The sequence below is a fragment of the Lysobacter defluvii IMMIB APB-9 = DSM 18482 genome (genome assembly GCF_000423325.1).
Lineage (GTDB): Bacteria > Pseudomonadota > Gammaproteobacteria > Xanthomonadales > Xanthomonadaceae > Novilysobacter > Novilysobacter defluvii.
The window spans coordinates 54,060-108,920 of the sequence record NZ_AUHT01000011.1; the positions used below are offsets into that span (position 1 = coordinate 54,060).

Consider the following 54,861-nt stretch of genomic DNA (forward strand, 5'->3'; position numbering starts at 1 on the left):
TGTCGGTCATCCGGAAGCTCCAGGGGCGCTGCCCGTTCACGTGGCCGGCCATTGTAGGCGGCGCGTGCTCGCCACTTCCGGCCGGGCGGGCGAGAATCCGTCCCATGACGACGATCCCCAATGCCAGGATCTGGCACCCGGACGGCTGGCACCACGGCACCAAGTTCCAGCTCGACCTCCACGGCCGCATCGAGCAGGCCCGCAACGGCGGGAGCATCAACCAGCGCGTCGTGCCCGGCATCGCCAACCTGCACTCGCACGCGTTCCAGCGGGCGATGGCCGGCATGGCCGAGCGCCAGGAGCATGCACAGGACTCGTTCTGGAGCTGGCGCGAGGCGATGTACCGCTTCGCCCAGCGGCTGGACCCGGACAGCCTGCGCGCGGTCGCGGCCCAGCTCTACGTGGAGATGCTGGAGGCCGGCTACACCACGGTGTGCGAGTTCCACTACCTGCACCACGCGCCCGACGGCCGGCCGTATGACGATCCGGCGGCAATGTCGCGGGCGCTCATCGCCGCGGCCAACGACACCGGCATCCGCCTGACGCTGCTGCCGGTGCTGTACATGGCCTCCGGCTTCGACGGCGGCACCCTGGAGGCACGGCAGAAGCGCTTCGGCCACGACCTGGACGCCTACCTGCAACTGCTCGAGCGGCTGCGGGCGGAACAGGGCGACATGGTCCGGATCGGCTGCGCGCTGCACAGCCTGCGCGCGGTCCCGGCAGACGCCATGCGCGAGGTGCTGGAGGCGCTGCCGGAGGACAGCCCCGTCCACATCCACATCGCCGAACAGGTGGCCGAGGTGGAGCAGTGCCTCGAGCACCGGGGCGCCCGGCCGGTGCAATGGCTGCTGGACAACGCGCAGGTCGACGCGCGCTGGACACTGGTCCACGCCACCCACCTGGACGATGCCGAGCTCGCCGGCATCGCGCGCAGCGGCGCCACCGTGGCGATTTGCCCCAGCACCGAGGCGAACCTCGGCGACGGGTTGTTCCGCCTGGGCGACTACCTGGCGGCCGGGGGGCGCTGGGGCATCGGCTCGGACTCCAACAGCTCGGTCTCCCCGGTGGAGGAGTTGCGCTGGCTGGAGTACGGCCAGCGCCTGGCCACCCGGCGGCGCAACATCGCCGTGACGCCTGACAGCCCGAGCGTGGGGGAGACCTTGCTGCGCGCGGTGGCGACGAGCGCCGCCGATTCCAGCGGCCATGGCGTCGGCACGCTGGTGCCTGGCCACTATGCCGACGCGCTGGTGCTCGACGTGGCCGCCCCGCACTTCGCCGGCGCCAGCGACGAGGACGCGATCGACCGCTGGCTGTTCAGCGGCAACCGCAACCTGGTGCGCGAGACCTGGGTGGGCGGGCGCTGCCTCGTGGAGAAGGGCCGGCACCTGCGCGCCGATTCGATCGCCACGGCGTATGGTTCCGCCCTGGACCGCATGCTTTCGGAGGACTCCTGATGGCCCGCCTTCGCCGTTGCGTTGCCGCCCTCGCGGTATTCGCGTGCGCCATGCCGGCGGCACATGCGATGACCGACGCCGAGCTGGCCGGGATCCTCGGCAAGCGGCTGCATGGCGACCGGACCGGCGCCTGCTTCGCCGCGGCGGTGGTGGAGCCGGCCTCCGTCAGCCGGGCGTACGTCTGCGCGGATCCCGCGATGGAGGCGCGCATCGGACCCGACAGCGCATTCGAGATCGGCTCGGTCAGCAAGACCATGACGGCGGCGCTGCTGGCGGAGCTGATCCGCCGCGGCGAAGGCTCGCTGGACGATCCGCTCGCGGACTGGCTGCCGGAAGGGACGGTGGTGCCGGCCTTCGAGGGCCAGCCGATCCTGCTCCGGCACGTGGTCACGCACACCAGCGGTCTGCCGGCGCTGCCTCCCGGGGCCCCGATCGCAAGCCAGGCCGATCCCTACGCCGCCATGTCCCCGGAGGATGTGCTGCAGGCGCTGGGCCGCGTCGAACTCACGCGCGCGCCGGGCACGCGCACCGAATACTCCAACTTCGCCTCGATGCTGCTGTCGCTGGCGGTCGCGCGGCGCGCCGGTATGGACTTCGAACGCCTGGCGGACGAGTGGATCTTCACCCCCCTGGGGATGGAGGGCGCCCACGTGGCGCGCGCGCCCGCGGGAGTGCGGGTGGCAGAGGGGCACGTTCCTTCCGGGGACGCCACGCCGCCCTGGACCTTCCACGTCGACCTGGCCGGAGTAGGCGGCGTGCGCGCGACCCTGGACGACATGGTGGCCTACGTGCAGGGTCAGCTGGGCCAGCGCGACACCCCGCTGCGCAGCGCCTTCGACACCACCCAGCAGCTGCTGGACGGCGACGGCGGCAGGGGCTTCGCGATGAACTGGATGGTCGCCCCGCTGGACGGCCGCAGCGTGCATGCCCACGAAGGGGGCACCGGCGGCTTCTCCTCGCTGGTCGCCTTCGATCGCGACGGCGGGCGCGGAGTGGTGGTGCTGTCGGACACGGCGATGACCTCGCTGGGCGGCCTCGGCGGGGTCGGCATGCACCTGCTCGACGACGCCCTTCCCCTCGACGGCCCCCGCACCGTGGCCCGACCGGACGAGGCCCTGCTCGAGGGTCTGGTCGGCTCCTGGCAGGTCCAGGGGATGCCGATGGAGGTACGCCGCAAGGGCGACACGCTCGAGATCCAGGCGGCGGGGCAGCCCGCGTTCGAACTGGGCTACGACAGCGAGGGTGACTTCTACCCGCTGCAGTTCGATGCCGTCCTGCGCCCCAGCCGCAACCCCGACGGCAGTTACGGGTTCCACTGGATGCAGATGGGCGGCGTGGCGCCTGCGGTCCGCGTGCAGGCGGACGGGCGGGCCGCGCCGGTGGAGAAGCTGGCGCCGGAACTGCTGGAGCAGTACGTGGGTACCTATCCGCTGATGCCCGGCTTCAACCTGGTGGTCAGTGTCGCGGACGGGCAACTCCACGGCCAGGCGACGGGGCAGGGGCGGTTCGCCCTGGAACCCGCCGGCGAGGACGTGTTCCGCGCGCCCGCGTTCGGCATCGAGATCCGTTTCGAGCGCGACGGTGAAGGGGTGACCGCCCTGGAGCTGCACCAGGCCGGACAGGTGATGCGCGGCGAACGCCGGTAGGCTCCACCGGCTGCGGTCAGTTCCGCAGTGCCGGCAGCAGCGCCTCCGGGTTGCCGTCGTTCGGTGCCGGCTCCACGCCCAGCAAGCGGGTGAGCAGCGGATAGACATCGACGTTGTCGATCGGCGGCAGCACCGCGCCGTCCGCGAAGGAAGGCCCGTCGGCGATGAAGATCGTCCGCATCGAGGGCAGCGCCGGGTCGAAACCGTGCGAGCCGCGCGTGCGGGACGCGGCGCGCGCGGCGTACTCGCGGGGGAGCGCGTCCCAGCCTTCGTCCATCTGGCACACGATGGGCGGCACGCGCGGATGGCTCCCGTAGTCCCAGCGCGCTGGCAGTTCCCCGCGCCGCCAGCACTCGTAGCGCTCGTGCCGTCCGAGCAGCCGGGCCTCGGCGGCCGCCTCGTGCCCCGGGTGCGGAGCGAAGCCGACCGACTGCCCCGCACTGACCAGCTCCACGTGGCCGGGGTCGACCATGTCCTCCACCGCGATCACCTGCCCGGGAGGTACCTCGGCCATGCCGTGGTCGGACACCACGACCAGGTCGACCTGGTCCGCCATTCCCCGGTCGGCGAGGCCGTCGACCAGGCGCCCGATGGCGCGGTCCATGCGCTGCAGGGTTTCGCGGGTCTCGGGCGCATGGGGGCCATGCCGGTGCCCGGCGCTGTCGAGGTGCTCGAAGTACAGCGTCATCAGTTTCGGGCGGGTGGCAGGCGGCTCGGAGAGCCAGCCCAGCACCCGGTCGACGCGCTCGTTGGCGGGGACCTCCGCGTCGAACTGCGACCAGCGGGTCGGCCGCACTCCGGCCACCGGGGCCTCGGTGCCGACCCAGAACATCGCGGCGGTCTGCAGCCCCGCCTTCTCGGCCCCCACCCAGATGGGTTCCCCGCCCCACCACCCGGCATTGCCGACCGCATCGCGGTCCCGGATGCGGAACTCGCCTAGTTCGGCGTCGCGCATGGTGTTGTGCACCACGCCGTGCCGGTCCGGGCGAAGGCCGGTGACCAGGGTGTAGTGGTTGGGGAAGGTCAGTGTGGGATATGACGGCGTCATCCACTCCGCCCGCACGCCCTGCTCGGCCAGGCGCTGCAGGTTGGGCGTGAGTCCCAGCTCCAGGTAGTCGGCGCGGAAGCCGTCGATGGAGACCAGCACGACGCTTGGGCGCGCATCGGCGACGGGCCGGGAGGAAACGGGCGGCTGCGTCGAGGCGCAGGCCGAGAGCAGGAGTGCGACGAGCGCAGCCGTGGCTGCATTCCGGAACGTAGGCATGCACGGATGGTAGAGCCCGAGTGCGACCGCTGCATTGCAGCTTGGGCCGTATGCCGCCTGAACGCCGCTGCGACGACGACGTCGTCCCCACGACGCCCGGAGTAGGTTGGCGCGCGTGGTCCCCCCCACCGGAGGTCGTGATGAAGAAGCTGTTGATCGCCCCGCTCGTGGCTGCGCTCGCGCTGGCCGGCGTGGCGTCCGCCCAGGACATCCCCCCGCCTGCCGACGACATGCCGCCGCCCGTCCCGCTCGACCGGTCCGAACCGCTCGACAACCAGGGCAACCCGGACATCCCGCCGCCGCAGCCGCCGGTCCCGCCCGTGCCGCTCGACCCGCCGGCACCGCCGGCACCGCCTGCGCCACCCCCGCCGCCGCCGGTGCCTGCCGCCGAGGACGACGCCCCGGACCTGCCGCCGCCTGATACCGAAGAAGTGCCACTCCCGCCGGACCCGACGCCGGCAGGATAAGCCTGCGTTCCCTGGCGCCCGCCCCCTGGTCGTGGACCGCGGGGCGGGCGTTCGCGTGCGCCGGGGCGGGCGGCCCGGCGGAGGGAGGCGCGATGCGATAATCGGCGGATCGTTGTCCAGGGAGCCGACATGTCCATCCGCCACGACCCGTCCCGTACCGTCCGCGCGCCCCGCGGTGCCGAGCTCAGCTGCCGATCGTGGCTGACCGAGGCGCCGTACCGGATGCTCCAGAACAACCTGGACCCCGACGTGGCCGAGCGCCCGGAGGACCTGGTGGTGTACGGCGGCATCGGCCGGGCCGCACGTGACTGGGAGAGCTTCGACGCGATCCTCGCCTCGCTGCGTACCCTCGGCGATGACGAGACCCTGCTGGTGCAGTCCGGCAAGCCGGTTGGCATCTTCCCCACGCACGCCGATGCACCGCGGGTGCTGATCGCCAATTCCAACCTGGTGCCCGCCTGGGCGAACTGGGAGCACTTCAACGAGCTCGACCGCAAGGGCCTGATGATGTACGGCCAGATGACCGCGGGCTCCTGGATCTACATCGGCAGCCAGGGCATCGTCCAGGGCACCTACGAGACCTTCGTCGAGATGGGCCGCCAGCACTACGGCGGCAGCCTGCGGGGCAAGTGGATCCTGACCGCGGGGCTGGGCGGCATGGGCGGCGCGCAGCCGCTGGCGGCTTCACTGGCGGGCGCCTGCTCGCTGACGATCGAGTGCCGCCAGGCCAGCATCGACTTCCGCCTGCGCACCCGCTACGTGGACGAGCAGGCGAGCGACCTCGACGACGCGCTTGCGCGCATCGCGAAGTACACCGCGGCCGGCGAGGCGAAATCGATCGCGCTGCTCGGGAACGCCGCCGAGGTCCTGCCGGAACTGGTGAAGCGCGGCGTCCGCCCGGACTGCGTGACCGACCAGACCAGCGCGCACGACCCGGTGCACGGCTACCTGCCGATCGGGTGGACGGTCGAGCAGTGGCTGTCCGAACAGCAGGCGAACCCCGGCCGGGTGCGCGACGAGGCCAAGAAGTCGATGCGCGTGCACGTGGAGGCGATGCTCGCCTTCCATGCGCAGGGCATCCCGACCGTCGACTACGGCAACAACATCCGCCAGATGGCCAAGGACGAGGGCTGCGCCAACGCCTTCGACTTCCCCGGCTTCGTGCCGGCCTACGTGCGGCCGCTGTTCTGCCGCGGCGTCGGCCCGTTCCGCTGGGTCGCCCTGAGCGGCGACCCGGAGGACATCTACCGCACCGACGCCAAGGTCAAGGAGCTGATCCCCGACGACCCGCACCTGCACAACTGGCTGGACATGGCCCGCGAGCGGATCAGCTTCCAGGGCCTGCCCGCGCGCATCTGCTGGGTGGGCCTGGGGCAGCGCCACCGCCTGGGGCTGGCCTTCAACGAGATGGTCCGCAACGGCGAGCTGAAGGCGCCGGTGGTGATCGGCCGTGACCACCTCGACAGCGGCTCGGTGGCCTCGCCCAACCGGGAAACCGAAGCGATGGCCGACGGCAGCGATGCCGTGTCCGACTGGCCGCTGCTCAACGCCATGCTCAACGTGGCCGGCGGCGCGACCTGGGTCAGCCTGCATCACGGCGGCGGCGTCGGCATGGGTTACAGCCAGCACAGCGGTGTGGTGATCGTGTGCGACGGCAGCGAGGAAGCCGACAGGCGCATCGCCCGCGTGCTGTGGAACGACCCCGGCACCGGCGTCATGCGCCACGCCGACGCCGGCTACGAGATCGCGAAGCAGTGCGCGAAGGAACAGGGGCTCAAGTTACCGATGGCCTGAACCTCCCTTCTCCCGCTTGCGGGGTGAGAGGTTGCGCTTGCGAGCCACTGGCTCGCGCAGCCTCGAACGCCCTCGCGTCCTCGCGAGGGCCGGGGCGCGGAGCGAGGTGCCCGAAGGGCGGATGAGGGCCCGCACCCAAGCCGCGCAGCAGGGTGCGGTTAGTCTCTACGCAGACCCGTAGAAGAGCCCCCCGCCATGGCCACCACCCCCGACACCCCCGTCCGCCTCCGCATCGACTTCGTCTCCGACGTGGTCTGCCCCTGGTGCGCAGTCGGCCTGGCCTCGCTCGAACAGGCGCTGGAGCGCACCCGCGGCGAAGTGGAGGCCGACCTCCACTTCCAGCCCTTCGAGCTCAACCCCGACATGGCGCCCGAGGGCGAGGACGCCGTCGAGCACCTGCGGCGCAAGTACGGCATGCCCGCCGCACAGCTGGAGGCCAACCAGCAGGCGATCGTCGAGCGGGGCGCCGCGCTGGGCTTCACCTTCGACATGGAACGCCGCCAGCGCATCTACAACACCTTCGACGCGCACCGCCTCTTGCACTGGGCCGAGACGGAGGGGCGGCAGCGTGAGCTCAAGCATGCGCTGCTGCGGGCGTACTTCACGGGAGGTCGGGACGTGTCGGACCACGGAACGCTGGCGGAGATCGCCGCTTCAGCCGGACTGCGCGAAGAGGGCGCGCGGGAAGTCTTGGAGTCAGGCGCCTGGGCCGACGAGGTGCGCATCGGCGAGCGCTTCTTCCAGTCGCACGGCATCCGCTCGGTGCCCGCGGTGATCCTCGAGCGCAAGCACCTGGTCTCCGGCGGCCAGCCGGTCGAAGTGTTCGAACAGGCCCTGCGGCAGGTGGCCGCGCTGGTGCGGCAGGGGGAATGACCGCGACTGCCGGGCGGCTTACCCCAGCGGGTTCACCCGGAACTTCCGCCCCTTGATCCTTCCCGCGCGCAGGCGCGCCAGCGCCTGTGCCGCACTCGCGCGGGCGATCGCGACGTAGCTGCGCGTGTCGTAGACGTCGATCTTCCCGATCGCGTCCTTGGCCAGGCCGGCCTCGCCGGTCAGTGCGCCGACGATGTCGCCGGGGCGCAGCTTGTCGCCACGACCGGCGTCGATGCGCAGGGTGGCCATCGCCGGCTGCGGAACCCGTCCGGGCTTAACGGACAAGGGCTCCACGCGCTCCCAGCGCAGTGGCCGGCCCTGCTGCTGCTCGATGGCGACCGCGCGGGGCATCTCCCGCGGCGTGCACAGGCTCAGGGCCAGTCCGGCACGGCCCGCCCGTCCGGTCCGGCCGATCCGGTGCAGGTAGGTATCCACGTCGGAAGGCAACTCATGGTTCACCACCGCGCCGATGTCCTCCACGTCCAGCCCGCGCGCCGCGACGTCGCTGGCCACCAGGACGTTGCAGCTGCGGTTGGCGAAGCGGACCAGGACCTCCTCGCGCTCGCGCTGGTCCAGGTCGCCGTGCAACGCCAGGGCGGTGAAGCCGTAATGGGTGAGCGAGTCGGCCAGTTCACTGACATCCCGGCGCGTATTGCAGAACACCACGCAGGACTCGGGGCGATGGCGCAGCAGCAACGCGGCGACCAGCGGTGCCTTGCGCGCGTGCTCGACCTCGAAGAACCGCTGCTCGATCGCCGCGGGCACCTCGCCGCCTTCGACGCTCACCTCGACCGGGTCGCGCAGCATCTCGTTGGCCAGCGTCCGGATCGGGTCGGGGAAGGTGGCGGAGAACAGCAGCGCCTGCCGGTCCTTCGGCACCCGCTTCACGATGTCGCGGAGCTGGGCCTCGAAGCCCATGTCCAGCATCCGGTCGGCCTCGTCGAGCACCAGCACGCGTACGCCATCGAGCCGCAGCGCCTTCTTGCGCGCGAGTTCCTGGATCCGCCCCGGCGTGCCGACCACCACGTGCGGGGCATGGCCGAGCGAGGCGAGCTGCGGGCCGAGCGGAATCCCGCCGCACAGCACGGAGAGCTTCAGGTTGGGGATGCCGGTGGCGAGACGGCGCAGCTGCTTGCCGACCTGGTCGGCGAGCTCGCGCGTGGGGCACAGGACCAGGGCCTGGGTACGCACGGCCTCCGGGTCGATCGCATGCAGCACGCCCAGGCCGAATGCCGCGGTCTTGCCGCTGCCCGTGGGCGCCTGCGCGACCACGTCGCGGCCCCCAAGGATCGGGGGCAGGGCCTCGGCCTGGACCGGGGTCATGGCCGAGTAGCCCAGGGCGTCGAGGCCGGGCAACAGGGCAGGCGGGAGGGCAAGCGAAGCGAAAGTAGGGGGCGTGGCCATCCGCCATGATCGCAGGGTTGGCGCAGGGTGCACCGCCGCCGGACCCGCTCCGGTTCGCCGGTGGTCAGGCGGAGGCGGGTTCCGGGCGCGCACGCGCGGCGACCGCGTCGAGCGTGTCCGGGGTGATGTCCCACTGCTCCGGCCGGTCGTATTCGAACTCGACCTTCAGCTTCCCGGTGTCGCGGCGCACGCGAAGCACGCAGGCATCCCACGGCGCCCTGTCGTGCACGCGGGTCGTGGCGCGCAGTTCGTCGAAGGCCTCGCCGATCGCGGGGTCGCGCGGGGTGGCGGCCTGGTGGCCCCCGCCGTCGGTGTAGCGGAACCCGCTCAGCCTGCGGGCGACCGGCCCGTCCGCGTAGCGCACCACGAGCGCGTAGCCGTCCCATTCCCCGTCGGAGACGGCCGGGTCGGCGACCAGCAGCCGGCCGATCCGGGCGATCAGTTCATTCCTGTCCAAGCGTGTGTCCCGTCGCGTGATGCCTGCCGCCAGTCTGGCTTCAGGCCATCGCAGTGTCGATCATGTCGTCCATGGCGGAGTCGGCGATCGCGTCGAAGGCCTGGCCGTCCGTGTTGGCGAATGCGATCAGCGCCGGGTCGTAGACGACGTTGCCGCTGTCGGGATCGACCACCCGGTAGTCGACGTGCACCTCGTCGGGACGGTGGGAGCCCGGCTCGCCGACGAGCTCCACCTCGATCTCGACCTCCATGCCCTTGCCCAGCCAGTCGCTCCACTCCTGTTCCATCCGCGCGTAGGCGCCGCGGTTGAACAGGCCGAACTGCGGGAACATGTTGACCGGGCCGTGCCCGTTGACGAACCGGTAGGCGAAGATGTGGCCGACGTCGTCGCCGGTGCCCTTCATTTCGTTGTCGACGCGGAACCTGCTCTGCGCGTTGCCCTCGATCCGATCGGAGTCGCGGCCGCGGCTGGAGGGTTCCCAGGTCAGCGTGGCCTCCGCCGAGGCCGGACGGCCGTGCTCGTCCAGGGTCCAGGTGATGTCGTTGACCTCCCCCGAGCCGGCCTCGGCGACCGTGCCGCGCACCTCGTTCGCCTCGACGTCCTCCGCCAGGATCACGGTTCCGTCCGGCGGCTGGCCGGTCAGCAGCATCCGGGAGTAGCCGGCGCGGTCGGCACCGGCGGCATCGGACAGCATGCTGGTGTGGCGGGTGAAATCCTCGCGCTCGGACGGGTAGGACGCGGGGCCGCCGTCGCGCGGTGCGTCGAACAGCTGTTCGGGGCCGCTCATCACCCGCAGGCCCTTCTTCTCCGTCATCTCCAGCGACAGCCGCAGGTCGGCCACGCTATCCAGGCCATTGGCTTCGGCCAGGGCCGCGAGGGACGGCTCCAGTGCCGTGACGGCGTAATCGGCGCCGTGGACCTCGACGCGGGTGCGCGGGGGCAGTGTCGACGGGTCGAACGGGTTCACCGCGCGCATCTGTTCGGGCGTCGCGTTCTCGTTGCGGATCGTGACCTCGTAGCGCACCGGCACTTCGGTGGTGGCCCCGCCCGGTGCCGACACCCGCATGTCCGCGGTGGCGACGTAGGTGGTGTTCCACTGGCCCTGCTTCTCGTCGTGGATGCGCACCGAGCCTTCATCGAGCTGGAACTCGACGTCGGCCGGGTCGGCCTTGAGGATCCGCGGGTCCATCCGCGTGGCACCGTCGGGCCGGAGCAGGCCGGGCAGGGCATGCAGGCTTTCCAGCCAGGATGGAGGCGGCAGCGGCAGGTCGAGCTTGGGCGCGTCGAAAGACATGGCGGGCGCATGCGGGCGGCGGGATCGCCCGGTCGCCGCCACTCTATGCGGCGTTTTCCTACCCCGCCATTGGGGGAAACCCGCGGCTCACAGGCCGAACGGCCAGGTTTCCGGCATCCCGCTGCCATGCCGCTCCGGCGTGAGCGGCGACACCGCGGTGGTCTCGTCGAACCACGTCCAGGCATCGAACTGTTCCGGCAGCACCACCTCGGCGTAGTGGCTCTGCAGCTCGGTTTCCGGGCGGTAGATCACGCCGATGAAGCGCTCCAGCCGCGGCTCCATCAGGCGCTTGCGCAACGCCTCACGGCGGCCTTCGCGCAGGTCGAGCAGGAATCGCGCCACCCCGCTGTCGTGGCACAGCCGCTCGACGCTGTCCCGGCGCGACGGCCGCACCTTCTTGATCTCCATTTCCCCATCCCAGTCGGTGGCCGCGGCGACCGTGCCGGTGTGGGTGCCGAAGCCGACCAGCACGGCCTGGCCACCGAAGCGCTCCCGGCAAAGCTGGCCGATGTTGAGCTCGCCGCGGGACCAGCCCATCTCGGTGTGGCGCGCATCGCCGATGTGCGAGTTGTGCGCCCACACCACCGCCTTCGCGTCGGGGCCGTGGGCCTCGAGCAGGTTCCCGAGGGTCTCGAACATGTGCGTGTCGCGCAGGTTCCAGCTTTGCGATCCGCCGTAGTACATGGTGCGGTAGTAGCGCTCCGCCGATGCGACCAGGCGCGCATTCTGTGCCGCGTCCAGGAATTCCGCGCCGTCGCCGGCGGCGTACTCCAGTTCGCTCGCCAGCAGGTCGTGCAGCTGCCGGACCACGTCCCGCTCGCACTTGCCGTAGCCGCGGCTGAGTACCGCGCGGCCGTAGGTAGCCGGGTCCTTCTGCCATGGCGTCAGGCAGCCATAGCGCTCGCGGGCGACGGCGGCGGCCTCGGGGTCGACCCGGTCCAGGTACTCCAGCACCGCGGCGATCGAGCTGCCCAGGCTGTACATGTCCAGGCCGTAGAAGCCCGCCTGGCGCGCGCCGCCGAGTCCCTCGTTGTGCCGGCGCAGCCACACCGCTAGCTCGGCCACCTCGACATTGCGCCACATCCAGGTGGGGAAGCGCTGGAACACCGGGCGCGCGTCCGCGCGGCGGGGCAGGTGGCGGACGTACCGGTTGATGGCGGCGGCATCGGGCCAGTCGGCTTCCACCGCGATGATCGTGAAGCCGTGGCGTTCGACCAGCCGCCGGGTGATCGCCGCGCGCGCACGGTAGAACTCCGAGGTGCCGTGGCTGGCCTCGCCGAGGAGGACCACGCGGAAGTCGCCGAAGCGGTCGAAAGCGGAGGCGAACCCGGGGTCATCGACGTCAGGCAGCGGCTCGGCGGCGTCGGCGACCAGTTCCGGCACGCTGCGGCTGCGCGCCGGCACGTGGTTGCTGGCGGACTGGCGGCCGTCCTCCAGCCATCCCTGCCGGCCGACCAGGGGAACGAAGCGGACTCCGCCCAGGTCGTCCTGCTCGTAACGGTCCTCGGCCGTGCGGGTGATGCGCCGCAGGCGCTGGCCGTGCTCGTCGTCGCCGACGGGCACCACCAGGCGGCCGCCGATGGCGAGCTGTTCACGCAGGGCCTGCGGAGCCTCCGGCGCGGCGGCGGCGACCAGGATGGCGTCGAAGGGAGCGGCGTCCGGCCACCCCAGGCTGCCGTCGCCCACCCGAAGCTCGATGTTGTCGTAGCCCAGGCGCTTGAAACGGTCGCGGGCCTGGTCGGCCAGGGCGGCATGCCGCTCGATGGTGTGGACCCGGCCCGCGATCCGGCCCATGACCGCCGCCGCGTAGCCCGAGCCGGCGCCGACCTCCAGCACCCGGTCGCCGGGCGCGATGCCGGCGGCCTCGATCATCAACGCGACGATGTAGGGCTGGGAGATGGTCTGCCCGCTGCCGATCGGCAGCGGGCTGTCCTCGTAGGCGAACTCGCGCATGCCGCCCTCGAGGAAGGCCTCGCGTGGCACGCTGCGCATCGCTTCGAGGACGTGCCGGTCGCGGATGCCGCGGCCGGCAAGCTGGACTTCGACCATGCGGTCGCGGGCGCTGGCGGGATCCTCCATGGGCCGGCTCCACAAGGGTATGCCGGCAGCCTCCCACCGCGCCCATTCCCGGCGCGTGAACCCGCCTGCCTAGCCCAGCAGCACCCGGTTCATCCGCTGCACGAAGGCGGCGGGGTCGGCCAGCTGGGCGCCGGCGGCGATCTCCGCCTGCTCCAGCAGCAGGGCGGCGATGTCGCCGGCATTGCCCTCGTCGCCCTCGGACTGCACGCGCTGGACCAGCGGGTGCGCTGGATTCACCTCCAGGGTCGGCTTGCTCTCCGGCAGCTCCTGGCCGGCCTCGCGCATCAGCCGTGCGAAGTGCGGGGCCATGTCGAACTCCGACAGCACCAGGCAGGAAGGGGAATCGGTAAGGCGGGCGGATACCCGCACGTCGCTGACCCGCTCGCCGAGCAGTTCCTTCAGCCGCGCCACCAGCGGCTCGGCCTGCTTCGCGGCCTCCTCCTGCTGCTTCTTCGCCTCTTCGTCCAGCGGCAGCTCGCCCTTCGCGACGCTCTGCAGCTTCCTGCCGTCGTACTCGCGCAGGTAGCCGAGCATCCACTCGTCGATGCGGTCCGACAGCAGCAGCACCTCGATGTCGCGCGCCTTGAACGCCTCCAGCTGCGGGCTGCCCGCGGCCGCGGCGTGGCTGTCGGCGGTGACGTACCAGATGGTGTCCTGGCCGTCGGCCATGCGCCCGATGTAGTCGTCCAGCGACACCGACTTCGCCGCGCCGTCCCCCTTGGTCGAGGCGAAGCGAAGCAGCTTCGCGATGCGCTCGCGGTTCGCCGTGTCCTCGCCGATGCCTTCCTTGAGGGTGTTGCCGAAGGCCTTGATGAAGGTGGCGAACTTCTCCGGCTCGTTCTTCGCCAGCGACTCGATCAGGTCGAGCACGCGCTTGGTGCAGCTCGCCTTGATGCGCTCGAGCTGGCGGTTCTGCTGCAGCAGTTCGCGGCTCACGTTCAACGGCAGGTCGTCGGCGTCGACAACGCCGCGCACGAAGCGCAGGTAGTGCGGCAGCAGCTCCTCGGCGGCGTCCATCACGAACACGCGCTTGATGTACAGCTTCAGGCCCTTGCGCTCGTCGCGCCCACCCATCATCACGTCGAAGGGCGGCTGCGAGGGCAGGTAGAGCAGGGTGGTGAAGCTCTGGTTGCCCTCGACCCGGTTGTGGCTCCAGGCCAGCGGGTCGGCGAAGTCGTGGCCGAGCGACTTGTAGAAGCCCTGGTACTCCTCGTCGGTGATCTCCGACTTCGACCGCGTCCACAGGGCGGAGGCGGAGTTGATGGTCTCCCACTCGCCGGTGGCCGCCTCTTCGCCTTCGCCCCCGTCCGCCTGCTTCGGCATGCGGATCGGGAAGGCCACGTGGTCGGAGTAACGGTGGATCAGTTCGCGCAGCTTCCAGGCGGAGAGGAACTCGCCCTCGTCTTCCTTGAGGTGCAGGATCACCTCGGTGCCCCGCTGCGGACGCTCGACCGCTTCCAGCGTGTACTCGCCCCGGCCGTCGCTTTCCCACTTCACGCCCGCGTCGGCGGGGTCGCCGGCACGGCGCGTCAGCACGGTCACCCGGTCGGCGACCACGAAGCCGGAATAGAAGCCCACGCCGAACTGGCCGATCAGGCGTGCGTCGGCCTTCTGTTCGCTGGCCATCGCGGCCAGGAAGCGGCGAGTGCCGGAGCTGGCGATGGTGCCGATGTTCTCGATCACCTCCTGGCGCGACATGCCGATGCCGTTGTCGGCGATGGTGATCGTGCGCGCCTTCTCGTCGAAGCTGACGTCGATGTGCAGCTCGCCGTCCCCGGACATCAGGTCCGGGTTGGCCAGGCCCTCGAAGCGCAGCTTGTCGCAGGCGTCGGAAGCGTTGGAGACCAGCTCGCGCAGGAAGATCTCCTTGTGCGAGTACAGCGAGTGGGTGACCAGGTGCAGGACCTGGGCGACCTCGGCTTCGAAGGTGCGGGTTTCGGGTGTGCTCATGGACGGGCGGTGCTCCGTGGAGTCTGGAACCTGGCCCGCAGCAGTGGGGGCGGATGCTCCCGGAATCAAGCGTGGCACCGCGCTGGCCGCGCTCCTGACCTGGATCAAGCTGCCGCACTTTGCAGCTCGCGCCTTCATTCCCGGTGGCGTATCAAGGGAGGGTCATCCTCCCGACCCGCAGGAGTTCGTCATGAGCCGGCGCTTTTCCTCCGTCTCCGAATCGATCCTCGACGCCATCGGCGACACCCCGCTGCTGGAGATCGACGGGGTGTTCGCCAAGTGCGAGTTCATGAACCCCTCCGGCTCCATCAAGGCCCGGATCGCCCTCTACATGATCGAGAAGGCCGAGGCGGAGGGGCGGCTCAGGCCCGGCGACACCATCGTCGAGGCGACCAGCGGGAACACCGGCAACGCGCTGTCGATGGTGGCCGCGGTGAAGGGCTACCGGATGCGGGTGGTGATGCCCGAGGGGCTGTCGAACGAGCGGGTGGCGATCTCCCGCGCCTACGGGGCCGAGGTCGAGTTCTGCGGCAACTTCCATGTCAATTCCGCCCTCGAGCGCGCGCACGAACTGGGCCGGCAGGACGGCTTCTTCTGCCCGAGCCAGTTCGAATCCGAATACAACGTCGAGGAAAACCGCGTGGTGCTCGGCCCGGAGATCCTCGCGCAGCTGCCGGAGGGCCGGTTGCCCGACGCCCTGGTGATGGGGGTCGGGACCGGCGGGACGCTCATCGGCGTCGGCCAGGCCTTCCGCGAGGCGAACCCGGACGTGCGGCTGTTCGCGATGGAGCCCTCCGGATCGCGGACGATCCTGTGCGGGGAGGTCGACACGCACGCCATCGAGGGGATCTCCGACGGATTCGTCCCCGGCATCTTCGCCCGCCACGCGGAGCTGGTCGGCGACAACCTGGCGGTATCCGACGACGAGGCCATCGCCGAGATGCGCCGGCTGGCGCGCGAGCACGGGCTGCTGTGCGGCCCCAGTTCCGGCGCGCACCTGGTGGCGGCGCGGCGCGTGCGCGAGCAGCATCCGGAGCTGCGCACCGTGGTGACGCTGTTCTGCGACGAGGGCGAGAAGTACCTGCAGGAGCACTTCAGCGCCCCCGCGACGGACGTGGTGGGCACCGCGTTCGGCTGATTCCCCGCGGCGCCGGTAGCATTGGCGGATGACTACCCCCACTCCCTGGCGCGGCCGGCTCCTGGTGCTGGCCGGCATCGCGCTGGCCGCGTTCAACCTGCGCACCGCCATCACCTCCCTCACGCCCCTGCTGGAACTGGTCGGGGGCGAACTGGGCTTCGGCTCCCTGGCCGCCGGCGTGCTCGGGATGCTGCCGACGGCGGCCTTCGCGGTCCTCGGGATCGCCACCCCGGCGTTGGTGCACCGGCTGGGCCTGGAGCGGACCGTGGTGCTCGCCATGGGCCTGGCGGCGGCGGGCCTGCTGGTCCGCGGCTGGATGGACGGCACGGTCGGGTTGATGGTGGCCTCGACCGTGGCCCTCGTCGGGATGGGCATCGGCAACGTGGTGCTGCCGCCGCTGGTGAAGCGCTATTTCTTCGACCGGGTGGGCACGGTCAGTTCGATGTACATCACCTCGATGCAGGTGGGCACGCTGCTGCCGGCGTTCGTGGCGGTGCCGCTGGCGCAGGCACTGGGGTGGAGGGTGTCGCTGGCAGCGTGGGTAATCCCGGCACTGCTGGCCGCGCTGCCGTGGCTGTGGCTCCTGCGCGCCGGGCGGGACGGCCTGGCGCGGGTCGCCCCCGGTGATGTCGAGGCGCTTCCCCGCGCGACGCTGCCGCCGGGTGCACGCATCCGGCGCGCGCCCCTGGCCTGGTCGATGGTGGCGCTGCTGGGAACGACCTCGCTGGTGACCTACGCGCTGTTCACCTGGATCCCGCGCTGGATGACCGATGCCGGCCTGGGGCCCGCCGCGGCGGGGGCGATGCTGGGCGTGTACTCCGCCGCGGGGCTGGCGACCTCCCTCGCGGTGCCGGTCCTGGCGGTGCGCATGCGCCAGCCGTTCCTCCTGGTGCTGCCGATGCTCGCCCTGTACGCGGGCGGCTTCGCCGGGCTGCTGTGGGCGCCGGCGGCGGCGCCGATCGCCTGGTCGGTGATGCTCGGGCTCGCAGGCGGCTCGTTCCCGCTGGCGTTGACGCTCATCAACATGCGCACGCGCACGCCGGCGGGGTCGGCGGGGCTGTCCGGCTTCATCCACGCGCTGGGGTACCTGCTGGCCTGCGCCGGGCCGCTGTTGGTGGGCTGGCTGCGCGACCTGACCGGGGGATGGGAATGGCCGGTCGCTTTCCTCGCCGGCTGCCTGGTGGTGCTCGCCTGGGCGGCGTGGAGCGCCTGCCGGCCGCGCTACCTCGAAGATGAATGGTACGGCCGCCAGGGGCCGCCGCGGGGGGCACCTGTTTAGCCGCGGGTTGCATCCGCGCCGGCGACAGCACATAGACTGGAGTCCCGTCCGCCCCGCGAACTCCATGGTCCGCCTCCCCGTCCGCGTCCTCGCCGCAACCGCCGTCCTGGTCCTCGCCGGGTGCGGCCTGGGCGAACCGGGTGGTGCTTCCGGTCCCGGAGAGGCAGCCGGCGCGGCGACCAATACCCAGGCCGACGCAACGCCGCCGTCGGAGGAGCAGCCGGGCGGCGCGGTGTCGGACGCCAACGCGCCGGACCTCGAGGAACCCCGCGGCGCGCCGCTGGAGCGCGTGGTCGACTGGAGGCCGCGCAAGCTCGAGAACGGGGAGGCGACGGTGAGTTGCGCCGCCGAGTACGACGCGGCGGGTGACGGCGTCCCGGTCGCCAACCTCGGGTACTCGGCGATGCGGCGCGCGATGGCTGCCTGCGCCGACACCGGCGTGCTGCGCCTGCGCTACGACGGAAAGGTGACCGCCGATTTCACCGCGCTGATCGAGCGCACCGTCGAACTCGCGGACACGCTCGGCATCCAGTCCCGGATCCTGGACCTGGATTCCAGCGGCGGGCAGATCGAGGAGGCGATCCGGGCCGGCGACGTCATCGGCGAGTCCGGCTGGACCCTGTGGGTGCGCGAGGGGTCGGTGTGCCACAGCTCCTGCGTCCTGCTGCTGGCCGCCGGCGACATGCGCATGATCGCCGGCGACGTCGGCATCCACCGCATGATCCGAATCGGTTCGGCGGCGACCTCGCGCGCCGAGCTCCAGCAGGAGCTGCAGGCCGTCCACGGCCAGGTCCGCGAGTACCTGCAGCGCAACGGCGTCGCGTTCGCAGTCGCCGACCTGATGATGACCGTGCCCAACCGTGACCTGCGCCTGCTCACGGACGAGGAGCTCGACCGCTATGGCCTGTCCGGGCAGAACGCGGTGGCCGACGACCTGCAGCGCATCCGCCTGGCGCAGAAGTGCGGCGAGTCCTTCGTCCGCCGCAAGGAGGCGTTCTTCCGCGCCTTCGATCGCGAGTGCCGCGTCGGCGAGGACGAGGTAGGCGCGATGGGGGAGTGCGGCGTCGAGCTGCGCGCCCGCTTCGGGTTCCCGGACCAGCAGTGCCCGGCCGAGAGTCCGCTGTCGGAGTACGACACGGCGCTGGCCGCCGATGGTGGAAGCGACGGCGGCAAGCGGTCCTGAGCGGCGCGCCCACCACGCCGGCTTAATGCCGCGCGCCGCACTGTAGTGCCCAGGAAACGGAGGGCACCCGATGAACGACAAGCACCGCCCCGAACCGGAGTCGGCCGCCGAGCGCGCGCAGGACCGCGCCAGGCGCGAGTACCCGCACGGCACCGGCGACCGCAACACCCATCCTCTCTGCGACGAGCGCGGCGAGTTCCACGGTGGCGAGCAGCGCGACGAACGGCCCGGGGATGCACCCGGGGCGGGCCGCGCCCGCTGACTTCCACCGGGCCCGTGCCCGGTGTCCTCCTCCCCCGGAACCCGGCCGCAGAGCCGGGCACGCGCGCCCCGCGACGGCGGGGCGCAACGAAGACGCTACGGAGGCATCCATGCGAAACCAGCACAACGACGTTGGAGACGAACTGAAGGCAGTCGCCCAGGACATGCTCGCGCTGGGTGCGCGTGCCATGCAGACCGGGCGCAACTGGCTGAATGACTGGAGGAACGACATGAACGAGCGGTCCCGCGGGGAACACCACCAGCACGGCGGGCAGCGCGGCCCGGACACCGGCAGGAGCCAGTGGCAGCAGTCCCGCCCCCACCAGCAGGGCCAGGCCAGCCATGGCTCCGACTACTACGCGTCCCAGGACTACGGCAGGGCCCAGGCGTACGGCCGGGAGGGCCTGCATTCCGAGTACGGCTCCTACGGCGGCTCGGCGCGCGGGCACGGCGGCGACCATCGCGACAACCGCTTCGGCGAGCGCGAAGGTGGTGGCCGCGGCAGCTACGCTTGGCAGCGCGACGACCGGCGCGGGACCGGCTATGGCAGCAGCTCCGGCTACGGCAGCCCGCAGGAGCACAGCTACGCCTCCGATTCGTGGGACCGGCCGAGCTTCGTCAACCCGGCCGACACCCAGTCCAGCGGCGGCCAGGCCGGCGCGGGCGGCTACGCCAGCGGACAGTATGGTTCGGCGGGCGGACGGTACCGGGGCTTTGGCCCGCGCAACTACACCCGCTCCGATTCCCGCATCCACGAGGACCTGTGCGAGCGCCTGACCGAGGATCCGGACGTCGACGCCAGCGACATCGAGGTCAGCGTCAGCAACGGCACGGTCACCCTGGAAGGCACGGTCGAGCAGCGCTGGATGAAGCACCGCGCCGAGGACCTGGCGGACGCGTGCGGCGGCGTGCGCCATGTCGAGAACCGCATCCGCGTGCAGTCCGGCTCGATGGGCGGCGGCGGGTCGCAGGGCTTCCGCAGCGGCGGCCAGGGGGAGCAGGAACGGCGCGCCAGCGGCGGCACCGAAACCGGTGCGCCAAGCACGCCTACCAGCCGGGCCGCCAGCTCGGGCTCGTCTTCCGGTTCGGGATCCGGTGCCGGGTCCGCGTCGGGTTCCGGCTCCGGGACCGGTGCCGGGTCCAGCATGGGGTCGGCAGGCTCCGGCTCCACCTCGGGTTCGAACACGGGCACCGGCAGCGGCAGCTCGACCGGCTCGTCGCAGCCGGGGAGTTCGGGCGCCAACCGCTGACCGCTGCATCGCAGGAGAGCACGGCCGCGTCCCTGGATGCGGCCGTGCTGTTTCAGGAGGCGGGAAGGACCTCGATCTCCAGTCCGCCCACCCGTACCTTCTGGCCCGCGCGGATCTTGCACGTGCGGCGTGACTCGACCACGCCGTCCACCCGGACGGCGCCGGCCGACACCAGCGCCTTGCCGGCGCCTCCGCTCTCGCACACGCCCACCAGCTTCAGCAGCTGGTTGAGCTCGACGAAGTCGTGGCCGGGCTCCAGCTCGAAGGGGATGGTCTCCACCGTCAGCGGCCGTTGACGCTGAAGCGCCCGGGGCCGGTGAGCGCCACCACCACGCCGGAAACGAAGAACATGGCCTGCAGTTCCAGCGCCCAGCCGCCAGTGCGGCCGAGGCTGCCCAGTTCCCCCATGTGGGCCAGGAACACGGCAACCAGCATGTTCACCGCCACCAGCAGGCCGCCGATGCGGGCGTGGAAGCCGGCGATGAGCATCAGCGGGGCCAGGATCTCGCCGATCAGCACCGCGTAGCCCAGGACACCGGGGAAGCCGGCACGCTCGACCATTCCCACGATCGGGGCGAGTCCGCCGTCGAGCTTGGCGATCCCGTGCAGGAGGATGAGGATGCCGAGCGTGACGCGCAGGAGCAGCCGCGCCAGGTCTTGCTGCAGTGCCGGGTTCATCGGAGTGTCCGTGGCTGTGTGCGGGAGCGGATTGTCGCCCGTGCGGACAGGAAAAGCAGTTCCTGTGGGGCTCCGGGGCGGCGACAATACGCACTCCTCCCCGATCGCAGGCAAGCCCGTGAGCAGCATCCCGTCGACCGTCGAGCGTCCCCTTCCGGCGGGGGACCCGGCGGCGGCCACCCCGGGCTGGGCCACCACCGCCGAGATCGTCGCCCTGGGCGCGATCTGGGGCGTGTCGTTCATGTTCCAGCGCGTGGCCGCGCCCGAGTTCGGCACCGCCGCGCTGGCCGAGCTGCGCCTGGGCCTCGGCGCGCTGGTGCTGTTGCCGTTCCTGGCGCGGCAGTGGCGTTCCTTCCCGGCGCGAATCTGGCCGCGCGTGGTGCTGGTGGGTGCGATCAACTCGGCGCTGCCCTTCGCCCTGTTCGCCTGGGCCGCGCAGAACGCCCCGGCCGGCATCAGCGCGATCACCAATGCGATGGCGGTGCTGTTCACCGCGCTGGTCGGGTTCCTGGTCTTCGGCGAGCGCATCGGCTGGCGGCGCTCGTTGGCGCTGCTGGTCGGCTTTGCCGGCGTGGTGGTGCTGGCCAGCGGCAAGACCGCCGGCGAGCGCATCGGCCTGGCCGTGCTGGCCGGCTGCAGCGCGGCGCTGATGTACGGGGTCGGCGTGCACCTGTTGCGGCGCTACCTGTCCGGGGTGCCGCAGGCGGCGCTGGCCGCCGCGACCCTGGGCACCTCGGCGCTGCTGATGCTGCCGTTCGCCATCGCCAGCTGGCCCGAGGCGCCGGTGTCGGCACCGGCCTGGGGCTCGGCGGTGGTGCTGGGCGTGGTGTGTACCGGCCTGTCCTACGCCATGTACTACCGCTTGGTGCAGCGCATCGGCCCCGCCCGCGCGGTGACCGTGACCTACCTGGTGCCCCTGTTCGCGGTGGGCTGGGCGTGGTGGCTGCTCGACGAACCCCTGACCCTGGCGATGGGGATCGCCTGTGCCCTGATCCTGGGCAGCGTGGCGATCGCGCAGCGGCGCTAGGCGGAAACGCGCGACCGCGGCGCCCGGCGCTTACTCGTATTCGCTGTTCTCGAACTCGACGATGACGTCGAGATCGCGGGCCAGCGCCTCCGCGGCGTCGCGCACCTTGGCGGCGGTGGCATCGTTCCCGGCGTCCACCTCCACCAGCGTCATGCCCGGCCCCTCGTCGTCGGGCAGCCCGGCCGAGCTGGAGTCCGGGTCATCCATGTTCGGCATCAGGCCGGAGATTTCCTCCACGTGCTCGATGCCCTCGATGCTGGTGAGCAGGTTGATGATGGCGCGGGCGTCGTCGTCGCTGCCGGTGATGCGGATGCGGAATTGCGGCATGGGTCGGCTGCCTCTGGAGCGGGGCTTCAAAAGCTAGGCAGCCGGCGGCCAAGGCGGCGTGACGGATCGCGGGTCAGTGCTCCCGGGCCGGCAACGGCACGTTGCACAGGTCGATGTGGCCCGCCGGCACGTGGTACCAGTCGTCGCTGCGGTTGCGGCGCGCCTCGGTGGCCGCGGCGAAGGTCGCGCTGTCGGTGCGCAGCAGCTCCAGCCCGGTGCGCTCGTGCGCCGGGACCTCGCTGGCCAGGCGGACCGATCGGATCGGGATGCGGCGCGACGGGTCCTCGTAGAAGCCCATCGGCTCCGGTCCCCGCGGTGTCGCCGAAAGCAGCTCGATGCCGTCGATCACCCGCCCCACCGTGGTGATGTTGCGGTCCAGCTGCCGCGGCGCCTGGCCAATCACCACGTACAGCTCGCTGCCGTTGCTGGAATCCGGCGCCATGCCGCGGCCGGCGCCGACCATGCCGTAGCAGTGGGCGAGCCAGGTGGTTCCGTCGGCCGCCCGCGCGGCCGGGAAGCCGTCGACGAAACCGGCCTGGTGTGCCCAGCCGTCCACGTCGGGGAGCGGGACGAAGTCGAGTCCGGCACCGGCACGCTCGAACTCCGCCGGGAGCGACTCGCGCGCGCTGCCCAGCGGCTTGCGGTCTTCCCCCTCGGCGGCGGGGTCGCCGAACTGGACGACGAAGTTGTCCTGCGCGCGGTAGATCGACAGGCCGTCCCAGAAGCCTTCCCGCGCCAGGGTGCGGATGTTGTCCACGTGCTCCGGCGCGAACCCCGGCGCCAGCTCGATGACCACCCGGCCGCCTTCCAGCTCCATGTAGAGCGTGTTCTCCGGATCGGGCTCCCGCCAGTCGGAATCCGGGGACGCGTCGAGGATCTCCTGTGCCGTCGGCGCCCTGGCCGGGCTCTCCTCCTCCGGCCCCTGCGCGATGGCGGGGGAGGCGGCAAGCAGGGTGGCGAGCAACACCGGCATCGGCAGGCGCGGATGGGTCATCTCCGTACTCCGGTCGGAAGCAGCGGCGAAGATACCGCGTCCCGCCTCAGGCAGGCAGTTCGAGTTCGGCCACGCTCCCGCGCAGGGCGGGCGACAGCCACAGGTGCGAGCCGAGCGGCTGCAGGCCGATGGCGGCGAAGCGCTCGCGGTAGAAGCGCGCCGGGCGCGCCTTGAACCCCTCGGTGTCGCCGTCGATGCCGTCGGCGCGGGTAAAGGTCTCCAGGAACGCGATCCCGCCGCACAGCTCCGCCAGCGCCGGCAGGCCGCGGTCCAGCTCGCGCGCCGGCAGGTAGTGGAGCACGTCGCTGCACACCAGCAGGTCGGCCGGAGGGCATGGCCGCAGGTGCTCGAAGTCGGCGAAGCGCGCGAAGTGAAGGTTGCGGCGCGGGCCGTAGCGTTCGATGGCGTACCCGCTGGAATCAAAGCCGAGGTACTGCGCCTTCGGCCGCAGCTTCAGCAGCGGCGCACGCCAGGCGCCCTCGCCGCAGCCGATGTCCAGCACCGTGCGCAGCGGGCGCTCCAGATAGTACTCGGCGGTCGACACCGCCAGTGCGACCTTCCGGGCGAGGCGGGCGGGGCCGCCGATCGCCGGGTCGCGGTACCAGCGTTCGAAGTAGTCGCGGTCGTATTGCTTGGCCATCATGCGATCCTACCGCGCTGCATCCACTTTCCTTTTCCCCGGGGATCCCATGGCCTACGTCTGGACCAAGACCTTCCACCTGGTGTTCGTGATCGCCTTCATGGCGGCCGTGTTCTACCTGCCGCGCATCCTCGTCAACCTGGCCGAGGCCGGCGGCGAGGCGGGGGTCCGTGCGCGGCTGGTGCTCATGGGGCGGCGCCTGTACCGCTTCGGCCACGTGGTGTTCGGGCTGGCGCTCGTGACCGGCCTGGCGCTGGCGCTGCACTTCGGGATGGTCGGTGGCTGGCTGCACGCGAAGCTGGCGCTGGTCGCCGTGCTCTTCGCGTTCCACCTGTTCGTCGGTGCACGCCTGAAGGCCTACGACGCGGGGCGGAAGGCGCTGCCCTCCGCCCGCGCGCTGCGCTGGATCAACGAGTTGCCGGTGCTGGTGCTGGTCGGGGTGCTGTGGCTGGTGCTGGGCAAGCCGTTCTGACGGCGCCGCCCGCCAGCGCCTGACCACCCTCGCCGGTCAGGGGCGCGGCAGCTCCACCGGCACCCCGTCGGCGTTGCAGCCGCCGGTGGCGCAGAACGCCTCGCGCAGGTACGGCGTGGACTGCAGCATGAAGTGGTAGATCGCGTTCTGCTCCACGCTGCCGCGGATGGCGTGGCTGCCGGGGCCGATCGCCCAGATCCCGACGTCGTCCCCGCCGTGGGTCTCGCTGCCCATCGGCACGGTCGCCTCCTGCAGGTAGTCGGGGCCGGTGGTGTCGACGCCGCTCAGGTCGGGACGCCCGTCGTCCCCGACGTAGCCCGGGCCGTTGGCGTAGACCAGGGTCGTGTAGGGCAGTCCATCGCGGTCGGTGGCCTGTTCGACGTTGCCGTCCCGGTCGGTCTTGGCGACGGTGCCGAGGATCGGATTGCCGCGGCCGGGGTAGCCCACGAAGCTCATCGTGTGGGCGTGGTCGGCGGTGACCAGGATCAGCGTGTCCTCGCGCGAGGTCATGTCCAGTGCCGCCTGCACGGCATCGCTCAGGGCCAGGGTGTCGGTGAGCGCGCGGTAGGCATTGCCGCCGTGGTGGGCGTGGTCGATGCGGCCGCCCTCGACCAGCAGCACGAAGCCCTCGGGGGCGGCGGCCAGGCGGCTGATCGCGGCGCGGGTCATCTCCGCAAGGCTGGGCTCGCCGGCGGGATCGCGCGGGCGGTCGTGCTCGTACTGCATGTGCCCCGGCTCGAACAGGCCCAGCAGCGGTGCATCCGCGGGGGCGGCGGCGAGCTGTTCGGCATTCCACACGTAGGCGCCCTGCGGGTGGCGCTGCTGCCACAGCGCGACGAGGTCCCGGCCGTCGCCGCGCTGGCCGGTGCGATCCGGGTACTCCGGGTCGACCTGGTCCGACGGCATGAAGTGCGCGCGGCCGCCGCCGAGCATCACCAGCGGACCGTTGCCGTGCGGGTTCTCCACGATCTGCCGGGCGATGTCGGTGCAGCCCAGCGCCTTCGCTTCGGCCGGCACTTGGGTGTCGTTCTCCCAGTTGCGGTTGGGCGAATGGGCCAGCGTGGAGGCAGGGGTGGCGTGGGTGATGCGCGTGGTGGTGACCACGCCGGTCGCCATGCCGGCATCGGCGGCTTGCTCCCAGAGCGAAGTCAGCCTGGCTTCGCCAAGGCCGGTGCAGTCACCGAAGTACATCGACTGGGCGACGCTGATCATCCCGGCGCGGGTCTTGGCGCCGGTGGCCATGGCACTCATGGTCCCGGCGGAGTCGGGAGTCTGCTGGTCGGTGTTGTAGGTCTTGCTCAGCGCGGTTGCGGGGAAGTGCTCCCACGCCAGCCGGTTTTCCTCGCCCGGTTCGCCGCGCAGCTGGCCCTGGAGGATGCGCGCGGCCGCCACGGTCGGCAGGCTCATGCCGTCGCCGACGAACAGGATCACGTTGCGGGCCGTGCCCTGCATGGCGCCATTGGCGGCAGCCTGGGCGGCGCCGTCGCGGAACCACCAGGAAGCGCTTTCCCCTTCCGGGTGGCGGATGTCCGGAACGTCCACGGCCACGCCGGCTGCGGCCGGGGTGGCCGCAGGAGTGGGGGCAGGGGCTGGCAGGCGGGTGCTGGCACAGGCGGCGACAGCGAGGGTGACGGTGGCGGCGAGCGCACACTTGGTCAATGGCTGCAGGGACATGGCGGGACTCGGATCACGGGTGAGTCGGCCATTATGCATCCGCGTCGTTGCGCGTCGGCTACGACGACCACTGGTATCTGCCCTAGATGGCAATGGTTGCAGCGGTCCCTAGCATTGGGTTGGTCGAACAATCAGGGCTCCCACGCATGACCACCATCAACGAACAGGCGGAAGCCATCCTCGACGTAGGCGACCGCTTCCTGTGGCAGGACAACTACGATGCGCGCCTTGACCACTTCGCCGAGGTGATCGAGAAGCTCGAGCCGCAGGAGCGTGCCGAGCTCATGGATGCCATCCTCGACAAGGACGGCGGCGCCACCATGTCCTGGCTCACCCCGGAGCGGCTGGACAACCTGGTCGAGAGCGGCAGCATCACCGGCCTGGAGCGTGACGCCATCACCGATGCGTTCGCGCAGGCGTACCTGGATGGAGAAGCCGACCTGGTCGATGCGCTGCAGTTCACCGGGATGTTCGGCTCCTCCGCCGTCGGGCCGATGGGGCTGATGACACCGGAGGCCGAAGGGCTGCAGGCGCTGGTGGACAGGCTGGTCGGCAGTGACAGCCCGCAGGCCGGGCAGTTCCTGGAAAAGTTCACGGCGGACGTACTTGAGCAGCGCCTGCTCGTCGATCCCCCGATGATGAACATATCCGAGCAGGGTGCGCATATCGGCGTCCTGCTCAACGCGCTGGAACAGTCGGGCGGCACCCAGGCCATCCACAACGCCCTGGGCGGGCTGACCACCGAGCAGCGCGACGCCCTGTATGCCGCCGTGGGCCAGGAAGGACTCTCCTTTGGTGCGCCCCAGTTGGAGGGCGTCGGGGTCACCGACCCGATGGAACTGGTGATCCAGACCGTCGCCGAGCACGGTACCGCCGCCGATGCGCTGCACCTGGTCGAGTACGTGGGCCAGAACTCCAGCGACCAGTTCTACGGCGTGGGCAACAAGCCGGTCCCGGGACGCGCGGATGCCTTGAGCGAGCTGTTCATCGCCCACGGTGACACGCTGCTGCGCGACCTGACGCCGCTGGATCCGACGCACACGGTCGGCTCGTCGAACGAGGAGAGCACCGTGGTCGGCGAGAGCCTGGCGGCCCTGTCCAACCTGATCAGGCTGACCGCCCTCAACCCCGACAGTGCGCGCGGCGGCGAGGTGATGGACCTGCTGGGTGAGTTCGTATCCGACAACATCCGCGTGAGCAACCAGCCCGAGAACGGTGACAACGTGCGCGAGATCGGCGATGCGACCACCCGCGTGGCGATGATCGGCGCGGTCATGCAGGACGCGGTGGATGCCGGCTACATCGACCTGAAGGCCGATGTGGCCGCGCGTGACGAGATGGTCGGCTTCCTGCTCGATGTCGCCATCTCAACCATCCCGGTGGCGGGCGACATGGCGGCGGGGCCGGTGTCGGAGGCGGTGGCTGAAATGCTCGGTGACTCCTCCCTGGCCAGTACGATCTCCGAAAAGCTGGGGGGGTTGGCCGGAAGCCAGATCACCGATGCCCAGGGCAGGCTGACCGATGAAGCGAAGCAGGCGATCATCGACGCGCTGCCCGAAGACCATGCCTTCCTCGAGGAGGTCAAGGCGATGAGCAACAGCTTCATCACCACCCAGATCGTCGAGGCGGCCGACCGCCGCGGCGCGATCATTCCCGACATGCAGTCGTACTCCGACTGGATCGACGGCGCCCAGGGCGAGAACTAGCACGACGGTGCCTGTCGGCGCCGCCCCCGCCGCGGGGCCGGCGCCTCAGGCCCGGGAGTAGCACCAGGACAGCATCCGCCCGCCTTCGTACGGCATCACGCCATGGAAGGCGCGCGGATCGTCGTCGAACACCAGCGGCAGGAAGTTGCGGTCGCCCTCCCACATCGGCAGTTCGTGCAGCCGATCAAGGTCGACCCACTCCAGGGTCCCTTCGTGGTTCGACTCCAGCGGCCGGCCGCTGTAGCGCGTCACCAGGAAGATGAAGCCGAGCCAGTCCTCGCCGGCCTTTCCGAAGCCCGGCCAGCTGATCGTGCCGCGCAGGACGAGGGACTCGCACTCGATGCCGGCCTCCTCGCGGATTTCCCGGCGCATGCCGGCCACCACGTCCTCGTCGCGCTCGATCTTGCCGCCCAGGCCGTTGTACTTGCCCAGGTGGTGGTCACCGGCGCGCGCGTTGCGGTGGATCATCAGGACCCGGCGCCGATCCGGCGAAAGGACGTAACCCAGGGTCGCGACGATGGGTGTGTAGGGCATCTTTGCGCGTGGCTCGGGACGGGTGCGACAGTGTCCACGATCCAGGTAGAGGAGTGGACCGATGACGGGTACGCAACGTGAGCTGACAATGCGCTTCCTTGCCGAGCCGGTCGACGTGAACTACGGCGGGAAGGTCCACGGCGGGGTGGTGATGCGGTGGATCGACCAGGCCGGGTACGCTGCCGCGGTGGGCTGGAGTGGCACCTACGCCGTCACCGCGGCGGTGGGCGGAATCCGCTTCATCGCGCCCATCCGCATCGGCGACATGGTCACCGTGCACACCCGGCTGGCGCACACCGGGACCACCAGCATGCACTTCACGGTCGAGGTCAGTGCCCGGGACCCGATGGGTGGCGAGCCGCGGCTATGCACGCATTGCGTGATCGTCTTCGTTGCGCTCGACGGGGTCGAGGGGCAACCGACGCCGGTGCCGGCGTGGACGCCGGTCGACGACGAGGACCAGAGGGAGGCCGAATACGCCCGCCAGGTCATGGAGCTGGGCAGGGGGATCGAGCAGGCTGCCAAGCGTTACCGGGGCGCCGGCGGCCCGTGATGCAGGTACGCCGGCACGATCACCGGCGCTGCCGACCGGAGACGGTCAGCTGCTGCCGGCGATGCGGCGGCCTTCGATGTACTTGCCGCTCCAGTAGCCGGTCTTCAGGCTGGAGACCATCACGTCCTTGCCGGCGCTGGGGGCGTGCACGAAGCGGCCCTCGCCGACGTAGATGCCGACGTGGTCGACGCGGCCCTTCCGGCCGAACACCACCAGGTCGCCTTCCTCGAGTTCCGACTTGTCGGCCACCCGCTCGCCCTGGCGGGCCTGGTCACGCGTGACGCGCGGCAGGTCCACGCCGATCGCCTGCTGGAACACGTAGCTGACCAGCCCGCTGCAGTCGAAGCCGCTCTCCGGGCTGGTGCCGCCCCAGCGGTACGGGGTGCCGAGCAGGGTCAGCGCGCTGTTGAGAAGCGTGCGCACGCGGCTGTCGGTGGGCTTGTACCCCTCCGCCGCCGCGTCCGCCTTGCCGTTCGCCAGCAGGCGGTTGATGTCACCGGCGAGCGCCAGCGCGTTGCCCGACAGGCTGCCGGTGCCCGACATCCGCGGAGCGTCCGCGGCCGCGGCCGTTGCCACGGGCGCCGCGGCCTCCTGCGCGAGCGCGGGGACCGCGGGGAGCGCAAGCAGGAACGCCAGTGCGACGCCCTTGCGGACACTGCGCCCGGACCGGGCGCAGTCGGAGGAGGATCGTGCGGGGAACTTCGATGCCATCACGCAGCCATCACCAGAAAATCACCGGGCGATGATGCCGGTGAACAGGCGCCGGCGGGTTCACAAAACGTTAAATCAAAGTTAAAGCGCGCGAATCACGTCGCAGCTTCAGTTTCATCAAGAGGCCGCGTTCTCGACTCGGTCAGGAAGATCACAGCACCCGGCGGGCACCGCTGTAGTGGTCGCGCCAGTAGTGGCCGTCCAGATGGTCCAGCCGCACCGTCCCGCCGCTGCTGGGCGCATGGACGAAGCGGCCTTCGCCGACGTAGATCCCGGCGTGGGTCACGTTGCCGCGCTGGCCGAAGAAGACCAGGTCGCCGGGCGCCAGCCGTTCGGGTGCAATCCGGGGACCCTGCACGGCGGCAAGCCCGCTGGTGGTGCGGGGCAGCGCCAGGTCGAGCATGTCGCGGTAGACGTAGTTGATCAGCCCGCTGCAGTCGAAGCCGGTGTCGGGCGTGTTGCCGCCGTACCGGTACGGCGTGCCGACCAGGCTGATGGCGCGCATGAGCACCGAGTTGGCCGCGGCCGGGTCGGATGGGGCGACCGTCGCCCAGCTGCGCTGCGTGGCCGGGGCATCGGCGCGGACGGCCTTGCCGCCCCCGCCACAGCCCGCCAGCAGGACCGCGCCCAACAGGGCGGCGAGCAGAGGCGCGGAAGGGACGGGGCGCCTGCCCAGGCGCCGAACTGGCGTGGGAAGCGGCTTGCCGGGATAATGCGCGGCCCTCGTCACGTGCGACAGCTTCGCTGTTTTCGCCCGCGGCGGCAACAACAGAGAGCCTGCCCATGAAGATCGAGAAAGACCGCGTCGTGAAGTTCCACTACACCGTTTCCGAACAGGGCGGCGAGCAGCTGGAGAGTTCACGCGACAGCGGCCCGCTGGCGATCCTCGTCGGCCACGGCAACATCATCCCGGGCCTGGAGAAGGCGATGGACGGCCGCGAGGCCGGCGACACCTTCTCCGCCGACGTGCCGGCCGCGGAGGCCTACGGCGAGGTCCGCGAGGGTCTGACCCAGCGCGTACCCAAGAAGTACTTCAAGGGCGCGAAGCTGGTGCCCGGAATGCAGGCGGTGCTCCCGACCAACTTCGGCCCGCGCGCGGTCACCATCCTCAAGGTGGGCATGAGCGTGGTGGACGTGGACCTCAACCACCCGATGGCGGGCAAGGACCTGAGCTTCGACATCGAGATCGTGGACGTCCGCGAGGCCAGCGCCGAGGAGATCGACCACGGCCACGTGCACGGCGAAGGCGGCCACGAGCACTGAGCCCCCTCGCTGATGCATGATCCCTTCCCTCCGGGGAGGGGGACCATGCAATGACGCAACCGATCACGGCGCCCGCGGGGCGCCTGGACCACCTCGACGCGCTGCGCGGCTTCGCCCTGCTGGGCATCGCGCTGATGAACGTCGAGTTCTTCACCGCGCCTCTGACCGACATCGGCCAGGGCGTCGGCGCGGGGCAGGGCACGCTGGACACGATCGCCGACTGGCTGGTCTACGTGCTGGTGCAGGGCAAGTTCTGGGGCCTGTTCTCGCTGATGTTCGGCATGGGGTTCGTGCTCATGCTCGACCGCGCCCGCGCGGCGGGCGCTCCCTTCGTGCCGATCTACCTGCGCCGCTGCCTGGGCCTGCTCGCGATCGGGCTGGCGCACGCTTTCCTGGTGTGGGCCGGGGACATCCTGGTCTCATACGCACTGGGCGCGCTCGTGCTGCTGGTGCTGTTCCGCAACGTGGGTGCCGAGGCGATGCTGGCCTGGGGGATCGCGCTGTGGGTCCTGCCGGTCGGGATGTACGTGATGGCCGGCGCGGCCATGGTCCCGGCGGGGCCGGAGGAACTGGCGTCGTACGAGCTCGTCCCGGCCTACATGGAGTCGCTGCGGGCGCAGGAGGTCGCGGCGTACTCCGCCGGCTCCTGGACTGAGGCGACCGCCGCGCGCGCCGAGTTCCTCCACCGGATGCTGCCCAACGAGCTGATCCTGCTGCCGATGTTGCTGGGCGTGTTCCTGATCGGCGGCTGGCTGGTTCGGTCGGGCGTCGTACTTGATCCGCAGGCCCACCGGGCAAGGCTGTTGAGCCTGGCAGCCGCAGGCTACGTGGTGGGCGGACTGCTCACCGCGGGATCACTGCAGCTGACCGCTTCGCCGGTCCTTGAAGGCGAGGCGGCGGGCGAAGCCGTGCTGGCAGCGGGCCTGCACCTGGCCGGCGGGCTGCCGCTGGCGCTCGCCTATGCGGCGACCTTCCTGCTGCTGGCGAGCCGCGGCGGTGCCCTGCCGCGCGTGCTGGCGCCGGCCGGGAGGATGGCCCTGACCCACTACCTGCTGCAGTCGCTGGTGGGCACCTGGCTCTTCTACGGGCATGGCCTCGGCCTGTGGGGCGAGGTCGGCCGCGCCGGGCAGGTGCTGGGCGTGCTGGTGTTCTTCGCGTTGCAGGTCGCGGCGAGCCACTGGTGGCTGCGCCGCTACCGGCAGGGTCCTTTCGAATGGGCCTGGCGCGCCTTCACCCATGGCCACTGGCCGCCCCTGCGTCGCGGAGCGCTCGCCGGGGGCGCCTGAGCCACCGTCGCACCGGACCGTGGCGGGTGCGTAGACTCGCGGCCATGGAGCAGCGCGACGACGTGGTGGTGGTCGGGGCGGGGGTGGTCGGCCTGGCCACCGCGCTCGCGCTGCTGGAGGACGGGCGCGGGGTGCGGGTGATCGAGGCACGGCGCATCGGCAGCGGCAGCTCGCACGGGAACTGCGGGACCATCACGCCCAGCCACGCCCCGCCACTGGCTGCGCCTGGCCGGGTCGGCGAGGCGCTGCGGATGATGGTGCGGCCCGATGCCCCGCTGTACATCCGTCCCCGCGTCGACCCGCGGCTGTGGCGCTGGCTGTGGCGCTTCGCCGGGCGCTGCAACCTGCGGGACTGGGAGGCGAGCGCACGCGCCAAGTCGCTGTTGCTCAACGACTCGCGCGCGCGCCTGTGCGAATGGATCGGCCGGCACGGATTGGACTGCGAGTTCGCCGAGTCCGGGGAGGACTATGTCTTCCGCAGCCCGGCCGCGTTCGAGCGCGGGCAGCACGAGCTCGACCTGCTCCGCGAACTGGGCGTGGACGTGGAGGTCATCGACGGGCCCGCGTTCGACGCCCAGGAGCCGGCGGTGCTGCCCGGGACCGCGGGCGCGATCCGCTTCCGCGGCGATGCGGTGCTGCGTCCGGACCGCTACGTGGACGAGCTGGCGCGGGTGGTGCGTGCCCGCGGTGGCCGGATCGACGAGGAGTGCGCCCTCCAGCGGCTCGAAGACTCCACCGCCGGGGCCGCGCTGCACACCTCGGCCGGGATCCTGCATGCCCGCGAGGTGGTGGTGGCCGCCGGCGCCTGGTCGCCCAACCTCGCCCGCGCCATCGACGCACCCTGGCTGGCCGGCGCGATGCAGCCGGGCAAGGGCTACTCGATCACCTACGACCCGCCGCCGCTGGTCCCGCGGCGGCCGCTGGTGCTGCGCGACTGGTCGGTGTGCGTGACCAGCTGGCCCAGCGGCTTCCGGCTGGGCAGCACGATGGAGTTCTCCGGCTTCGACGAGCGCCTGCGCCCGCGCCGCCTGGCGGCGTTGGAGCGTGCCGCCCGCGCCAGCCTGCGCGAACCGGCCGGACCGGTGGTGCGCGAGCGCTGGTGCGGCTGGCGGCCGATGAGCTGCGACGACGTCCCGATCATCGGCCGGCTCCCGGGACACCGCAGGACCTGGCTGGCGACCGGGCACGGGATGATGGGGGTGGGGATGAGCGCCGGCACCGGACAGCTGGTGGCGGACCTGCTGGCGGGACGCGGGCCGGCGGTCGACCCGTCCGCGTTCGATCCGGGGCGGCTGGCGGGCTGAACGGCGCTGTGGCAGCGTGGCCCTCCGGATTGGAGGAATGCATGTCACGCGACTTCGACCTGATCGTGATCGGCGGAGGCTCCGGCGGGTTGGCCGGCGCGTTCCGCGCCGCCTCGCACGGCGCCAGGGTGGCCCTGCTCGAGCCGGAGGCACTGGGTGGCACCTGCGTCAACGCGGGCTGCGTGCCGAAGAAGGCGATGTGGCTGGCAGCCGAGGTGGGGCGCAAGCTCGGCCTCGCACGGCCACTCGGCTTCGACGTGGAGCCGGCGGGCCTGGACTGGCCCACCTTCATCGGCCATCGCCAGCGCTACATCGGCAACATCCACGAAAGCTACCGGCGGCGGCTGGACGAGGCCGGCATCGCCGTCCTGGCCATGCGCGGGGCCCTGCGCGATGCCGGTACCGTCGCCTGCGGGGACGGGGTGTACCTGCGGGCGAAGCGGATCCTGCTTGCCACCGGCGCCCGTGCGAGCCGCCCGCCCATCGCGGGTGCGGAGCTGGGCGGCACCTCCGATGACTTCTTCGGCTGGGTCGAGCCGCCGCGGCGGGTGGCGGTGATCGGTGGTGGCTACATCGGCGTCGAGCTGGCCGGCGTGCTGCAGGCGCTGGGCAGCCAGGTGGAGTTGCTGGTGCGTGGCCAGCGCTTGCTCACGCCGTTCGACGAGGAGCTGTCACGGGTCCTGGCCGATGATTACCGGCAGTCCGGGATCGGCATCCGGTTCGGATGCGAGGCCAGTGCGCTGGAGCGCGAGGGCGGGCGGGTGCGGGTGGTCGCCGAAGGGCTGGAGGATCCGGTCTTCGACCGGGTGCTGTTCGCCACCGGGCGGGTGCCCAACACCGCCGGCCTCGGGCTGGAGCAGGTAGGGGTGGAGCTCGACCGGCGCGGGCACGTGCGGGTCGACGCCCGCCACGACACCAGCGTGGAGGGCATCCACGCGGTGGGGGACGTCACCCCGGGCGTGCAGCTGACCCCGGTCGCGATCGCCGCCGCAAGGCGGCTGATGGACCGGCTGTTCGCCGGCCGCGACCGCCCGCTGGACGCCGGCAACATCCCCAGCGTGGTGTTCAGCCATCCCCCGCTTGGCATGGTCGGCCTCACCACCGAGCAGGCGATGGAGCGCCATGGCGCCGAATCGGTCTCGGTCTACCGCGCCGGCTTCCGGCCGATGCTCAACGCGCTGGCGGACGTGCCGCAGCGCAGCCTGTTCAAGCTGGTGTGCGTGGGCAGCGAGCGCCGCGTCGTGGGCGTGCACCTGCTGGGCGAGGCCGCCGACGAGATCCTGCAGGGCTTCGCGGTCGCCGTGCGCATGGGCGCCACCATCGACGACCTCAACGACACCGTCGCCATCCATCCGACCAGCGCCGAGGAAGTGGTGCTGATGCAGGGAACCTGAGAATGGACGTGATGCACAGCTACCGCCTCGACCAGGGCAGCGCGCCGCTGCTGGTGAGCCTTCCCCACGACGGCAGCGAGATCCCGCCGGCGCTTGCCGAGCGCATGCAGCCGCCGGCGCGGTCGGCGCCCGACACCGACTGGCACGTGTCGCGCCTGTACGCCTTCGCCCGCGGCCTGGGTGCCTCGGTCCTGGTGCCGCGCTACTCGCGCTACGTGGTCGACCTGAACCGTCCCGAGGACGACACCTCGCTGTACCCGGGGCAGAACACCACCGGCCTGTGCCCGACCACCCGCTTCGACGGCGGCCCGGTCTACCTGGAAGGACAGGAACCCTCCGCCGAGGAGGTCGCCACCCGCATCGAGCGCTACTGGCGTCCCTACCACCAGGCCCTGCGCGAGGAACTGGAGCGGCTGCGCGGCGAACACGGCCGGGTGGTGCTGTGGGAAGGCCACTCGATCCGCGGCAGCGGGCTGCCGTTCCTGTTCGAGGGCCGGCTGCCCGACCTCAACCTGGGCACCGCGGCGGGGACCAGTTGCACCCCCGCGCTGCAGCAGCGCCTGGAAACCGTCCTGGCCGCGCAGGACGACTACGACTGGGTGGCCAACGGCCGCTTCAAGGGCGGCCACATCACCCGCCACTACGGGCGCCCCGACGAGGGCATCGAGGCGGTGCAGATGGAGACCAGCCAGCGCTGCTACATGGACGAGGCGACCGGCGAATACGACGAGGCGAAGGCGGCGCGCCTGCAGCCGGTGCTCGGGCAGCTGCTCGAAGCGACCCTGGCGCGTTGATTCCCGCCGCTCCTGCGAAGCCGGCGGCCCTGGGTCAGACCTCCAGCGTCGCCAGGTCGCCCTTCTCCTCCAGCCAGGCCTTGCGGTCGCCGGCGCGCTTGCGCGCCAGCAGCATGTCCATCAGGGCGCGGGTCTGCTCGCCGTCGTCGACGGTCAGCTGCACCAGCCGGCGGGTGTCGGGATGGATGGTCGACTCGCGCAGCTGCGAGGGATTCATCTCGCCCAGGCCCTTGAAGCGGGTCACCTGCACCGCGCCCGCCGACCCCTTTTTCTTCTGCGCCTTCTCGCGCTCGATCTGGTCGAGCAGGATCTGCTTCTCCTCCTCGTCCAGCGCGTAGTGCACCTGCTTGCCCAGGTCGATGCGGAACAGCGGCGGCATGGCCACGAACACGTGGCCGGCGCGGACCAGCGCAGGGAAGTGCTGCAGGAACAGCGCGGTGAGCAGGGTGGCGATGTGCAGCCCGTCGGAGTCGGCGTCGGCGAGGATGATCACCTTGCCGTAGCGCAGGCCCGACAGGTCGTCCTTGCCGGGGTCGCAGCCGATCGCGACCGCCAGGTCATGGACTTCCTGGGAGGCCAGCACGCTGCCGGAGGCCACCTCCCAGGTGTTGAGGATCTTGCCGCGCAGCGGGAGGATCGCCTGGAAGTCCTTGTCGCGCGCCTGCTTGGCGCTGCCGCCCGCCGAGTCGCCCTCGACCAGGAACAGCTCGGTGCGCGACAGGTCCTGGCTGATGCAGTCGGCGAGCTTGCCGGGCAGGGCCGGGCCCTGGGTGACCTTCTTGCGGGTGACCTGCTTCTCGGTCTTCAGCCGCGCGCTGGCGCGCTCGATCGCCAGCTGCGCGATGCGCTCGCCCAGCTCCACGTGCTGGTTGAGCCACAGGGTGAAGGCGTCCTCGGCGGCGCCCTCGATGAAGCCGGCGGCCTGGCGGGAGCTCAGCCGCTCCTTGGTCTGGCCGCTGAACTGCGGGTCGGTCATCTTCAGGCTGAGCACGAAGCTGACGCGGTCCCACACGTCCTCCGGCGCCAGCTTCACCCCCCGCGGCAGCAGGCTGCGGAAGTCACAGAACTTGCGCAGCGCGTCGGTGAAGCCGCTGCGCAGCCCGTTGACGTGGGTGCCGTGCTGGGCGGTCGGGATCAGGTTGACGTAGCTCTCCTGGACCAGCTCGCCCTCCGCGGCCCACGCCACCGCCCACTCCACCGTCTCGGTCTGGCGGGTCAGCCCGCCGATGAACAGCTCCGGCGGCAGCAGCTCGCGGCCCTCCAGCTCACCCAGCAGGTAGTCGCGCAGGCCGTTCTCGTAATGCCACTCGACCTGCTCGCCACTGGCCTCCTCGGCCAGGCGCACGGTGAGGCCGGGGCAGAGCACCGCCTTGGCGCGCAGCAGGTGCTTGAGCGCGCGCAGGTTGAACTTCGGGGTGTCGAAGTACTTCGCGTCCGGCCAGAAGCGCAGCCGCGTGCCGGTGTTGCGCCTGCCGACGCTGCCGGTGACCTCAAGCTCGCTGGAGCGCTCGCCGTTGGCGAAGGCGATGTGGTGCTCGCTGCCGTCGCGCTTGATGTACACCTCGACCCGGGTGCTGAGCGCGTTCACGACGCTCACGCCCACCCCGTGCAGGCCCCCGGAGAAGGTGTAGTTGCGGTTGGAGAACTTCCCGCCGGCGTGCAGCCGGGTGAGGATCAGCTCGACGCCCGGCACGCCCTCCTCGGGGTGGATGTCCACCGGCATGCCGCGGCCGTCGTCGGACACCTCGCAGCTGCCGTCTGCATGCAGGGTCACCTCGACCACCCGCGCGTGCCCGGCCAGCGCCTCGTCGACCGCGTTGTCGATCACCTCCTGGGCCAGGTGGTTGGGCCGCGTGGTGTCGGTGTACATGCCCGGCCGGCGCTTGACCGGATCCAGGCCCGACAGCACTTCGATGTCGGCGGCGTTGTAGCGGGTATTCATTCGGGGCGTACTGCCGGGTGGATTGCGTGAAGTCCGCCAGAATGCGGGCCGTCGCGGGGGTGGTCAAGGTTGCTCCCGGACGCGGCGGCGCGGGTGCTGGCTGAACGGCCAGGCCCGCGCGCGCCGCGTCTTCAGGTGCCCGCTGCACGGGAGCGGATAGCCTTTGCGGGGTCGTCGAAAGGGGGAGGCGGCGCCGATCCCACCCAGGAGGAAGAGCCGATGAAGATCCGGACCCTGTTGCTGGTACCCGCGGCGCTGGCGCTTGCCGGCGTGGCCCTGGCCGCCCACGCCCAGCAGGCCGAGCCCGCCCGCGGGACGGCCGCGAACCAGGACAAGGCGGCGCAGGCCGCCGAACGCGCCGACCGCAGCGCCGCCGAGGCCAGGCGCGAGGCCACCCGCCGCGCCGCGGAGGAGGCCCGCAAGGCCCGCGAGGCCGCCGAGGCACGCGGCGAGGCGCGCCCGGTGGAGCGCGAAGAGGAAGAGGACTGGCGCCGCTAAGGCGCCGCCGGCCCGTCGCCACGGGCCGGGCTGCACGCCGCCGCCCGCATGGGGCGGCGGGCGGGCGCGCCTGTCAAGCGGTCGCGGCGGCTGCGGCGACCCGGTAAACTACGGCTTTCCAGCGGCAGCTAGACCATGACTCCCCTGATCTTCGTCACCGGCGGCGTGGTGTCCTCGCTTGGCAAGGGCATTGCGGCGGCCTCGTTGGCGGCCATCCTCGAATCGCGCGGCCTGCGCGTGACGATGATGAAGCTAGACCCGTACATCAACGTCGACCCGGGCACCATGAGCCCGTTCCAGCATGGCGAGGTGTACGTCACCGACGATGGCGCGGAGACCGACCTGGACCTGGGGCACTACGAGCGCTACGTGCGCACCCGCCTGGGCCGCAAGAATTCCATCACCACCGGCCGCATCTACGAGAGCGTGATCCGGAAGGAGCGCCGGGGCGACTACCTGGGCGGCACCGTGCAGGTGATCCCGCACATCACCGACGAGATCAAGCGCGGCATCTTCGAGGCCACCGAGGGCTTCGACGTCGGGCTGGTGGAGATCGGCGGAACCGTCGGCGACATCGAGTCGCTGCCGTTCCTGGAGGCGATCCGCCAGATCCGCACCGAGCGCGGGCCGGACAAGGCGCTGTTCATGCACCTGACGCTGGTGCCGTGGATCGCCGCGGCCGGCGAGCTCAAGACCAAGCCCACCCAGCACTCGGTCAAGGAGCTGCGCTCGATCGGCATCCAGCCCGACATCCTGGTCTGCCGCTCCGAGCAGCCGCTGCCCGACAGCGAGCGGCGCAAGATCGCGCTGTTCACCAACGTCTCCGAGCGTGCGGTGGTGTCGGCGGTCGACCTGGACAACATCTACAAGATGCCCGCGCGGTTCCACGAGCAGGGCCTGGACGACCTGGTCATCGAGCGCCTGCGCCTGAATGCCGGCCCGGCCGACCTGTCGGAGTGGGACGCGGTGGTCGACGCCACCCAGAACCCGGACGACGAGGTCACCATCGCCATCGTCGGCAAGTACGTCGACCACCAGGACGCGTACAAGTCCGTGGCCGAGGCGCTCAAGCACGGCGGCCTGCGCCAGCGCACCCGGGTCCGGCTGCGCTGGCTGGAGTCCAGCGACGTCGAGAAGAACGGTGCGGAGCTGCTGGAGGGCGTGCACGGCATCCTGGTGCCCGGCGGCTTCGGCGACCGCGGCTTCGAGGGCAAGGTGCTCAGCTCCCGGCATGCGCGCGAGAACCGCATCCCGTACTTCGGCATCTGCTACGGCATGCAGGCGGCGGTGATCGACTACGCCCGCCACGTCGCCGGCCTGGAAGGCGCCAACAGCACCGAGAACGACAAGGCCACGCCGCACCCGGTGATCGGCCTGATCACGGAGTGGCGCACCGCCACCGGCGAGCTCGAGCGCCGCAGCGAGGACTCCGACCTGGGCGGGACCATGCGCCTGGGCCTGCAGGAGCAGCGCCTGCGCCCCGGCACGCTGGCCCACCGCCTGTACGGGCGCGACGTGGTCGGCGAGCGCCACCGCCACCGCTACGAGTTCAACAACCGCTACCGCGCCCAGCTCGAGGACGCCGGCCTGGTCATCAGCGCCAAGTCGATGGACGACCTGCTGGTGGAGATGGTCGAGCTGCCCACGGACCGCCACCCATGGTTCCTGGCCTGCCAGGCGCACCCGGAATTCCTGTCCACCCCGCGCGACGGGCACCCGCTGTTCGTCGGCTTCATCGAGGCGGCCCGCCGCTACAAGGCCGCCCACGCGGACGCCGTTCCCGAGGAGGTGAGTGCATGAAGCTTTGTGGATTCGAGGTTGGCCTGGACCAGCCGTTCTTCCTGATCGCCGGCCCGTGCGTGATCGAGTCGATGCAGCTGCAGCTCGACACCGCCGGCAGGCTCAAGGAGATCACCGGCGAGCTCGGCATCCCCTTCATCTTCAAGTCCAGCTTCGACAAGGCCAACCGCACCTCGGTGTCCGGCTTCCGTGGCCCGGGCATGGAGGAGGGCCTGAAGGTCCTGGACGAAGTGAAGCGCCAGCTCGGCGTGCCGGTGCTGACCGACGTGCACGAGTACACGCCGATGGACGAGGTCGCCGCCGTCGTCGACGTGCTGCAGACCCCGGCCTTCCTGTGCCGGCAGACCGACTTCATCCAGAAGGTCGCCAGCGCCGGCAAGCCGGTGAACATCAAGAAGGGCCAGTTCCTCTCCCCCTGGGAGATGAAGCACGTCGCCGAGAAGGCACTGGCCACCGGCAACCGCGACATCATGGTCTGCGAGCGCGGCGCCAGCTTCGGCTACAACAACCTGGTCAGCGACATGCGCTCGCTGGCGGTGATGCGCGACACCGGCTGCCCGGTGGTGTTCGACGCGACGCACAGCGTGCAGCTGCCCGGCGGTGCCGGCGGCAAGTCCGGCGGCCAGCGCGAGTTCGTGCCGGTGCTCTCGCGCGCGGCCATGGCCGTGGGCATCGCCGGCATCTTCATGGAAACCCATCCGGACCCCGACAAGGCGCTGTCCGACGGGCCCAATGCCTGGCCGCTGGGCAAGATGCGCGCGCTGCTCGAGACCCTCGTGGCGATCGACGCGGTCACCAAGCGCAACGGCTTCCTGGAATCCGGCGCCTGAGCGCCGCCCGACGCCTCCTGTTTATCGAATCCTCCAAGAGACGACATGACGAAGATTGCGAAAGTCCACGCCCGCGAGATCCTCGACAGCCGCGGCAATCCCACGCTCGAGGCCGAGGTCACCCTGGCCGACGGCAGCTTCGGCCGCGCGATGGTGCCCTCCGGCGCCTCGACCGGCTCGCGCGAGGCGGTGGAGCTTCGTGACGGCGACAAGACCCGGTACCTGGGCAAGGGCGTCCGCCAGGCGGTGGAGAACGTCAACACCACCATCGCCCAGGCCGTCACCGGCCTGGATGCGGACGACCAGGCCGGGCTGGACCACCGCCTGATCGACCTGGACGGCACCGAGAACAAGGGCCGGCTGGGCGCCAATGCGCTGCTGGGCGTCTCGATGGCCAACGCGCACGCCGTCGCCATGTCGAAGAAGGTGCCGCTGTGGCAGCACCTGGCCGCCTCCACGGGCGCCGAACCGGTCCTGCCGGTGCCGATGATGAACATCGTCAACGGTGGCGCGCATGCCGACAACAACGTCGACCTGCAGGAGTTCATGGTGCTGCCGGTGGGCTTCTCCAGCTTCTCCGAGAGCCTGCGCGCCGGCACCGAGATCTTCCACGCGCTCAAGTCCGTGCTGCGCGGCCGCGGCCTGTCGACGGCCGTGGGCGACGAGGGCGGCTTCGCCCCGGACCTGCGCAGCAACGAGGAAGCGCTGGAGACCATCCTGGAGGCCATCGGCAAGGCCGGGTACCACGCCGGCGAGGACGTGCTGCTGGGCCTGGACGTGGCCTCCAGCGAGTTCCATGACAACGGCAAGTACCACCTGACCGGCGAGGGCAAGCGCCTGACCGCCGAGCAGTTCACCGACTTCCTGGCCGGCTGGTGCGACCAGTACCCCATCGTCACCATCGAGGACGGCATGGACGAGGGCGACCGCGAGGGCTGGAAGCTGCTGACCGAGCGCCTTGGCGGCCGGGTCCAGCTGGTCGGCGACGACCTGTTCGTGACCAACCCGCAGATCTTCGCCGAGGGCATCGAGCAGGGCCTGGGCAACGCGATCCTGATCAAGGTCAACCAGGTCGGCACGCTGACCGAGACCCTGGAGGCGATCGCCATGGCCGGGCGGGCCGGCTACGCGGCGGTGGTCTCGCACCGTTCTGGCGAGACCGAGGACACCACCATCGCCGACATCGCCGTGGCCACCACCGCCACCCAGATCAAGACCGGCTCGCTGTGCCGCAGCGACCGCGTGGCCAAGTACAACCAGCTACTGCGCATCGAGGAGCAGCTCGGCAGCGCCGCCCGCTACGCCGGCCGCGCGGCCTTCACCTCGCTGCGCCGCTGAGGACACGCCCATGCGCTGGACCGGGGCCCTGGTGCTGCTGCTGGTCGCCATCCTGGTGATGCTGCAGCTCCGGCTCTGGTCCGGCGAGGGCGGCCGCCCGTCGGTGGAGGCCCTCGAGGACCAGGTCCGCGAGCAGCGCCGGGAGAACGAGGGCCTGCAGCAGCGCAACGACGCCCTGGCCGCAGAGGTCGAGGACCTGAAGTCCGGCGAGGCCGCCGTCGAGGAGCGCGCGCGCAGCGAGCTGGGCATGATCCGTCCCGGCGAGACCTTCTACCGGGTGATCGAGAACGCACCCCGGCCCGCCCCGGAACCCGTCGAATGAGCGGCCCGGCCTGGGCCGTGGTGCCGGCGGCGGGCAGGGGCACCCGCTTCGGCGGTCCCACGCCCAAGCAGTACTTGCCATTGGCCGGCAAGCCGGTGATCGCGCATGCGCTGGAGGCGGTGCTCGCCCATCCGCGCGTCGCCGGGGCAGTGGTGGCGCTGGCCGCGGACGACGAGCTGTGGCCGGGCTGGCGGGAGCTGGCGGGCAAGCCGGTGCTGCGGTGCGAAGGCGGGAGCGAGCGGGCGGACTCGGTGCTGGCCGCGCTGCGGGCGGTCCCCGGTGCCGGCGACGGGACGCTGGTGCTGGTCCACGACGCCGCCCGGCCCAACCTCGCCGCCGCCGACCTCGCGCGGCTGCTTGAGGCCGCGGAGGCCCACCCGGACGGCGCCATCCTGGCCGCACCGGTGCGCGACACGCTCAAGCGCGCGGGCACCGATGCGGCCATCGACGCCACCGAGCCCCGCGAGCGGCTCTGGCGTGCCCTGACGCCGCAGGCCTTCCGCCACGGACCGCTGCTGCGCGCGCTGGAGCGCGCGAAGGACATGGGCGTGCAGGTCACCGACGAGGCCATGGCGATGGAGCTCGGCGGTGCGCGGCCTCGCCTGGTGGAGGGGCGCGAGGACAACCTCAAGGTCACCACGCCGGCCGACCTGGCGCTGGCGGAATTCCTGGTTTCACGGAGCAGGTAATGGAAATGCGGATCGGGCAGGGCTACGACGTCCATGCCTTCGGGGAGGGCGACCACGTGGTCGTCGGCGGCGTGCGGGTGCCGCATGAGCGCGGGGTGCTGGCCCACTCGGACGGCGACGTGGCGATCCACGCGCTGTGCGACGCCATGCTCGGGGCGCTGGCCCTGGGCGACATCGGCCAGCACTTCCCGCCGACGGATCCGCAGTGGAAGGACGCCGACAGCCGCGCCTTCCTGCGCCACTGCCGCGAGCTGGCGGCACGCGATGGCTGGTCGCTGTCCAACGCCGACGTCACGGTCATCTGCGAGCGCCCGAAGATCGGCCCGCATGCACAGGCGATGCGGGAAACCCTGGCCGCCGACCTGCAGGTCGATGCCGGCCGGGTCAGCGTCAAGGCCACCACCAGCGAGAAGCTCGGTTTCACCGGGCGCGGCGAGGGCATCGCGGCCATGGCGGTGTGCCTGCTCACGCGGGGATGAGTACCGTTGGCGAGGGCGGCCTGCCGCGTGCGCATGGCGCACCGGTCCTGCAGGGCCGTTACCGGGTCCGGCCGGAGGATTTCCGGGTCACCGAACTGCCGTCCTTCGAGGCCGATGGCAGCGGCGAACACCTGCTGCTGACCGTCACCAAGCGCGGCATGAACACCGCGCACGCCGTGCGCCGCATCGCCGGGTGGGCCGGGGTGCAGGAGCGCGACGTGGGCCATGCGGGCCTCAAGGATCGCCACGCGGTCACCACCCAGCGTTTCAGCGTGTGGCTGCCGGGCCGTCCGGATCCCGACCCCGCGGAGCTGGAACTGGACGAAGGAGGCGAGTCGCTGCGCGTCGTGGACGCCGCGCGGCACTCGCGCAAACTGGCCCGCGGCGCGCTGTCGGGCAACCGCTTCACCCTGGTCCTGCGCGAACTGCAGGGCGGGCGCGACGGGGTCGAGGCGCGGTTGCAGGCCATCGCCGCGGCCGGGGTGCCCAACTACTTCGGTGTGCAGCGCTTCGGGCATGGCGGTGGCAACGTGGGCAAGGCCCTGGCGATGTTCGCCGGGCGCCGGGTCGGGCGCGAACAGCGCACCATGCTGCTGTCCGCCGCGCGCTCGCAGCTGTTCAACCGGGTCCTGGCCGCGCGGGTGGTGGATGGCAGCTGGGCAACCGGCCTTCCGGAGGGCGAGGTGTGGATGCTCGACGGGAGCCGGAGCGTGTTCGGGCCGCAGGTGCTGGACGCGGAGCTCGCCGCCCGGCTGCAGCGCTTCGACATCCACCCCACGGGGCCGTTGTGGGGCCGTGGCGAGCTCCGCACCTCGGGCCAGGCGCGGGCGCTGGAGCTGCAGGCCGTGGCCGACGGGCAATCGCTGCGGCTGCGTGACGGGCTGGAGCGCGCGGGGCTGGAGCAGGAGCGGCGCGCTCTGCGCCTGCGGCCGGAAGGGCTGACGTGGCACTGGCCCGCCGCCCACGTGCTGGAGTTGGAGTTCACGCTTCCCCCCGGCACCTACGCGACCTCGCTGCTCGCAGAGCTGGGCACGCTTGAGGATGCGACTGCTGTCCCGCGCACTTGACCTTGACACGATGGCAGGGTGGACACTCCCCCCGTCGACGCGATCAGGAGCCTTTGATGAAGATCCCCGTGGAGGGAATGAGCTGCGCCTCGTGCGTGGGCCGGGTCGAGCGGGCCCTGCAGGGACTGCCCGGCGTAGAGGAGGTGACGGTCAACCTCGCGAGTGAGACTGCCGAGGTCCGCGCAGGCGCATCCCTGGATTCCGCTGCGCTGGTCGCCGCGGTCGAGAAGGCGGGTTACAGGGTCCCTGCCAGCAGCCTGGAACTCGCCGTGGAGGGCATGAGCTGCGCCTCGTGCGTCGGGCGCGTCGAGCGCGCGCTCAGGGGCGTCCCGGGTGTGCTGGCTGCCAACGTGAACCTGGCCACCGAGCGTGCGTCGGTTACCACCGCCGGCGATCCCGACGAGGTGGCCCTGCTGCAGGCAGTCGCGGCCGCCGGGTACCAGGCCCGCGTCCACCGCAGCGAGGGTGCGGGCGATGCGCCGGCTGCGGCGCGACGAGCCACCCGCGAGGCCCGCCACCTGCTGGTCGCGGTGCTGCTGACCCTGCCCCTCGTGCTGCCGATGGCCGGCATGCTGTTCGGGCAGCACTGGATGTTGCCCGGCTGGGTGCAGTGGGCGCTGGCCACCCCGGTGCAGTTCTGGCTTGGCGCGCGCTTCTACCGCGCGGGCTGGCATGCGCTGAAGGCGCGCACCGGCAACATGGACCTGCTGGTCGCGCTGGGTACGTCGGCGGCCTACGGGCTCAGCCTCTACCACCTGCTGCGGCCGGTACCGGGCGGGGGCGAGCCGCCGCTGTACTTCGAGGCGTCCGCCGCGATCATCACCCTGATCCTGCTGGGCAAGTACCTGGAGTCCCGGGCCAGGCGCAGGACCACCGACGCAATCCGCGCGCTGCAGGCGCTGCGCCCGGGAACGGCGCGCCTGATGCGCGGTGGCGACGAGGTCGAGGTCCCGGTGGCCGAAGTACGCGTGGGCGACCTGGTGGTGGTCCGCCCCGGGGAACGCTTCCCGGTCGACGGGCGCATCATCGAGGGACGCACCCATGCCGACGAATCCCTGGTCACCGGCGAGTCCCTGCCGGTGCCGAAGTCCCCGGGCGATGCGGTCACCGGCGGCGCGGTGAACGGCGAGGGCCGGGTGCTGGTGGAAACCACCGCGGTGGGCGCGGAATCGGCGCTGTCGCGGATCGTCCGCCTGGTCGAGGACGCGCAGGCGAAGAAGGCGCCGATCCAGAAGGTGGTGGACCGGGTCAGCGCGGTATTCGTGCCGGTAGTCGTCGCGATCGCCCTGCTCACGATGCTGGGCTGGGGACTGGCCACCGGCGACTGGACCACCGCCATCCTCAACGCCGTGTCGGTGCTGGTGATCGCCTGCCCGTGCGCGCTGGGCCTGGCAACGCCGACCGCGATCATGGCCGGGACCGGCGTGGCCGCCCGTGCCGGCATCCTGATCAAGGATGCCGAGGCGCTGGAGGTGGCGCACCGGATCCGCCTGGTGGCCTTCGACAAGACCGGGACGCTGACCAGCGGCCGCCCGGTGCTGGTGGAGGCGGTTGCGGTCGATGGCGACCGGGACGGGCTGCTGTCCCTTGCGGCCGGCCTGCAGGCCGGCAGCGAGCATCCGCTGGCACAGGCGGTGCTGGACGCGGCCACGGGCATCCCGCGCGAGGCGGTCGCCAACGTGCGCGCGGTGGCCGGGCGTGGCGTCGAGGGCGAAGCTGGCGGCGCACGCGTGCTGCTGGGTTCCACCGCCATGATGGAAGAGGCCGGGGCGGACCGCGGACCGCTGGCGGACATCGCTGCCGCCCTCCAGGCCGATGGCCATACGGTTTCCTGGGTGGCGCGCGGGCAGGACGGGGCCGTCCGCGTGCTCGGCGTGCTGGCGTTCCGGGACGAGCCGCGCCCCGAGGCGCGCGCCGCGGTGGAGCGCCTGCACGAACTCGGCGTGCGCACGGTCATGATCTCCGGCGACAACGAGGGCGCCGCCGGCGCGGTGGCCCGTGCCATCGGGATCGACGAAGTGCGGGCCAACGTCATGCCGGCGCAGAAGGCAGAGGCGGTCGCGGCGCTGCGTTCCAGCGGCACCGTCGCCATGGTCGGCGACGGCATCAACGACGCGCCCGCGCTGGCGGCGGCCGACGTCGGCATCGCCATGGGCACCGGCACGGACGTGGCGATGCACGCCGCCGCGGTCACGCTGATGCGGCCGGACCCCTCGCTGGTGGCCGACGCGGTGGACGTATCCCGCCGCACCACCCGGAAGATCCACCAGAACCTGTTCTGGGCCTTCGGCTACAACGTGCTCGGAATCCCACTGGCGGCCGCGGGGCTGCTGGACCCGGTGATTGCAGGTGCCGCGATGGCATTCTCCTCGGTGAGCGTGGTGGCCAACACCCTGCTGCTGCAGCGCTGGCGACCGTTGTCGGCGAGGGACTTGGACCGGCCGCCCGCGGCCAAGGTGGAAGAGGCCCGCGATGTCCCATGACCGCGGAGAGGGTGCCGGCACGGACGGCATCCACAACATCGGCGAGGCAGCGGCGCTTTCCGGAGTCAGCGCCCGGATGATCCGGCACTACGAGCGCACCGGACTGATCCCGGAGGCGACGCGCACCCGCGCCGGCTACCGCCTGTACAGCAAGGCCGACATCCACCGCCTGCGGTTCGTGCGCCGGGCGCGCTCGCTGGGGTTCGAGACCGCCGACATCGCGGCGCTGCTGGACCTGTGGAACGACCGAAGCCGTGCCAGCGCGGATGTGAAGCGGCTCGCGACGGCGCACGCGCGGGAGCTCGCCGGGAAGATCAGCGAACTGCAGGCCATGCAGCGCACCCTGGAGGAGCTTGCCGCCCAGTGCCACGGGGACGGACGCCCGGACTGCCCGATCCTCGACGACCTGGCCGGCCCTGCTCCGGCCGAAGGTCGGGAGGAAGGATAGCTTTCAGCTCCTGCGGCGCGCCAGCAGCACCAGGACGGCGCCCGTCCCGCCCTGCGCCCGAGGCGCGGAGTGGAAGGCAAGCACGCCGGAGCGCTGGCGCAGCATCCGGTCCACCAGGTTCTTGAGCACCGGCGCGCCGCGGCTGCCGACATCGTCGCTGCCGCGGCCCTTGCCGTGGATCACCCGCACGCAGCCCAGGCCGTGCTCGCGCGCATCGGCCAGGAACTCGCGCAGCAGGCTCTCCGCGGTGCGTGCATCCAGGCCGTGCAGGTCCAGTTCCTCCTGGGCGGAGATCTCGCCGCGCTTCAGCCGCTGCCAGGCGCGCCCGGGCAGGGACTCCTGGCGGTAGGAGAGCACGTCGTCGGCCTCCAGCGGCAGTTCCTCCAGCGCGTGCCGGAACTCGTCCCGGGCGGCCTCCTCGTCGCGCTCGGCCATGCGGGCGCGCGGCCGCGGGCGGGGCCGCCCTGGCGGGGCGGGGCGGTCGGGCAGGGGACGCACCTCGCCGATGGCGGCGCGGAACAGCTCGCTGTCGTCGTCAGTGTCGGTGGGCATGGGCGGGGCGGGTGCGAAAGCCCCAAGCCTACCCGCTGCCGGGTCGGCCCGGGGTGGCCGGGTCGGCTATCATGGCCGCTCGCCAATCGCGGCCGCCCGGGGCGGCCCGGCACCGGCCGCGACGAGGCCGCGGGGCGTCCATTTCCACCTCCAGCCAAGCGCCCGCGGGCCGCTGCCAAGGGAGACCATGCGAGTTCTGGTCAGCAACGACGACGGTGTCGACGCGCCGGGGATCCGGCACCTCGCCGAGGGGCTGCGCGCCGCCGGCCACGATGTCCTGGTGGTGGCGCCCGACCGCGACCGTTCCGGTGCCAGCAACTCGCTGACGCTCGACATGCCGGTGCGGGTGGTCCAGCAGGACCCGACCACCTGGCGCGTGTTCGGCACGCCGACCGATGCGGTCCACGTGGCGATCACCGGCATGCTCGAGGAGGAACCGGATATCGTCGTGTCCGGCATCAACAACGTCGCCAACCTCGGCGATGACGTGATCTATTCCGGAACCGTCGCCGCCGCGATGGAGGGCCGGTTCCTGGGCCTGCCCGCGGTCGCCGTGTCGCTGGCCACCGTCGACGGGGTCGGCCGCCACTATCCGACCGCCGCCCGCGCCGCGGCCGAGATCATCGCCCGGCTCCAGGTCGACCCGTTGCCGGCGGACACCATCCTCAACGTCAACGTGCCCGACCTGCCCTGGGAGGAGATCCGCGGGTTCGAGGTCGGGCGGCTGGGCAGCCGCCACCGCGCCGAGGCGTGCATCCCCCAGACCGACCCGCGGGGCCGCCAGTGGTGGTGGATCGGGCCGGCCGGCGCCGAGGAAGACGCTGGCCCGGGTACCGATTTCCACTCGGTACGCACCGGCCACATCTCCATCACCCCGATCAAGGTCGACCTGACGCGCTACCAGGCGCTGGAGCAGGTCGCCAGCTGGGTGGCGGGCCTTGAGGCCCACCTGACCGGGACGGTCCGCGAATGACCCCGCGCATGCGGCTGCAGCCGGAGACCATGGGCAGCGGGCTGACTTCGCAGCGGGTCCGCGACCGGCTGGTGGAGCGGCTGCGCGCCAACGGCATCGCCGACGAGCGCGTGCTCGAGGCGGTCCGGCTGGTGCCACGCCACCTGTTCGTCGACGAGGCGCTGGCAACGCGCGCCTACGAGGACACCGCGCTGCCGATCGGCCACGGCCAGACCATCTCCCAACCGTGGGTGGTGGCCAAGATGACCGAGGTCCTGCTTGCCGCGGGGCCCGGAAAGGTGCTCGAAGTCGGTACGGGGTCGGGGTACCAGGCCGCGATCCTGGCCGCGCTCGGGCTGGAGGTGCACACCGTCGAACGGATCGGAGACCTGCTGCGCAGCGCCCGCAAGCGGTTCCGCCAGCTCGGACTGGAGGTGCGCAGCAAGCACGACGACGGGCGCCTGGGCTGGCCGGAGAACGGCCCATTCGATGCCATCCTGGTTACCGCCGCGGCCCCGGCGCTGGTGGAGGGACTGGCGGACCAGCTCGCGCCCGGCGGCATCATGGTGGCGCCAGTGGGGCCATCGAACGCGCAGTCGCTGGTGGTGCTCGAGCGCGAGGCAACCGGGCAGCTGAAGCGGCGCGAGCTGGGGCAGGTGGTCTTCGTGCCGCTGCTCGCCGGGCTGGTGGACTGAGTCACCACAGGACGATCCCGATGAGGCTATTCGGCCCGATCTATGACCGCTGCCGGGCGTGGGCAGGGCACCGGCTGGCGGCACGCTACCTGTTCTGGATGAGCGTCGCCGAATCGGTGTTCTTCCCCATTCCCGTGGACGTGATGCTGGCGCCGATGGCGCTCGCCACGCCGTCGCGCTGGGTGCGCCTCGGGGTGCTGTGCACGGTGGGTTCGGTGCTTGGCGGCGTCGTCGGCTACGCCCTGGGCGCACTGGCGCTGGACGCGGTCTGGCCGCTGATGCTGCGGCTCGGCTGGGACGCGACCTTCGTGGAAATCCAGGAGCTGTTCGTCCGGTACGGTTTCTGGATCGTGTTCGTCGCCGCGTTCACGCCGATCCCGTACAAGGTGTTCACCATCGCGTCGGGCGCGACCGGCATCGGCTTGCTACCTTTCCTGGTCGGCTCGCTGGTCGGACGCGGTACGAGGTTCCTGCTGGTCGCGGGTCTGGTTGCGTGGGGAGGTCCCCGCGTCGAGCCCGTCCTGCGCCGCTACATCGAGGCCCTCGGCTGGATCGTGGCCGTCCTGGTGCTGCTCGTCTTGGCCTGGATGGAGTTCCTGCGATGAGCCGCGCCGCCGTGCACCAAGGAGACTGCCTTTCCGCATGAGTAACGTACGCGCACCCGCCACTCCGTTCCCGGTCCAGGCCGCCCTCGTGGCGTTGCTGGCCCTGCTGCTGACGGCGTGTGCCAGCAGCACGGTTACCCGCACCTCCGCTGCCGGCGGTTCCACGCCGAAGTACGGGGCGACCACGGTCGTCAAGCGCGGCGACAACCTCTACCGCATCGCCACCAACAACGGCATCAGCACCCTGGACCTGGCGGCCTGGAACAACATCCCGCCGCCATACACGATCTACCCGGGCCAGCGCCTGAAGCTCTACCCCGACTCCAATGCGGGGCGGATGCCGCCGCGCAGCACCGCGGGCACCCGCCCTTCCTCCACGCCGCCGGCTGCCAGGCCGCAGCCCCCGGCGAGCAGGCCGGCGCCGACGCCGACGGGGAAGGCCGTCGCCAATTCCATCAAGTGGAGCTGGCCGGTGGACGGCAACCTGCTCAGCTCCTACCGGGACGGCGACCCGACCCGCCAGGGCATCGACATCGCCGCCACCGGCGGCGCGCCGGTGCGCGCGACCGCCGACGGCACCGTCGTGTACTCCGGTTCCGGGCTGGTGGGCTACGGCGAGCTGATCATCATCAAGCACAGCGACCAGTGGCTGTCCGCGTACGGCCACAACCGCAACCGGATGGTCAACGAGGGCGAGCTGGTCAAGGGCGGGCAGCAGATCGCCGAGGTCGGCCGCAGTGGCGCCTCGCGGGACATGCTGCACTTCGAGATCCGCTACAACGGCAAGCCGGTCGATCCGTTGCTGTACCTGCCGAAGCGGTAGTCCGTGGACGGGCGCCGCGCCGCGGGCGCGGTCAGCCCGGCAGGATGAACGCCGCCACCACCTTGCGCTCCTCGCTCGCCATTACCGTGTAGGTGCGCGCGGCGGCGGCATTGGTCATCGCCTCCAGGCCGATGCCGCGCTGCAGGCAGGCGGCCATCACCGCCGGGGGCGGGAATGCCTGGTGCCCACCGGTGCCCAGCAGCACCACCTCGGGCCCGAGTTCCAGCGCCGGCTCGAGGTCCTCGGGCCGCATCGCCAGCACGTCGCGCACCGGCCAGCCTTCCACCAGCCGGTTCGGCGAGACCAGGAAGCTGGCGTGCAGCCGCCGGTCGTTGACCAGGGCCTGCCGGGCGTCGGCGCCGCGCAGGAAGTAGTCGTAGTCGGGGTTTTCCAGGATCAGGTCCATCGCCGCATGCTAGCGCGGGAGGACGATTTCCCGGTGATCGCGGCTGGGCCGGTAGAACACCGCGGTGTGGCCGATCCGCTGCACCAGCGCCGCCCCGGTGGCGTCGGCGAGGCGGGCGATCATGGCGTCGCGTTCCTCGCGCTCGGCCGCGGCGACCTTCACCTTCACCAGCTCGTGGTGCTCCAGCGCCAGGTCCAGCTCCGCCACCAGGTTGTCGGTGACCCCCTTGCCGCCGACCTGGAGCATCGCGCGCAGGCCGTGGGCCATGCCGCGCAGGAATCGGGTCTGGGCCGGGGTGAGGACGGTCGACATGGCAGCTGGCAGCAAGGTTCGTGGAGGGCGCGCAGGGTATCATGCAGGGCCGCCCATCCCGCGCCCGCCCATGCCCGCCCGCAGCAAGAGCAGCCAGCGCTGGCTCAAGGAGCACCATTCCGACCCGTTCGTGAAGAGGGCACGCGCGGAAGGCATGCGCTCGCGCGCGGTGTACAAGCTGGAGGAGCTGGTCGCGCGCGACCGCCTGCTCCGCCCCGGCATGACCGTGGTCGACCTGGGCGCCGCCCCGGGCGGGTGGTCGCAGTGGGTCCGGCGCGAGCTCGGCGACACCGGGCGGGTGCTGGCGCTGGACATCCTGGAGATGCCGCCGCTGGCCGGGGTCGAGTTCCTTCATGGGGACTTCAGGGAGGATGGGGTCCTCTCACGGCTTGAATCCATGCTGGACGGGCAGCCGGTCGACCTTGTTCTCTCCGACATGGCCCCCAATAAGAGTGGAGTGGATGCGGTCGACATGCCGCGCGCCATGTACCTTGCCGAGCTGGCGATGGATTTTGCCGACCGGCACCTGCGCCCCGGCGGGACGTTCCTGATCAAGCTGTTCCAGGGCGTGGGTTTCGATGACTACGTGCGCGATCTTCGCCGGAGGTATGAGAAGGTGTCGATCCGCAAGCCGGAGGCCTCGCGCAAGCGGTCCCCGGAGGTGTACGCGCTGGCACGCGGCCGGCGCGCCGACGAGATGAATGCCCACGGGCGAGAGGTGTAGCGGTACATGAACGATCTGGCCAAGAACTTGCTGATGTGGGTGGTGGTCGCCGTCGTGCTGATGGTGGTGTTCCAGGCCTTCGGGCCGCGCACCGCCGGCCAGGCCGCGCCACAGGAAGTGACGTATTCCCAGTTCCTGAAGGACGTGGACGCCGGGCAGGTCAAGTCCGTGACCTACACCGAGGACAGCGGGCTGGCGGGCAACGCCCTGCGCTTCGAGCGCAAGGACGGCTCGACGGGCACCACCAATGGGCCGGCCGACGACGCGCTGGTGAACGTGCTGGTGCGCGAGAACGTCGAGATCACGCGCATCCCGCCGGACAACGGGCCGTCGATCCTCTACATCCTGATCAACATCCTGCCCTGGGTGCTGTTCATCGGCATCTGGGTGTACTTCATGCGCCAGATGCAGCAGGGCGGCAGCAAGGGGGCGATGAGCTTCGGCAAGTCCCGCGCCAAGCTGCAGGGCGAGAACGAGGTCAAGGTCACCCTGGCCGACGTCGCCGGCTGTGAGGAGGCCAAGGAGGAGGTCGGCGAGCTGGTCGAGTTCCTGCGCGACCCCACCCGCTTCCAGAAGCTGGGCGGCAAGATCCCGCGCGGCGTGCTGATGGTCGGCCCGCCGGGCACCGGCAAGACGCTGCTGGCCCGCGCCATCGCCGGCGAGGCCAAGGTGCCGTTCTTCAGCATCTCCGGTTCCGACTTCGTCGAGATGTTCGTCGGCGTGGGTGCCAGCCGCGTGCGCGACATGTTCGAGCAGGCCAAGAAGCACGCCCCGTGCATCATCTTCATCGACGAGATCGACGCCGTAGGCCGCCACCGCGGCGCCGGCCTGGGCGGCGGCCACGACGAGCGCGAGCAGACCCTCAACCAGCTGCTGGTGGAGATGGACGGCTTCGAGGGCGGGGAGGGCGTGATCGTGATCGCCGCCACCAACCGTCCGGACGTGCTGGACCCCGCGCTGCTGCGCCCGGGGCGCTTCGACCGCCAGGTGGTGGTGGGCCTGCCCGACGTGAAGGGCCGCGAGGAGATCCTGCGCGTGCACATGCGCAAGGTGCCGGTGTCCGACGACGTCGAGCCGATGATCGTGGCGCGCGGCACCCCGGGCTTCTCTGGCGCGGACCTGGCCAACCTGGTCAACGAGGCGGCGCTGTTCGCCGCGCGCGGCAAGGAGAGCGAGGTGCGCATGGAGCACTTCGACAAGGCCCGCGACAAGATCATGATGGGCGCCGAGCGCCGCTCGATGGCGATGAGCGAGGACGAGAAGAAGCTCACCGCCTACCACGAGGCCGGCCACGCCATCGTCGGCCGCCTGGTGCCCGAGCACGACCCGGTCTACAAGGTGACGATCATCCCGCGCGGCCGGGCCCTGGGCGTGACCATGTACCTGCCCGAGGGCGACAAGTACTCGATGAACAAGGTCGCGATCGAGTCGCAGCTGTGCTCGCTGTACGGCGGCCGCGTGGCCGAGGAGCTGATCTACGGCCACGACAAGGTCACCACCGGCGCGTCCAACGACATCGAGCGGGCGACCAAGATGGCCCGCAACATGGTCACCAAGTGGGGCCTGAGCGACGAGATGGGCCCGATCGCCTACTCCGACGACGAGGACGAGGTGTTCCTGGGCCGCTCGGTCACCCAGCACAAGAGCGTGTCGGACGAGACCGCGCGGAAGATCGACGAGGTGGTCCGCGGCATCCTCGACAAGGCCTACCACCGCACCACGGCGATCCTGAAGGACAACATGGACAAGCTGCATGTCATGGCCGAGGCCCTGCTGCAGTACGAGACCATCGACGCCAGCCAGATCGACGACATCATGGCCGGCCGCGAGCCCGGGCCGCCGCGTGACTGGGACCAGCGTGGCGGCACCCGCCCGCCGGCCGACGAGCCGCCGCCCCCGGGCACGGTCGTGGGCCCGGTCGCGCAGACCTGACGCGGTGCTTGCCGCGGAATGACGGGAAGGCCAGAGTTCGCTCTGGCCTTCTTCTTTTCCGGACCCCTGGATGTTCGATACCGCGCCCACCCTGGACTGCAACGGCCGCCCCCTGGTGCTCGACCGCCCGCGGGTGATGGGCATCGTCAACGTCACGCCGGATTCGTTTTCCGACGGCGGCGCCCACGACGAGGCCGACGCGGCCTTCGCCCACGCGATGACGCTGCTGGAGCAGGGTGCCGACATCCTCGACGTCGGTGGCGAGTCGACGCGGCCCGGGGCGGCGGAGGTCGACGCCGCCGAGGAACTGCGCCGGGTCCTGCCGCTGGTTGAGCGGCTCGCACGAGAGACGTCGGTGCCGATCAGCATCGACACCTCCAAGCCGGAGGTGATGCGGGCCACGGTCGACGCCGGCGCCGGGATGATCAACGACGTGTACGCGCTGCGCCGCGAAGGTGCCCTGGAGGCCGCCGCGGCGGCAGGGGTCCCGGTGGTGCTGATGCACATGCTCGGCGAACCGCGCTCGATGCAGGACGCCCCGCGCTACGACGACGTGGTGGCGGAGGTCCAGCGCTTCCTCGCCGAGCGCATCTTCGCCGCCGAGATGGCCGGCATTCCGAAGCGCAACCTCGTCGCCGACCCGGGCTTCGGCTTCGGAAAGGACACCGGGCACAACCTCGAGCTGCTGGCACGCATGGAACGGCTTGCCGAACTTGGCGTTCCGCTGCTGGCCGGGCTGTCGCGCAAGCGCAGCATCGGCGAGCTGACCGGGCGCGACGCGCCGCTGGACCGGGTCCACGGGTCGGTCGCCGCG

56 protein-coding genes (2 of these 56 running past the window's edge) are annotated in these 54,861 nt (G+C 71.3%); 36 read left to right on the top strand and 20 right to left on the bottom strand.

All coding sequences use genetic code 11. The features are described from left to right. Positions 1-10 carry the beginning of an imidazolonepropionase gene (hutI, locus tag G545_RS0109490; RefSeq protein ID WP_027070174.1) on the bottom strand. 1,226 nt of this gene lie to the left of the window's left edge, so the window shows 10 of its 1,236 coding nt (coding positions 1-10); the start codon lies at positions 8-10; the stop codon falls past the left edge of the window. Positions 11-104: 94 nt separating this feature from the next. On the opposite strand from hutI, the gene G545_RS0109495 reads away from it, so the two are divergent. Then, positions 105-1,454 carry a formimidoylglutamate deiminase gene (locus G545_RS0109495; RefSeq protein ID WP_036136850.1) on the top strand — a complete coding sequence of 450 codons (1,350 nt, stop codon included), beginning with the start codon at positions 105-107 and terminating at the stop codon, positions 1,452-1,454. Beyond that, a complete protein-coding gene (locus G545_RS0109500; protein ID WP_081677833.1) occupies positions 1,454-3,100 on the top strand; it encodes a serine hydrolase in 1,647 nt (548 codons plus the stop codon). The genes G545_RS0109495 and G545_RS0109500 overlap by 1 nt, the downstream gene beginning before the upstream one ends. Before the next feature lie 16 nt (positions 3,101-3,116). On the opposite strand, the gene G545_RS0109505 is transcribed toward G545_RS0109500, so the two are convergent. Further along, positions 3,117-4,364, bottom strand: a complete 1,248-nt coding sequence (locus G545_RS0109505; protein WP_027070177.1) for an alkaline phosphatase family protein — start codon at positions 4,362-4,364, stop codon at positions 3,117-3,119. A 140-nt stretch (positions 4,365-4,504) separates the two neighbouring features. On the opposite strand from G545_RS0109505, the gene G545_RS14315 reads away from it, so the two are divergent. The 3 genes from G545_RS14315 to G545_RS0109520 all read left to right on the top strand — a co-directional run bounded on the left by G545_RS14315 (position 4,505) and on the right by G545_RS0109520 (position 7,498). Continuing rightward, positions 4,505-4,831 (top strand): hypothetical protein, encoded by a 327-nt coding sequence (locus G545_RS14315; RefSeq protein WP_043711629.1) that lies wholly within the window; start codon positions 4,505-4,507, stop codon positions 4,829-4,831. Between the two features lie 129 nt (positions 4,832-4,960). Next, positions 4,961-6,625, top strand: a complete 1,665-nt coding sequence (hutU, locus tag G545_RS0109515; protein WP_027070178.1) for a urocanate hydratase — start codon at positions 4,961-4,963, stop codon at positions 6,623-6,625. 195 nt (positions 6,626-6,820) lie between these two features. Next, positions 6,821-7,498 carry a DsbA family oxidoreductase gene (locus tag G545_RS0109520; protein ID WP_027070179.1) on the top strand — a complete coding sequence of 226 codons (678 nt, stop codon included), beginning with the start codon at positions 6,821-6,823 and terminating at the stop codon, positions 7,496-7,498. An 18-nt stretch (positions 7,499-7,516) separates the two neighbouring features. On the opposite strand, the gene dbpA is transcribed toward G545_RS0109520, so the two are convergent. The 5 genes from dbpA to htpG form a co-directional block, all read right to left on the bottom strand. Next, complete coding sequence (dbpA, locus tag G545_RS0109525) at positions 7,517-8,902, bottom strand: ATP-dependent RNA helicase DbpA (RefSeq protein ID WP_036136038.1); 1,386 nt, start codon at positions 8,900-8,902, stop codon at positions 7,517-7,519. A 64-nt stretch (positions 8,903-8,966) separates the two neighbouring features. Next, the gene (locus tag G545_RS0109530) at positions 8,967-9,359 is read right to left on the bottom strand and encodes an antitoxin YezG family protein (protein WP_027070181.1); all 393 of its coding nucleotides are present in this window, start codon (positions 9,357-9,359) and stop codon (positions 8,967-8,969) included. Positions 9,360-9,399: 40 nt separating this feature from the next. Then, positions 9,400-10,653 (bottom strand): DNA/RNA non-specific endonuclease, encoded by a 1,254-nt coding sequence (locus G545_RS0109535; RefSeq protein ID WP_027070182.1) that lies wholly within the window; start codon positions 10,651-10,653, stop codon positions 9,400-9,402. Positions 10,654-10,740: 87 nt separating this feature from the next. Continuing rightward, complete coding sequence (locus G545_RS0109540; RefSeq protein WP_027070183.1) at positions 10,741-12,732, bottom strand: protein-L-isoaspartate(D-aspartate) O-methyltransferase; 1,992 nt, start codon at positions 12,730-12,732, stop codon at positions 10,741-10,743. Positions 12,733-12,801: 69 nt separating this feature from the next. Beyond that, positions 12,802-14,682 carry a molecular chaperone HtpG gene (gene htpG, locus G545_RS0109545; protein WP_027070184.1) on the bottom strand — a complete coding sequence of 627 codons (1,881 nt, stop codon included), beginning with the start codon at positions 14,680-14,682 and terminating at the stop codon, positions 12,802-12,804. Between the two features lie 190 nt (positions 14,683-14,872). Between htpG and G545_RS0109550 the strand changes: the two genes are divergently transcribed. From G545_RS0109550 to G545_RS15030, 5 genes are all read left to right on the top strand, one after another. Beyond that, the gene (locus G545_RS0109550) at positions 14,873-15,820 is read left to right on the top strand and encodes a PLP-dependent cysteine synthase family protein (RefSeq protein WP_027070185.1); all 948 of its coding nucleotides are present in this window, start codon (positions 14,873-14,875) and stop codon (positions 15,818-15,820) included. A gap of 28 nt (positions 15,821-15,848) precedes the next feature. Further along, positions 15,849-17,099 (top strand): MFS transporter, encoded by a 1,251-nt coding sequence (locus G545_RS0109555; RefSeq protein WP_027070186.1) that lies wholly within the window; start codon positions 15,849-15,851, stop codon positions 17,097-17,099. 64 nt (positions 17,100-17,163) lie between these two features. After that, on the top strand, positions 17,164-18,282 hold the full coding sequence (locus G545_RS0109560) for a COG3904 family protein (protein WP_231553154.1): 1,119 nt from the start codon (positions 17,164-17,166) through the stop codon (positions 18,280-18,282). 70 nt (positions 18,283-18,352) lie between these two features. After that, positions 18,353-18,544 (top strand): hypothetical protein, encoded by a 192-nt coding sequence (locus G545_RS0109565; protein ID WP_027070188.1) that lies wholly within the window; start codon positions 18,353-18,355, stop codon positions 18,542-18,544. Between the two features lie 109 nt (positions 18,545-18,653). After that, positions 18,654-19,793, top strand: a complete 1,140-nt coding sequence (locus G545_RS15030) for a BON domain-containing protein (RefSeq protein ID WP_052106534.1) — start codon at positions 18,654-18,656, stop codon at positions 19,791-19,793. Positions 19,794-19,845: 52 nt separating this feature from the next. Here G545_RS15030 and G545_RS0109575 read toward each other — a convergent pair whose 3' ends face one another. After that, positions 19,846-20,073 carry an RNA-binding S4 domain-containing protein gene (locus G545_RS0109575; RefSeq protein ID WP_027070189.1) on the bottom strand — a complete coding sequence of 76 codons (228 nt, stop codon included), beginning with the start codon at positions 20,071-20,073 and terminating at the stop codon, positions 19,846-19,848. Between the two features lie 2 nt (positions 20,074-20,075). Continuing rightward, positions 20,076-20,471 (bottom strand): DoxX family protein, encoded by a 396-nt coding sequence (locus tag G545_RS0109580; RefSeq protein WP_027070190.1) that lies wholly within the window; start codon positions 20,469-20,471, stop codon positions 20,076-20,078. 127 nt (positions 20,472-20,598) lie between these two features. On the opposite strand from G545_RS0109580, the gene G545_RS0109585 reads away from it, so the two are divergent. Next, positions 20,599-21,498: a DMT family transporter gene (locus G545_RS0109585; protein ID WP_052106536.1), complete on the top strand. Its 900-nt coding sequence runs from the start codon at positions 20,599-20,601 to the stop codon at positions 21,496-21,498. Between the two features lie 30 nt (positions 21,499-21,528). On the opposite strand, the gene G545_RS0109590 is transcribed toward G545_RS0109585, so the two are convergent. The 3 genes from G545_RS0109590 to G545_RS0109600 form a co-directional block, all read right to left on the bottom strand. Then, a complete protein-coding gene (locus G545_RS0109590) occupies positions 21,529-21,825 on the bottom strand; it encodes a hypothetical protein (protein WP_027070192.1) in 297 nt (98 codons plus the stop codon). A 73-nt stretch (positions 21,826-21,898) separates the two neighbouring features. Continuing rightward, the gene (locus G545_RS0109595; RefSeq protein WP_231553155.1) at positions 21,899-22,819 is read right to left on the bottom strand and encodes a peptidylprolyl isomerase; all 921 of its coding nucleotides are present in this window, start codon (positions 22,817-22,819) and stop codon (positions 21,899-21,901) included. Between the two features lie 46 nt (positions 22,820-22,865). After that, positions 22,866-23,459 carry a class I SAM-dependent DNA methyltransferase gene (locus G545_RS0109600; protein ID WP_027070194.1) on the bottom strand — a complete coding sequence of 198 codons (594 nt, stop codon included), beginning with the start codon at positions 23,457-23,459 and terminating at the stop codon, positions 22,866-22,868. Positions 23,460-23,508: 49 nt separating this feature from the next. On the opposite strand from G545_RS0109600, the gene G545_RS0109605 reads away from it, so the two are divergent. Further along, positions 23,509-23,931 carry a CopD family protein gene (locus G545_RS0109605; RefSeq protein WP_027070195.1) on the top strand — a complete coding sequence of 141 codons (423 nt, stop codon included), beginning with the start codon at positions 23,509-23,511 and terminating at the stop codon, positions 23,929-23,931. 36 nt (positions 23,932-23,967) lie between these two features. Here G545_RS0109605 and G545_RS0109610 read toward each other — a convergent pair whose 3' ends face one another. Continuing rightward, positions 23,968-25,605, bottom strand: coding sequence for an alkaline phosphatase (locus tag G545_RS0109610; protein WP_052106535.1), 1,638 nt, complete (start codon positions 25,603-25,605; stop codon positions 23,968-23,970). 146 nt (positions 25,606-25,751) lie between these two features. Between G545_RS0109610 and G545_RS0109615 the strand changes: the two genes are divergently transcribed. Continuing rightward, positions 25,752-27,311, top strand: a complete 1,560-nt coding sequence (locus G545_RS0109615) for a hypothetical protein (protein ID WP_027070197.1) — start codon at positions 25,752-25,754, stop codon at positions 27,309-27,311. Between the two features lie 45 nt (positions 27,312-27,356). Here the strand turns inward: G545_RS0109615 and G545_RS0109620 are convergent, their stop codons facing one another. Continuing rightward, the gene (locus G545_RS0109620) at positions 27,357-27,845 is read right to left on the bottom strand and encodes an NUDIX hydrolase (protein WP_027070198.1); all 489 of its coding nucleotides are present in this window, start codon (positions 27,843-27,845) and stop codon (positions 27,357-27,359) included. 61 nt (positions 27,846-27,906) lie between these two features. Between G545_RS0109620 and G545_RS0109625 the strand changes: the two genes are divergently transcribed. After that, a complete protein-coding gene (locus G545_RS0109625; RefSeq protein WP_027070199.1) occupies positions 27,907-28,398 on the top strand; it encodes an acyl-CoA thioesterase in 492 nt (163 codons plus the stop codon). Positions 28,399-28,443: 45 nt separating this feature from the next. On the opposite strand, the gene G545_RS14325 is transcribed toward G545_RS0109625, so the two are convergent. Continuing rightward, positions 28,444-29,109, bottom strand: a complete 666-nt coding sequence (locus G545_RS14325; RefSeq protein WP_081677836.1) for a C40 family peptidase — start codon at positions 29,107-29,109, stop codon at positions 28,444-28,446. Positions 29,110-29,260: 151 nt separating this feature from the next. Continuing rightward, a complete protein-coding gene (locus tag G545_RS0109635) occupies positions 29,261-29,848 on the bottom strand; it encodes a C40 family peptidase (protein ID WP_081677850.1) in 588 nt (195 codons plus the stop codon). Between the two features lie 44 nt (positions 29,849-29,892). On the opposite strand from G545_RS0109635, the gene G545_RS0109640 reads away from it, so the two are divergent. The 5 genes from G545_RS0109640 to hutG are packed head-to-tail and all read left to right on the top strand — an operon-like array spanning position 29,893 to position 35,150. Then, complete coding sequence (locus tag G545_RS0109640; protein ID WP_027070201.1) at positions 29,893-30,372, top strand: FKBP-type peptidyl-prolyl cis-trans isomerase; 480 nt, start codon at positions 29,893-29,895, stop codon at positions 30,370-30,372. A gap of 50 nt (positions 30,373-30,422) precedes the next feature. Next, positions 30,423-31,658 (top strand): DUF418 domain-containing protein, encoded by a 1,236-nt coding sequence (locus tag G545_RS0109645; protein WP_027070202.1) that lies wholly within the window; start codon positions 30,423-30,425, stop codon positions 31,656-31,658. Positions 31,659-31,702: 44 nt separating this feature from the next. Then, on the top strand, positions 31,703-32,962 hold the full coding sequence (locus G545_RS0109650; protein ID WP_027070203.1) for an NAD(P)/FAD-dependent oxidoreductase: 1,260 nt from the start codon (positions 31,703-31,705) through the stop codon (positions 32,960-32,962). Between the two features lie 41 nt (positions 32,963-33,003). Then, positions 33,004-34,356: a glutathione-disulfide reductase gene (gene gorA, locus G545_RS0109655; RefSeq protein WP_027070204.1), complete on the top strand. Its 1,353-nt coding sequence runs from the start codon at positions 33,004-33,006 to the stop codon at positions 34,354-34,356. Between the two features lie 11 nt (positions 34,357-34,367). Then, positions 34,368-35,150 carry an N-formylglutamate deformylase gene (hutG, locus tag G545_RS0109660; protein ID WP_407059639.1) on the top strand — a complete coding sequence of 261 codons (783 nt, stop codon included), beginning with the start codon at positions 34,368-34,370 and terminating at the stop codon, positions 35,148-35,150. Positions 35,151-35,184: 34 nt separating this feature from the next. Here hutG and parE read toward each other — a convergent pair whose 3' ends face one another. Further along, positions 35,185-37,092 (bottom strand): DNA topoisomerase IV subunit B, encoded by a 1,908-nt coding sequence (gene parE, locus G545_RS0109665; RefSeq protein WP_027070206.1) that lies wholly within the window; start codon positions 37,090-37,092, stop codon positions 35,185-35,187. A 219-nt stretch (positions 37,093-37,311) separates the two neighbouring features. On the opposite strand from parE, the gene G545_RS0109670 reads away from it, so the two are divergent. The 10 genes from G545_RS0109670 (at position 37,312) to cueR (ending at position 47,046) form a co-directional block, all read left to right on the top strand. Further along, a complete protein-coding gene (locus tag G545_RS0109670) occupies positions 37,312-37,590 on the top strand; it encodes a hypothetical protein (RefSeq protein WP_027070207.1) in 279 nt (92 codons plus the stop codon). A 135-nt stretch (positions 37,591-37,725) separates the two neighbouring features. Continuing rightward, positions 37,726-39,390, top strand: a complete 1,665-nt coding sequence (locus G545_RS0109675) for a CTP synthase (RefSeq protein WP_027070208.1) — start codon at positions 37,726-37,728, stop codon at positions 39,388-39,390. After that, positions 39,387-40,220, top strand: coding sequence for a 3-deoxy-8-phosphooctulonate synthase (gene kdsA, locus G545_RS0109680; protein WP_027070209.1), 834 nt, complete (start codon positions 39,387-39,389; stop codon positions 40,218-40,220). The genes G545_RS0109675 and kdsA overlap by 4 nt, the downstream gene beginning before the upstream one ends. 45 nt (positions 40,221-40,265) lie before the next feature. Next, entirely contained in the window at positions 40,266-41,558 is a 1,293-nt protein-coding gene (gene eno, locus G545_RS0109685; protein WP_027070210.1) for a phosphopyruvate hydratase, read from the top strand. A gap of 10 nt (positions 41,559-41,568) precedes the next feature. Next, positions 41,569-41,880 (top strand): cell division protein FtsB, encoded by a 312-nt coding sequence (gene ftsB, locus G545_RS14330; RefSeq protein ID WP_036138762.1) that lies wholly within the window; start codon positions 41,569-41,571, stop codon positions 41,878-41,880. Continuing rightward, positions 41,877-42,569 carry a 2-C-methyl-D-erythritol 4-phosphate cytidylyltransferase gene (gene ispD / locus G545_RS0109695; protein ID WP_027070211.1) on the top strand — a complete coding sequence of 231 codons (693 nt, stop codon included), beginning with the start codon at positions 41,877-41,879 and terminating at the stop codon, positions 42,567-42,569. Before ftsB ends, ispD begins: the two co-directional genes overlap by 4 nt. A 5-nt stretch (positions 42,570-42,574) precedes the next feature. Further along, positions 42,575-43,048 carry a 2-C-methyl-D-erythritol 2,4-cyclodiphosphate synthase gene (ispF, locus tag G545_RS0109700; protein ID WP_027070212.1) on the top strand — a complete coding sequence of 158 codons (474 nt, stop codon included), beginning with the start codon at positions 42,575-42,577 and terminating at the stop codon, positions 43,046-43,048. Then, positions 43,045-44,115, top strand: a complete 1,071-nt coding sequence (truD, locus tag G545_RS0109705) for a tRNA pseudouridine(13) synthase TruD (protein WP_027070213.1) — start codon at positions 43,045-43,047, stop codon at positions 44,113-44,115. The genes ispF and truD overlap by 4 nt, the downstream gene beginning before the upstream one ends. A gap of 56 nt (positions 44,116-44,171) precedes the next feature. Continuing rightward, positions 44,172-46,598, top strand: a complete 2,427-nt coding sequence (locus G545_RS14335; protein WP_052106855.1) for a heavy metal translocating P-type ATPase — start codon at positions 44,172-44,174, stop codon at positions 46,596-46,598. Then, positions 46,588-47,046, top strand: coding sequence for a Cu(I)-responsive transcriptional regulator (gene cueR, locus G545_RS0109715; RefSeq protein WP_052106856.1), 459 nt, complete (start codon positions 46,588-46,590; stop codon positions 47,044-47,046). Before G545_RS14335 ends, cueR begins: the two co-directional genes overlap by 11 nt. Positions 47,047-47,049: 3 nt before the next feature. On the opposite strand, the gene G545_RS0109720 is transcribed toward cueR, so the two are convergent. Continuing rightward, entirely contained in the window at positions 47,050-47,598 is a 549-nt protein-coding gene (locus tag G545_RS0109720) for a Smr/MutS family protein (protein ID WP_027070215.1), read from the bottom strand. A 187-nt stretch (positions 47,599-47,785) separates the two neighbouring features. Between G545_RS0109720 and surE the strand changes: the two genes are divergently transcribed. The 4 genes from surE to G545_RS0109740 are packed head-to-tail and all read left to right on the top strand — an operon-like array spanning position 47,786 to position 50,673. Continuing rightward, positions 47,786-48,571, top strand: coding sequence for a 5'/3'-nucleotidase SurE (gene surE, locus G545_RS0109725; RefSeq protein ID WP_027070216.1), 786 nt, complete (start codon positions 47,786-47,788; stop codon positions 48,569-48,571). Beyond that, positions 48,568-49,245, top strand: a complete 678-nt coding sequence (locus G545_RS0109730) for a protein-L-isoaspartate(D-aspartate) O-methyltransferase (protein ID WP_027070217.1) — start codon at positions 48,568-48,570, stop codon at positions 49,243-49,245. Before surE ends, G545_RS0109730 begins: the two co-directional genes overlap by 4 nt. Before the next feature lie 20 nt (positions 49,246-49,265). Continuing rightward, entirely contained in the window at positions 49,266-49,850 is a 585-nt protein-coding gene (locus G545_RS0109735) for a YqaA family protein (protein ID WP_027070218.1), read from the top strand. 37 nt (positions 49,851-49,887) lie between these two features. Beyond that, positions 49,888-50,673 carry a peptidoglycan DD-metalloendopeptidase family protein gene (locus G545_RS0109740; protein WP_027070219.1) on the top strand — a complete coding sequence of 262 codons (786 nt, stop codon included), beginning with the start codon at positions 49,888-49,890 and terminating at the stop codon, positions 50,671-50,673. 31 nt (positions 50,674-50,704) lie between these two features. Here G545_RS0109740 and G545_RS0109745 read toward each other — a convergent pair whose 3' ends face one another. Together G545_RS0109745 and yhbY are read right to left on the bottom strand one after the other, a co-directional pair. Then, complete coding sequence (locus G545_RS0109745; protein ID WP_027070220.1) at positions 50,705-51,079, bottom strand: Mth938-like domain-containing protein; 375 nt, start codon at positions 51,077-51,079, stop codon at positions 50,705-50,707. A gap of 9 nt (positions 51,080-51,088) precedes the next feature. Next, positions 51,089-51,391: a ribosome assembly RNA-binding protein YhbY gene (yhbY, locus tag G545_RS0109750; RefSeq protein WP_027070221.1), complete on the bottom strand. Its 303-nt coding sequence runs from the start codon at positions 51,389-51,391 to the stop codon at positions 51,089-51,091. Between the two features lie 70 nt (positions 51,392-51,461). Here yhbY and rlmE point away from each other — a divergent pair, with 70 nt between their 5' ends. The 3 genes from rlmE to folP form a co-directional block, all read left to right on the top strand. Next, on the top strand, positions 51,462-52,115 hold the full coding sequence (rlmE, locus tag G545_RS0109755) for a 23S rRNA (uridine(2552)-2'-O)-methyltransferase RlmE (protein WP_027070222.1): 654 nt from the start codon (positions 51,462-51,464) through the stop codon (positions 52,113-52,115). 6 nt (positions 52,116-52,121) lie between these two features. Beyond that, positions 52,122-54,047 carry an ATP-dependent zinc metalloprotease FtsH gene (gene ftsH, locus G545_RS0109760; protein WP_027070223.1) on the top strand — a complete coding sequence of 642 codons (1,926 nt, stop codon included), beginning with the start codon at positions 52,122-52,124 and terminating at the stop codon, positions 54,045-54,047. Positions 54,048-54,117: 70 nt separating this feature from the next. After that, positions 54,118-54,861 carry the 5' portion of a dihydropteroate synthase gene (gene folP, locus G545_RS0109765; protein WP_027070224.1) on the top strand. The gene runs 156 nt beyond the window's last position, so only the first 744 of its 900 coding nucleotides appear in the window; it begins with the start codon at positions 54,118-54,120; its stop codon lies off the right edge, out of view.

Coding starts and splice junctions, on each gene's coding strand:
- G545_RS0109495 (WP_036136850.1), top strand. CDS start 105: ATGACGACGATCCCCAATGCCAGGATCTGGCACCCGGACGGCTGGCAC.
- G545_RS0109500 (WP_081677833.1), top strand. CDS start 1,454: ATGGCCCGCCTTCGCCGTTGCGTTGCCGCCCTCGCGGTATTCGCGTGC.
- G545_RS0109505 (WP_027070177.1), bottom strand. CDS start 4,364: ATGCCTACGTTCCGGAATGCAGCCACGGCTGCGCTCGTCGCACTCCTG.
- G545_RS14315 (WP_043711629.1), top strand. CDS start 4,505: ATGAAGAAGCTGTTGATCGCCCCGCTCGTGGCTGCGCTCGCGCTGGCC.
- hutU (WP_027070178.1), top strand. CDS start 4,961: ATGTCCATCCGCCACGACCCGTCCCGTACCGTCCGCGCGCCCCGCGGT.
- G545_RS0109520 (WP_027070179.1), top strand. CDS start 6,821: ATGGCCACCACCCCCGACACCCCCGTCCGCCTCCGCATCGACTTCGTC.
- dbpA (WP_036136038.1), bottom strand. CDS start 8,902: ATGGCCACGCCCCCTACTTTCGCTTCGCTTGCCCTCCCGCCTGCCCTG.
- G545_RS0109535 (WP_027070182.1), bottom strand. CDS start 10,653: ATGTCTTTCGACGCGCCCAAGCTCGACCTGCCGCTGCCGCCTCCATCC.
- G545_RS0109540 (WP_027070183.1), bottom strand. CDS start 12,732: ATGGAGGATCCCGCCAGCGCCCGCGACCGCATGGTCGAAGTCCAGCTT.
- htpG (WP_027070184.1), bottom strand. CDS start 14,682: ATGAGCACACCCGAAACCCGCACCTTCGAAGCCGAGGTCGCCCAGGTC.
- G545_RS0109550 (WP_027070185.1), top strand. CDS start 14,873: ATGAGCCGGCGCTTTTCCTCCGTCTCCGAATCGATCCTCGACGCCATC.
- G545_RS0109555 (WP_027070186.1), top strand. CDS start 15,849: ATGACTACCCCCACTCCCTGGCGCGGCCGGCTCCTGGTGCTGGCCGGC.
- G545_RS0109560 (WP_231553154.1), top strand. CDS start 17,164: ATGGTCCGCCTCCCCGTCCGCGTCCTCGCCGCAACCGCCGTCCTGGTC.
- G545_RS0109565 (WP_027070188.1), top strand. CDS start 18,353: ATGAACGACAAGCACCGCCCCGAACCGGAGTCGGCCGCCGAGCGCGCG.
- G545_RS15030 (WP_052106534.1), top strand. CDS start 18,654: ATGCGAAACCAGCACAACGACGTTGGAGACGAACTGAAGGCAGTCGCC.
- G545_RS0109580 (WP_027070190.1), bottom strand. CDS start 20,471: ATGAACCCGGCACTGCAGCAAGACCTGGCGCGGCTGCTCCTGCGCGTC.
- G545_RS0109590 (WP_027070192.1), bottom strand. CDS start 21,825: ATGCCGCAATTCCGCATCCGCATCACCGGCAGCGACGACGACGCCCGC.
- G545_RS0109595 (WP_231553155.1), bottom strand. CDS start 22,819: ATGACCCATCCGCGCCTGCCGATGCCGGTGTTGCTCGCCACCCTGCTT.
- G545_RS0109600 (WP_027070194.1), bottom strand. CDS start 23,459: ATGGCCAAGCAATACGACCGCGACTACTTCGAACGCTGGTACCGCGAC.
- G545_RS0109605 (WP_027070195.1), top strand. CDS start 23,509: ATGGCCTACGTCTGGACCAAGACCTTCCACCTGGTGTTCGTGATCGCC.
- G545_RS0109610 (WP_052106535.1), bottom strand. CDS start 25,605: ATGTCCCTGCAGCCATTGACCAAGTGTGCGCTCGCCGCCACCGTCACC.
- G545_RS0109615 (WP_027070197.1), top strand. CDS start 25,752: ATGACCACCATCAACGAACAGGCGGAAGCCATCCTCGACGTAGGCGAC.
- G545_RS0109620 (WP_027070198.1), bottom strand. CDS start 27,845: ATGCCCTACACACCCATCGTCGCGACCCTGGGTTACGTCCTTTCGCCG.
- G545_RS0109625 (WP_027070199.1), top strand. CDS start 27,907: ATGACGGGTACGCAACGTGAGCTGACAATGCGCTTCCTTGCCGAGCCG.
- G545_RS14325 (WP_081677836.1), bottom strand. CDS start 29,109: ATGGCATCGAAGTTCCCCGCACGATCCTCCTCCGACTGCGCCCGGTCC.
- G545_RS0109640 (WP_027070201.1), top strand. CDS start 29,893: ATGAAGATCGAGAAAGACCGCGTCGTGAAGTTCCACTACACCGTTTCC.
- G545_RS0109645 (WP_027070202.1), top strand. CDS start 30,423: ATGACGCAACCGATCACGGCGCCCGCGGGGCGCCTGGACCACCTCGAC.
- G545_RS0109650 (WP_027070203.1), top strand. CDS start 31,703: ATGGAGCAGCGCGACGACGTGGTGGTGGTCGGGGCGGGGGTGGTCGGC.
- gorA (WP_027070204.1), top strand. CDS start 33,004: ATGTCACGCGACTTCGACCTGATCGTGATCGGCGGAGGCTCCGGCGGG.
- hutG (WP_407059639.1), top strand. CDS start 34,368: ATGCACAGCTACCGCCTCGACCAGGGCAGCGCGCCGCTGCTGGTGAGC.
- parE (WP_027070206.1), bottom strand. CDS start 37,092: ATGAATACCCGCTACAACGCCGCCGACATCGAAGTGCTGTCGGGCCTG.
- G545_RS0109670 (WP_027070207.1), top strand. CDS start 37,312: ATGAAGATCCGGACCCTGTTGCTGGTACCCGCGGCGCTGGCGCTTGCC.
- G545_RS0109675 (WP_027070208.1), top strand. CDS start 37,726: ATGACTCCCCTGATCTTCGTCACCGGCGGCGTGGTGTCCTCGCTTGGC.
- kdsA (WP_027070209.1), top strand. CDS start 39,387: ATGAAGCTTTGTGGATTCGAGGTTGGCCTGGACCAGCCGTTCTTCCTG.
- eno (WP_027070210.1), top strand. CDS start 40,266: ATGACGAAGATTGCGAAAGTCCACGCCCGCGAGATCCTCGACAGCCGC.
- ftsB (WP_036138762.1), top strand. CDS start 41,569: ATGCGCTGGACCGGGGCCCTGGTGCTGCTGCTGGTCGCCATCCTGGTG.
- ispD (WP_027070211.1), top strand. CDS start 41,877: ATGAGCGGCCCGGCCTGGGCCGTGGTGCCGGCGGCGGGCAGGGGCACC.
- ispF (WP_027070212.1), top strand. CDS start 42,575: ATGCGGATCGGGCAGGGCTACGACGTCCATGCCTTCGGGGAGGGCGAC.
- truD (WP_027070213.1), top strand. CDS start 43,045: ATGAGTACCGTTGGCGAGGGCGGCCTGCCGCGTGCGCATGGCGCACCG.
- G545_RS14335 (WP_052106855.1), top strand. CDS start 44,172: ATGAAGATCCCCGTGGAGGGAATGAGCTGCGCCTCGTGCGTGGGCCGG.
- cueR (WP_052106856.1), top strand. CDS start 46,588: ATGTCCCATGACCGCGGAGAGGGTGCCGGCACGGACGGCATCCACAAC.
- G545_RS0109720 (WP_027070215.1), bottom strand. CDS start 47,598: ATGCCCACCGACACTGACGACGACAGCGAGCTGTTCCGCGCCGCCATC.
- surE (WP_027070216.1), top strand. CDS start 47,786: ATGCGAGTTCTGGTCAGCAACGACGACGGTGTCGACGCGCCGGGGATC.
- G545_RS0109730 (WP_027070217.1), top strand. CDS start 48,568: ATGACCCCGCGCATGCGGCTGCAGCCGGAGACCATGGGCAGCGGGCTG.
- G545_RS0109735 (WP_027070218.1), top strand. CDS start 49,266: ATGAGGCTATTCGGCCCGATCTATGACCGCTGCCGGGCGTGGGCAGGG.
- G545_RS0109740 (WP_027070219.1), top strand. CDS start 49,888: ATGAGTAACGTACGCGCACCCGCCACTCCGTTCCCGGTCCAGGCCGCC.
- G545_RS0109745 (WP_027070220.1), bottom strand. CDS start 51,079: ATGGACCTGATCCTGGAAAACCCCGACTACGACTACTTCCTGCGCGGC.
- yhbY (WP_027070221.1), bottom strand. CDS start 51,391: ATGTCGACCGTCCTCACCCCGGCCCAGACCCGATTCCTGCGCGGCATG.
- rlmE (WP_027070222.1), top strand. CDS start 51,462: ATGCCCGCCCGCAGCAAGAGCAGCCAGCGCTGGCTCAAGGAGCACCAT.
- ftsH (WP_027070223.1), top strand. CDS start 52,122: ATGAACGATCTGGCCAAGAACTTGCTGATGTGGGTGGTGGTCGCCGTC.